The 57,671-nt window shown below is 52.0% G+C and carries 50 protein-coding genes and 1 pseudogene (1 of these 51 running past the window's edge); 33 read left to right on the top strand and 18 right to left on the bottom strand.

All coding sequences use genetic code 11. The features are described from left to right. From ftsI to mutT, 16 genes are all read left to right on the top strand, one after another. A protein-coding gene (ftsI, locus tag FC814_RS03710; RefSeq protein ID WP_000642204.1) for a peptidoglycan glycosyltransferase FtsI crosses the window boundary here: on the top strand, window positions 1-56 show its 3' end. 1,711 nt of this gene lie to the left of the window's left edge; the window shows 56 of its 1,767 coding nt (coding positions 1,712-1,767); its start codon lies off the left edge, out of view; the stop codon is at window positions 54-56. After that, complete coding sequence (gene murE, locus FC814_RS03705; protein ID WP_137325529.1) at window positions 43-1,530, top strand: UDP-N-acetylmuramoyl-L-alanyl-D-glutamate--2,6-diaminopimelate ligase; 1,488 nt, start codon at window positions 43-45, stop codon at window positions 1,528-1,530. The genes ftsI and murE overlap by 14 nt, the downstream gene beginning before the upstream one ends. Then, a complete protein-coding gene (murF, locus tag FC814_RS03700) occupies window positions 1,527-2,885 on the top strand; it encodes a UDP-N-acetylmuramoyl-tripeptide--D-alanyl-D-alanine ligase (RefSeq protein WP_137325528.1) in 1,359 nt (452 codons plus the stop codon). Before murE ends, murF begins: the two co-directional genes overlap by 4 nt. Beyond that, window positions 2,879-3,961 (top strand): phospho-N-acetylmuramoyl-pentapeptide-transferase, encoded by a 1,083-nt coding sequence (gene mraY / locus FC814_RS03695; protein WP_000964122.1) that lies wholly within the window; start codon window positions 2,879-2,881, stop codon window positions 3,959-3,961. The genes murF and mraY overlap by 7 nt, the downstream gene beginning before the upstream one ends. A 2-nt stretch (window positions 3,962-3,963) precedes the next feature. After that, the gene (murD, locus tag FC814_RS03690; RefSeq protein ID WP_000796424.1) at window positions 3,964-5,280 is read left to right on the top strand and encodes a UDP-N-acetylmuramoyl-L-alanine--D-glutamate ligase; all 1,317 of its coding nucleotides are present in this window, start codon (window positions 3,964-3,966) and stop codon (window positions 5,278-5,280) included. Continuing rightward, window positions 5,280-6,524: a cell division protein FtsW gene (gene ftsW / locus FC814_RS03685; protein ID WP_010345404.1), complete on the top strand. Its 1,245-nt coding sequence runs from the start codon at window positions 5,280-5,282 to the stop codon at window positions 6,522-6,524. Before murD ends, ftsW begins: the two co-directional genes overlap by 1 nt. Next, window positions 6,521-7,588 (top strand): undecaprenyldiphospho-muramoylpentapeptide beta-N-acetylglucosaminyltransferase, encoded by a 1,068-nt coding sequence (gene murG, locus FC814_RS03680; RefSeq protein WP_000016572.1) that lies wholly within the window; start codon window positions 6,521-6,523, stop codon window positions 7,586-7,588. Before ftsW ends, murG begins: the two co-directional genes overlap by 4 nt. 53 nt (window positions 7,589-7,641) lie before the next feature. Then, window positions 7,642-9,117: a UDP-N-acetylmuramate--L-alanine ligase gene (murC, locus tag FC814_RS03675; RefSeq protein WP_001096083.1), complete on the top strand. Its 1,476-nt coding sequence runs from the start codon at window positions 7,642-7,644 to the stop codon at window positions 9,115-9,117. Continuing rightward, complete coding sequence (gene ddlB / locus FC814_RS03670; RefSeq protein WP_032224424.1) at window positions 9,110-10,030, top strand: D-alanine--D-alanine ligase; 921 nt, start codon at window positions 9,110-9,112, stop codon at window positions 10,028-10,030. Before murC ends, ddlB begins: the two co-directional genes overlap by 8 nt. Window position 10,031: 1 nt before the next feature. Next, window positions 10,032-10,862: a cell division protein FtsQ gene (ftsQ, locus tag FC814_RS03665; protein WP_000075731.1), complete on the top strand. Its 831-nt coding sequence runs from the start codon at window positions 10,032-10,034 to the stop codon at window positions 10,860-10,862. Beyond that, window positions 10,859-12,121, top strand: coding sequence for a cell division protein FtsA (gene ftsA, locus FC814_RS03660; RefSeq protein WP_000588474.1), 1,263 nt, complete (start codon window positions 10,859-10,861; stop codon window positions 12,119-12,121). The genes ftsQ and ftsA overlap by 4 nt, the downstream gene beginning before the upstream one ends. Before the next feature lie 60 nt (window positions 12,122-12,181). Next, window positions 12,182-13,333, top strand: coding sequence for a cell division protein FtsZ (gene ftsZ, locus FC814_RS03655; protein WP_000462777.1), 1,152 nt, complete (start codon window positions 12,182-12,184; stop codon window positions 13,331-13,333). Window positions 13,334-13,433: 100 nt separating this feature from the next. After that, window positions 13,434-14,351 (top strand): UDP-3-O-acyl-N-acetylglucosamine deacetylase, encoded by a 918-nt coding sequence (lpxC, locus tag FC814_RS03650; protein WP_000595482.1) that lies wholly within the window; start codon window positions 13,434-13,436, stop codon window positions 14,349-14,351. A 230-nt stretch (window positions 14,352-14,581) separates the two neighbouring features. Further along, a complete protein-coding gene (secM, locus tag FC814_RS03645; RefSeq protein WP_000014323.1) occupies window positions 14,582-15,094 on the top strand; it encodes a secA translation cis-regulator SecM in 513 nt (170 codons plus the stop codon). Window positions 15,095-15,155: 61 nt separating this feature from the next. After that, window positions 15,156-17,861 carry a preprotein translocase subunit SecA gene (gene secA, locus FC814_RS03640; protein ID WP_000905801.1) on the top strand — a complete coding sequence of 902 codons (2,706 nt, stop codon included), beginning with the start codon at window positions 15,156-15,158 and terminating at the stop codon, window positions 17,859-17,861. Window positions 17,862-17,920: 59 nt separating this feature from the next. Beyond that, on the top strand, window positions 17,921-18,310 hold the full coding sequence (mutT, locus tag FC814_RS03635; protein WP_137325527.1) for an 8-oxo-dGTP diphosphatase MutT: 390 nt from the start codon (window positions 17,921-17,923) through the stop codon (window positions 18,308-18,310). Between the two features lie 100 nt (window positions 18,311-18,410). Here the strand turns inward: mutT and yacG are convergent, their stop codons facing one another. From yacG to coaE, 3 genes are read right to left on the bottom strand one after another with little or no spacing between them, the layout of a single operon-like run. Continuing rightward, window positions 18,411-18,608, bottom strand: a complete 198-nt coding sequence (gene yacG / locus FC814_RS03630) for a DNA gyrase inhibitor YacG (protein ID WP_000005045.1) — start codon at window positions 18,606-18,608, stop codon at window positions 18,411-18,413. 9 nt (window positions 18,609-18,617) lie between these two features. Then, complete coding sequence (gene zapD, locus FC814_RS03625; protein WP_001194742.1) at window positions 18,618-19,361, bottom strand: cell division protein ZapD; 744 nt, start codon at window positions 19,359-19,361, stop codon at window positions 18,618-18,620. After that, window positions 19,361-19,981, bottom strand: coding sequence for a dephospho-CoA kinase (coaE, locus tag FC814_RS03620; protein WP_137325526.1), 621 nt, complete (start codon window positions 19,979-19,981; stop codon window positions 19,361-19,363). Before coaE ends, zapD begins: the two co-directional genes overlap by 1 nt. A gap of 224 nt (window positions 19,982-20,205) precedes the next feature. On the opposite strand from coaE, the gene guaC reads away from it, so the two are divergent. After that, window positions 20,206-21,249 (top strand): GMP reductase, encoded by a 1,044-nt coding sequence (gene guaC / locus FC814_RS03615; RefSeq protein ID WP_001217338.1) that lies wholly within the window; start codon window positions 20,206-20,208, stop codon window positions 21,247-21,249. A 34-nt stretch (window positions 21,250-21,283) separates the two neighbouring features. Here guaC and hofC read toward each other — a convergent pair whose 3' ends face one another. The 4 genes from hofC to nadC all read right to left on the bottom strand — a co-directional run bounded on the left by hofC (window position 21,284) and on the right by nadC (window position 25,408). Beyond that, on the bottom strand, window positions 21,284-22,486 hold the full coding sequence (hofC, locus tag FC814_RS03610) for a protein transport protein HofC (protein WP_000157283.1): 1,203 nt from the start codon (window positions 22,484-22,486) through the stop codon (window positions 21,284-21,286). Next, window positions 22,476-23,861, bottom strand: a complete 1,386-nt coding sequence (gspE, locus tag FC814_RS03605; protein WP_137325525.1) for a type II secretion system protein GspE — start codon at window positions 23,859-23,861, stop codon at window positions 22,476-22,478. The genes hofC and gspE overlap by 11 nt, the downstream gene beginning before the upstream one ends. Before the next feature lie 9 nt (window positions 23,862-23,870). Then, window positions 23,871-24,311: a prepilin peptidase-dependent pilin gene (ppdD, locus tag FC814_RS03600; RefSeq protein WP_000360904.1), complete on the bottom strand. Its 441-nt coding sequence runs from the start codon at window positions 24,309-24,311 to the stop codon at window positions 23,871-23,873. 203 nt (window positions 24,312-24,514) lie between these two features. Further along, complete coding sequence (nadC, locus tag FC814_RS03595) at window positions 24,515-25,408, bottom strand: carboxylating nicotinate-nucleotide diphosphorylase (RefSeq protein ID WP_001135165.1); 894 nt, start codon at window positions 25,406-25,408, stop codon at window positions 24,515-24,517. Between the two features lie 87 nt (window positions 25,409-25,495). Between nadC and ampD the strand changes: the two genes are divergently transcribed. Both ampD and ampE read left to right on the top strand, forming a co-directional pair. Then, the gene (ampD, locus tag FC814_RS03590; RefSeq protein ID WP_000923724.1) at window positions 25,496-26,047 is read left to right on the top strand and encodes a 1,6-anhydro-N-acetylmuramyl-L-alanine amidase AmpD; all 552 of its coding nucleotides are present in this window, start codon (window positions 25,496-25,498) and stop codon (window positions 26,045-26,047) included. After that, window positions 26,044-26,898: a beta-lactamase regulator AmpE gene (gene ampE, locus FC814_RS03585; protein WP_000171991.1), complete on the top strand. Its 855-nt coding sequence runs from the start codon at window positions 26,044-26,046 to the stop codon at window positions 26,896-26,898. The genes ampD and ampE overlap by 4 nt, the downstream gene beginning before the upstream one ends. Before the next feature lie 43 nt (window positions 26,899-26,941). On the opposite strand, the gene aroP is transcribed toward ampE, so the two are convergent. Beyond that, window positions 26,942-28,315 (bottom strand): aromatic amino acid transporter AroP, encoded by a 1,374-nt coding sequence (gene aroP, locus FC814_RS03580; RefSeq protein ID WP_000969909.1) that lies wholly within the window; start codon window positions 28,313-28,315, stop codon window positions 26,942-26,944. 541 nt (window positions 28,316-28,856) lie between these two features. Here aroP and pdhR point away from each other — a divergent pair. The 4 genes from pdhR to lpdA all read left to right on the top strand — a co-directional run bounded on the left by pdhR (window position 28,857) and on the right by lpdA (window position 36,108). After that, entirely contained in the window at window positions 28,857-29,621 is a 765-nt protein-coding gene (pdhR, locus tag FC814_RS03575; protein ID WP_000331776.1) for a pyruvate dehydrogenase complex transcriptional repressor PdhR, read from the top strand. Window positions 29,622-29,781: 160 nt separating this feature from the next. Continuing rightward, the gene (gene aceE / locus FC814_RS03570) at window positions 29,782-32,445 is read left to right on the top strand and encodes a pyruvate dehydrogenase (acetyl-transferring), homodimeric type (RefSeq protein ID WP_000003834.1); all 2,664 of its coding nucleotides are present in this window, start codon (window positions 29,782-29,784) and stop codon (window positions 32,443-32,445) included. A 14-nt stretch (window positions 32,446-32,459) separates the two neighbouring features. Continuing rightward, a complete protein-coding gene (aceF, locus tag FC814_RS03565) occupies window positions 32,460-34,358 on the top strand; it encodes a pyruvate dehydrogenase complex dihydrolipoyllysine-residue acetyltransferase (protein ID WP_137325524.1) in 1,899 nt (632 codons plus the stop codon). Between the two features lie 325 nt (window positions 34,359-34,683). After that, window positions 34,684-36,108, top strand: coding sequence for a dihydrolipoyl dehydrogenase (gene lpdA / locus FC814_RS03560; protein WP_000102484.1), 1,425 nt, complete (start codon window positions 34,684-34,686; stop codon window positions 36,106-36,108). 242 nt (window positions 36,109-36,350) lie between these two features. Here the strand turns inward: lpdA and FC814_RS03550 are convergent, their stop codons facing one another. Then, on the bottom strand, window positions 36,351-38,093 hold the full coding sequence (locus tag FC814_RS03550) for a DUF3300 domain-containing protein (RefSeq protein ID WP_137325522.1): 1,743 nt from the start codon (window positions 38,091-38,093) through the stop codon (window positions 36,351-36,353). Window positions 38,094-38,447: 354 nt separating this feature from the next. Between FC814_RS03550 and acnB the strand changes: the two genes are divergently transcribed. Both acnB and yacL read left to right on the top strand, forming a co-directional pair. Beyond that, on the top strand, window positions 38,448-41,045 hold the full coding sequence (acnB, locus tag FC814_RS03545; protein WP_010345366.1) for a bifunctional aconitate hydratase 2/2-methylisocitrate dehydratase: 2,598 nt from the start codon (window positions 38,448-38,450) through the stop codon (window positions 41,043-41,045). Window positions 41,046-41,219: 174 nt separating this feature from the next. Next, entirely contained in the window at window positions 41,220-41,582 is a 363-nt protein-coding gene (yacL, locus tag FC814_RS03540) for a protein YacL (protein ID WP_010345363.1), read from the top strand. Window positions 41,583-41,619: 37 nt separating this feature from the next. Here yacL and speD read toward each other — a convergent pair whose 3' ends face one another. The 3 genes from speD to FC814_RS03525 all read right to left on the bottom strand — a co-directional run bounded on the left by speD (window position 41,620) and on the right by FC814_RS03525 (window position 43,749). After that, the gene (speD, locus tag FC814_RS03535) at window positions 41,620-42,414 is read right to left on the bottom strand and encodes an adenosylmethionine decarboxylase (protein WP_000734284.1); all 795 of its coding nucleotides are present in this window, start codon (window positions 42,412-42,414) and stop codon (window positions 41,620-41,622) included. 15 nt (window positions 42,415-42,429) lie between these two features. Continuing rightward, window positions 42,430-43,296, bottom strand: coding sequence for a polyamine aminopropyltransferase (speE, locus tag FC814_RS03530; protein WP_137325521.1), 867 nt, complete (start codon window positions 43,294-43,296; stop codon window positions 42,430-42,432). A 105-nt stretch (window positions 43,297-43,401) separates the two neighbouring features. Then, window positions 43,402-43,749, bottom strand: coding sequence for a YacC family pilotin-like protein (locus FC814_RS03525; protein ID WP_000846617.1), 348 nt, complete (start codon window positions 43,747-43,749; stop codon window positions 43,402-43,404). Window positions 43,750-43,913: 164 nt separating this feature from the next. Here FC814_RS03525 and cueO point away from each other — a divergent pair, with 164 nt between their 5' ends. Next, entirely contained in the window at window positions 43,914-45,395 is a 1,482-nt protein-coding gene (cueO, locus tag FC814_RS03520; RefSeq protein ID WP_137325520.1) for a multicopper oxidase CueO, read from the top strand. A gap of 180 nt (window positions 45,396-45,575) precedes the next feature. Here the strand turns inward: cueO and gcd are convergent, their stop codons facing one another. Then, window positions 45,576-47,966 carry a quinoprotein glucose dehydrogenase gene (gene gcd / locus FC814_RS03515; RefSeq protein WP_137325519.1) on the bottom strand — a complete coding sequence of 797 codons (2,391 nt, stop codon included), beginning with the start codon at window positions 47,964-47,966 and terminating at the stop codon, window positions 45,576-45,578. Between the two features lie 205 nt (window positions 47,967-48,171). Here gcd and hpt point away from each other — a divergent pair, with 205 nt between their 5' ends. Beyond that, the gene (gene hpt, locus FC814_RS03510; protein ID WP_000683335.1) at window positions 48,172-48,708 is read left to right on the top strand and encodes a hypoxanthine phosphoribosyltransferase; all 537 of its coding nucleotides are present in this window, start codon (window positions 48,172-48,174) and stop codon (window positions 48,706-48,708) included. Window positions 48,709-48,748: 40 nt separating this feature from the next. Here the strand turns inward: hpt and can are convergent, their stop codons facing one another. Continuing rightward, a complete protein-coding gene (gene can / locus FC814_RS03505) occupies window positions 48,749-49,411 on the bottom strand; it encodes a carbonate dehydratase (protein WP_000651596.1) in 663 nt (220 codons plus the stop codon). Between the two features lie 108 nt (window positions 49,412-49,519). On the opposite strand from can, the gene FC814_RS03500 reads away from it, so the two are divergent. The 4 genes from FC814_RS03500 (at window position 49,520) to FC814_RS03485 (ending at window position 53,041) form a co-directional block, all read left to right on the top strand. Beyond that, a complete protein-coding gene (locus FC814_RS03500) occupies window positions 49,520-50,446 on the top strand; it encodes an ABC transporter ATP-binding protein (RefSeq protein ID WP_000150637.1) in 927 nt (308 codons plus the stop codon). Next, on the top strand, window positions 50,443-51,213 hold the full coding sequence (locus FC814_RS03495) for an ABC transporter permease (RefSeq protein WP_000972201.1): 771 nt from the start codon (window positions 50,443-50,445) through the stop codon (window positions 51,211-51,213). The genes FC814_RS03500 and FC814_RS03495 overlap by 4 nt, the downstream gene beginning before the upstream one ends. A 104-nt stretch (window positions 51,214-51,317) precedes the next feature. After that, window positions 51,318-51,758 carry a PTS sugar transporter subunit IIA gene (locus tag FC814_RS03490; protein WP_000901973.1) on the top strand — a complete coding sequence of 147 codons (441 nt, stop codon included), beginning with the start codon at window positions 51,318-51,320 and terminating at the stop codon, window positions 51,756-51,758. A 56-nt stretch (window positions 51,759-51,814) separates the two neighbouring features. Then, entirely contained in the window at window positions 51,815-53,041 is a 1,227-nt protein-coding gene (locus tag FC814_RS03485) for a polysaccharide deacetylase family protein (RefSeq protein WP_085460331.1), read from the top strand. Between the two features lie 3 nt (window positions 53,042-53,044). On the opposite strand, the gene panD is transcribed toward FC814_RS03485, so the two are convergent. Continuing rightward, window positions 53,045-53,425 (bottom strand): aspartate 1-decarboxylase, encoded by a 381-nt coding sequence (gene panD / locus FC814_RS03480; protein ID WP_000621508.1) that lies wholly within the window; start codon window positions 53,423-53,425, stop codon window positions 53,045-53,047. 273 nt (window positions 53,426-53,698) lie between these two features. Between panD and FC814_RS03475 the strand changes: the two genes are divergently transcribed. Beyond that, window positions 53,699-54,601, top strand: coding sequence for an Rpn family recombination-promoting nuclease/putative transposase (locus tag FC814_RS03475; RefSeq protein WP_137325518.1), 903 nt, complete (start codon window positions 53,699-53,701; stop codon window positions 54,599-54,601). Between the two features lie 94 nt (window positions 54,602-54,695). On the opposite strand, the gene panC is transcribed toward FC814_RS03475, so the two are convergent. The 3 genes from panC to FC814_RS03460 all read right to left on the bottom strand — a co-directional run bounded on the left by panC (window position 54,696) and on the right by FC814_RS03460 (window position 57,304). Beyond that, the gene (gene panC / locus FC814_RS03470) at window positions 54,696-55,547 is read right to left on the bottom strand and encodes a pantoate--beta-alanine ligase (RefSeq protein WP_032224453.1); all 852 of its coding nucleotides are present in this window, start codon (window positions 55,545-55,547) and stop codon (window positions 54,696-54,698) included. 11 nt (window positions 55,548-55,558) lie between these two features. Further along, window positions 55,559-56,350 carry a 3-methyl-2-oxobutanoate hydroxymethyltransferase gene (panB, locus tag FC814_RS03465; protein ID WP_000805494.1) on the bottom strand — a complete coding sequence of 264 codons (792 nt, stop codon included), beginning with the start codon at window positions 56,348-56,350 and terminating at the stop codon, window positions 55,559-55,561. Between the two features lie 114 nt (window positions 56,351-56,464). Next, window positions 56,465-57,304, bottom strand: a complete 840-nt coding sequence (locus FC814_RS03460; RefSeq protein WP_301546354.1) for a fimbrial protein — start codon at window positions 57,302-57,304, stop codon at window positions 56,465-56,467. A gap of 41 nt (window positions 57,305-57,345) precedes the next feature. On the opposite strand from FC814_RS03460, the pseudogene FC814_RS03455 reads away from it, so the two are divergent. Further along, window positions 57,346-57,671: pseudogene (locus FC814_RS03455) on the top strand (IS1-like element IS1A family transposase); the annotation flags it as partial.

Raw genomic sequence — 57,671 nt, 5'->3', positions numbered from 1 at the left:
GCGATAAAAATGAATTTGTGATTAATCAAGGCGAGGGGACAGGTGGCAGATCGTAATTTGCGCGACCTTCTTGCTCCGTGGGTGCCAGACGCACCTTCGCGAGCACTGCGAGAGATGACACTCGACAGCCGTGTGGCTGCGGCGGGCGATCTCTTTGTAGCTGTAGTAGGTCATCAGGCGGACGGGCGTCGATATATCCCGCAGGCGATAGCGCAAGGTGTGGCTGCCATTATTGCAGAGGCGAAAGATGAGGCGACCGACGGTGAAATCCGTGAAATGCACGGCGTACCGGTCATCTATCTCAGCCAGCTCAATGAGCGTTTATCTGCACTGGCGGGCCGCTTTTACCATGAACCCTCTGACAATTTACGTCTCGTGGGCGTAACGGGCACCAACGGCAAAACCACGACTACCCAGCTTCTGGCGCAGTGGAGCCAACTGCTTGGCGAAACCAGCGCGGTAATGGGCACCGTTGGTAACGGCCTGCTGGGGAAAGTCATCCCGACGGAAAATACAACCGGATCGGCAGTTGACGTTCAGCATGAGCTGGCGGGGCTGGTGGATCAGGGCGCGACTTTTTGCGCGATGGAAGTTTCCTCCCACGGGCTGGTACAGCACCGTGTGGCGGCATTGAAATTTGCGGCGTCGGTCTTTACCAACTTAAGCCGCGATCACCTTGATTATCATGGTGATATGGAAAACTACGAAGCCGCGAAATGGCTGCTTTATTCTGAGCATCATTGCGGTCAGGCGATTATTAACGCCGACGATGAAGTGGGTCGCCGCTGGCTGGCAAAACTACCAGACGCGGTTGCGGTGTCGATGGAAGACAATATCAATCCGAACTGTCACGGTCGTTGGCTGAAAGTGACCGATGTGAACTATCACGACAGCGGTGCGACTATCCGCTTCACCTCAAGCTGGGGCGATGGCGAAATAGAAAGCCGCCTGATGGGCGCTTTTAACGTCAGCAACCTGATGCTGGCGCTGGCGACACTGCTGGCGCTGGGTTATCCGCTGGCCGATCTGCTAAAAACCGGCGCACGTCTGCAACCGGTTTGCGGACGTATGGAAGTGTTCACTGCGCCAGGCAAACCGACGGTGGTGGTGGATTACGCTCACACGCCAGATGCGTTGGAAAAAGCCTTACAGGCGGCGCGTCTGCACTGTGCGGGCAAGCTGTGGTGCGTCTTCGGCTGCGGCGGCGATCGTGATAAAGGCAAGCGTCCACTGATGGGCGCAATTGCCGAAGAGTTTGCTGACGTGGCGGTGGTGACGGACGATAACCCGCGTACCGAAGAACCGCGCGCCATCATCAACGATATTCTGGCGGGAATGTTAGACGCCGGACATGCCAAAGTGATGGAAGGCCGCGCTGAAGCGGTAACGTGCGCCGTTATGCAGGCTAAAGAGAATGATGTGGTGCTGGTCGCGGGCAAAGGCCATGAAGATTATCAGATTGTTGGCAATCAGCGTCTGGACTACTCCGATCGCGTCACGGTGGCGCGTCTGCTGGGGGTGATTGCATGATTAGCGTAACCCTTAGCCAACTTACCGATATTCTCAACGGTGAACTGCAAGGTGCAGATATCACCCTTGATGCTGTAACCACTGACACGCGAAAACTGACGCCGGGCTGCCTGTTTGTTGCCCTGAAAGGCGAACGTTTCGATGCTCATGACTTTGCTGACCAGGCGAAAGCTGGCGGCGCGGGCGCACTACTGGTTAGCCGTCCGCTGGATATCGATCTGCCGCAGTTAATCGTTAAAGATACGCGTCTGGCGTTTGGTGAACTGGCTGCATGGGTTCGCCAGCAAGTTCCGGCGCGCGTGGTTGCTCTGACCGGTTCCTCCGGCAAAACCTCCGTTAAAGAGATGACGGCGGCGATTTTAAGCCAGTGCGGCAACACGCTTTATACGGCAGGCAATCTCAACAACGACATCGGCGTGCCGATGACGCTGTTGCGCTTAACGCCGGAATACGATTACGCAGTTATTGAACTTGGCGCGAACCATCAGGGCGAAATTGCCTGGACTGTGAGTCTGACTCGCCCGGAAGCGGCGCTGGTCAACAACCTGGCGGCGGCGCATCTGGAAGGCTTCGGTTCTTTGGCGGGCGTGGCAAAAGCGAAAGGCGAAATCTTTACCGGCCTGCCGGAAAACGGTATCGCCATTATGAACGCCGACAACAACGACTGGCTGAACTGGCAGAGTGTGATTGGCTCACACAAAGTGTGGCGTTTCTCACCCAATGCCGCCAACAGCGATTTCACCGCCACCAATATCCATGTGACTTCGCACGGTACGGAATTTACCCTGCAAACCCCAACAGGTAGCGTCGATGTTCTGCTGCCGTTGCCGGGGCGTCACAATATTGCGAATGCGCTGGCAGCCGCTGCGCTCTCCATGTCCGTGGGCGCAACGCTTGATGCTATCAAAGCGGGGCTGGCAAATCTGAAAGCTGTTCCAGGCCGTCTGTTCCCCATCCAACTGGCAGAAAACCAGTTGCTGCTCGACGACTCCTACAACGCCAATGTCGGTTCAATGACCGCAGCAGTCCAGGTACTGGCTGAAATGCCGGGCTACCGCGTGCTGGTGGTGGGCGATATGGCGGAACTGGGCGCTGAAAGCGAAGCCTGCCATGTACAGGTGGGCGAAGCGGCAAAAGCTGCTGGTATTGACCGCGTGTTAAGCGTGGGTAAACAAAGCCATGCTATCAGCACCGCCAGCGGTGTTGGCGAACATTTTGCTGATAAATCCGCGTTAATTACGCGTCTTAAGTCACTGATTGCAGAGCAACAGGTGATTACGATTTTAGTTAAGGGTTCACGTAGTGCTGCCATGGAAGAGGTAGTACGCGCTTTACAGGAGAATGGGACATGTTAGTTTGGCTGGCCGAACATTTGGTCAAATATTATTCCGGCTTTAACGTCTTTTCCTATCTGACGTTTCGCGCCATCGTCAGCCTGCTGACCGCGCTGTTCATCTCATTGTGGATGGGGCCGCGCATGATTGCTCATCTGCAAAAACTCTCCTTTGGTCAGGTGGTGCGTAACGATGGCCCGGAATCGCACTTCAGCAAGCGCGGTACGCCGACTATGGGCGGGATTATGATCCTGACGGCGATTGTGATCTCCGTACTGCTGTGGGCTTACCCGTCTAACCCGTATGTCTGGTGCGTACTGGTGGTGCTGGTTGGTTACGGCATCATTGGCTTCGTTGATGACTATCGCAAAGTGGTGCGCAAAGACACCAAAGGGTTGATCGCACGCTGGAAGTATTTCTGGATGTCGGTCATTGCGCTGGGTGTTGCTTTCGCTTTGTACCTTGCCGGGAAAGACACGCCAGCAACGCAATTGGTTGTACCGTTCTTTAAGGATGTGATGCCGCAGTTAGGTTTGTTCTACATCCTGCTGGCCTACTTCGTTATTGTCGGCACCGGTAACGCAGTAAACCTGACCGATGGTCTTGATGGCCTGGCGATTATGCCGACCGTATTTGTCGCTGGTGGTTTTGCGCTGGTGGCGTGGGCGACCGGAAACATGAACTTTGCCAGCTATTTACACATACCGTATCTGCGACATGCAGGGGAACTGGTCATTGTCTGTACCGCGATAGTCGGAGCAGGGCTGGGCTTCCTGTGGTTTAACACCTATCCGGCACAGGTATTTATGGGTGATGTAGGTTCGCTGGCGTTAGGCGGCGCGTTGGGCATTATCGCTGTACTGCTGCGTCAGGAATTCCTGCTGGTGATTATGGGCGGCGTGTTTGTCGTCGAAACCCTGTCGGTTATTTTGCAAGTCGGCTCCTTTAAACTGCGCGGGCAACGTATTTTCCGCATGGCGCCGATTCATCACCACTATGAACTGAAAGGCTGGCCGGAACCGCGCGTCATTGTGCGTTTCTGGATTATTTCGCTGATGCTGGTCCTGATTGGTCTGGCAACGCTGAAGGTACGTTAATCATGGCTGATTACCTGGGTAAAAATGTCGTCATTATCGGCCTGGGCCTCACCGGGCTTTCTTGCGTGGACTTTTTCCTCGCTCGTGGCGTGACGCCGCGCGTTATGGATACGCGTATGACACCGCCTGGCCTGGATAAATTACCCGAAGCGGTGGAGCGCCATACTGGCGGTCTCAATGATGAATGGCTGATGGCGGCAGATCTGATTGTCGCCAGCCCCGGCATTGCGCTGGCGCATCCGTCCCTAAGCGCCGCTGCCGATGCCGGAATTGAAATTGTTGGCGATATCGAGCTGTTCTGCCGCGAAGCACAAGCGCCGATTGTGGCGATCACCGGTTCTAACGGCAAAAGCACTGTCACTACCTTAGTGGGCGAAATGGCGAAAGCAGCAGGTGTTAACGTTGGCGTGGGTGGCAACATTGGCCTGCCAGCCTTGATGCTGCTGGATGCTGAGTGCGAACTGTACGTGCTGGAACTGTCAAGCTTCCAGCTGGAAACGACTTCCAGCTTACAGGCGGTGGCGGCGACCATTCTGAACGTGACTGAAGATCATATGGATCGCTATCCATTTGGTTTACAGCAGTATCGTGCGGCAAAACTGCGTATTTACGAAAACGCAAAAGTTTGCGTGGTTAATGCCGATGATGCCTTAACGATGCCGATTCGCGGTGCAGATGAACGTTGTGTCAGCTTCGGCGTCAATATGGGTGACTATCACCTGAACCATCAGCAGGGTGAAACCTGGCTGCGGGTGAAAGGCGAGAAAGTGTTGAACGTGAAAGAGATGAAACTTTCCGGGCAGCATAACTACACCAATGCGCTGGCAGCACTGGCGCTGGCAGATGCCGCAGGGTTACCGCGTGCCAGCAGCCTGAAAGCATTAACCACCTTTACCGGTCTGCCGCATCGCTTTGAAGTGGTACTGGAGCATAACGGTGTGCGCTGGATTAACGATTCGAAAGCGACCAACGTCGGTAGTACCGAAGCGGCGCTGAATGGCCTGCACGTAGACGGCACGCTGCATTTGTTGCTGGGCGGCGATGGTAAATCGGCAGACTTCAGCCCACTGGCGCGCTATCTGAATGGCGATAACGTGCGTCTGTATTGTTTCGGTCGTGATGGCGCACAGTTGGCGGCGCTACGCCCGGAAGTGGCAGAACAAACCGAAACGATGGAACAGGCGATGCGCTTGCTGGCTCCGCGTGTTCAGCCGGGCGATATGGTTCTGCTCTCCCCGGCATGTGCCAGCCTTGATCAGTTCAAGAACTTTGAACAACGAGGCAATGAGTTTGCTCGTCTGGCGAAGGAGTTAGGTTGATGCGTTTATCTCTCCCTCGCCTGAAAATGCCGCGCCTGCCGGGATTCAGTATCCTGGTCTGGATCTCCACGGCGCTAAAGGGCTGGGTGATGGGCTCGCGGGAAAAAGATACCGACAGCCTGATCATGTACGATCGCACCTTGCTGTGGCTGACCTTCGGCCTCGCGGCGATTGGCTTTATCATGGTGACCTCGGCGTCAATGCCCATAGGGCAACGCTTAACCAACGATCCGTTCTTCTTCGCGAAGCGTGATGGCGTCTATCTGATCCTGGCGTTCATTCTGGCGATCATTACGCTGCGTCTGCCGATGGAGTTTTGGCAACGCTACAGTGCCACGATGCTGCTCGGATCAATCATCCTGTTGATGATCGTGCTAGTGGTGGGTAGCTCGGTTAAAGGGGCATCGCGTTGGATCGATCTTGGCTTGTTGCGTATCCAGCCAGCCGAACTGACCAAGCTGTCGCTGTTTTGCTATATCGCCAACTATCTGGTGCGCAAAGGCGACGAAGTGCGTAATAACCTGCGTGGCTTCCTGAAACCGATGGGCGTGATTCTGGTGCTGGCGGTGTTGCTGCTGGCGCAGCCAGACCTCGGTACGGTGGTGGTGCTGTTTGTGACCACGCTGGCAATGCTATTCCTGGCGGGGGCGAAATTGTGGCAGTTCATTGCCATTATCGGTATGGGGATTTCAGCGGTTGTGTTGCTGATCCTCGCTGAACCGTACCGTATCCGCCGTGTTACCGCATTCTGGAACCCGTGGGAAGATCCCTTCGGCAGCGGCTATCAGTTAACGCAATCGCTGATGGCGTTTGGTCGCGGCGAACTGTGGGGGCAAGGTTTAGGTAACTCGGTACAAAAACTGGAGTATCTGCCGGAAGCGCACACTGACTTTATTTTCGCCATTATCGGCGAAGAACTGGGGTATATCGGTGTGGTGCTGGCGCTTTTAATGGTATTCTTCGTCGCTTTTCGCGCGATGTCGATTGGTCGTAAAGCGTTAGAAATTGACCATCGTTTTTCCGGTTTTCTCGCTTGTTCAATTGGCATCTGGTTTAGTTTCCAGGCACTGGTTAACGTAGGCGCGGCGGCAGGGATGTTACCGACTAAAGGTTTGACATTGCCGCTAATCAGTTACGGTGGTTCGAGCTTACTGATTATGTCAACAGCCATCATGATGCTGTTGCGTATTGATTATGAAACGCGTCTGGAGAAAGCGCAGGCGTTTGTACGAGGTTCACGATGAGTGGTCAAGGGAAGCGATTAATGGTGATGGCTGGCGGCACTGGCGGACATGTGTTCCCGGGGCTTGCGGTTGCGCATCATTTAATGGCCCAGGGGTGGCAAGTTCGCTGGCTGGGTACTGCCGATCGTATGGAAGCGGACTTAGTACCGAAGCACGGTATCGAGATCGACTTTATTCGTATCTCTGGTCTACGTGGTAAGGGTATTAAAGCGTTACTCGCAGCTCCGTTGCGTATCTTTAACGCCTGGCGTCAGGCGCGGGCGATTATGAAAGCGTATAAACCTGACGTGGTACTCGGTATGGGCGGCTACGTTTCAGGCCCAGGAGGTCTGGCAGCGTGGTCGTTAGGCATTCCTGTTGTACTTCATGAACAAAACGGTATTGCGGGCTTAACCAATAAATGGCTGGCGAAGATTGCGACCAAAGTGATGCAGGCGTTTCCAGGCGCTTTCCCTAATGCGGAAGTGGTGGGTAATCCTGTTCGTACCGATGTGCTGGCGCTGCCGTTGCCGCAGCAACGTTTGGCTGGACGTGAAGGTCCGGTTCGTGTGTTGGTAGTGGGTGGTTCTCAGGGCGCACGCATTCTTAACCAGACAATGCCGCTGGTTGCAGCAAAGCTGGGCGATTCAGTCACTATCTGGCATCAGAGCGGCAAAGGTTCGCAACAATCCGTTGAACAAGCGTATGCCGAAGCAGGGCAACCGCAGCATAAAGTGACGGAATTTATTGATGATATGGCGGCGGCGTATGCGTGGGCGGATGTTGTCGTTTGCCGCTCTGGTGCGTTGACGGTGAGTGAAATCGCTGCGGCGGGGTTACCAGCATTGTTTGTGCCGTTTCAGCATAAAGACCGCCAGCAATACTGGAATGCACTGCCGCTGGAAAAAGCGGGCGCAGCCAAAATTATCGAGCAACCACAGCTTACTGTGGATGCTGTCGCCAACACCCTGGCCGGGTGGTCGCGAGAAACCTTATTAACCATGGCAGAACGCGCCCGTGCTGCATCCATCCCGGATGCCACCGAGCGAGTGGCAAATGAAGTGAGCCGGGCTGCCCGGGCGTAATTGTGGCGATGCCTTTTGCATCGCATGAATTTGAGAAGTTAATGGCGTAAAGAATGAATACACAACAATTGGCAAAACTGCGTTACATCGTGCCCGAAATGCGTCGCGTTCGGCACATTCACTTTGTCGGCATCGGTGGTGCCGGTATGGGCGGTATTGCCGAAGTTCTGGCCAATGAAGGGTATCAGATCAGTGGTTCAGATTTAGCGCCAAATCCGGTCACGCAGCAGTTAATGAATCTGGGGGCGACGATTTACTTCAACCATCGCCCGGAAAACGTGCGCGACGCCAGCGTGGTCGTTGTTTCCAGTGCAATTTCTGCTGACAACCCTGAGATTGTTGCCGCCCATGAAGCGCGTATTCCGGTGATCCGTCGCGCGGAAATGCTGGCTGAGTTAATGCGTTTTCGTCATGGCATCGCCATTGCCGGAACGCACGGCAAAACGACAACCACCGCGATGGTTTCCAGCATCTATGCGGAAGCGGGTCTCGATCCAACTTTCGTTAACGGTGGGCTGGTAAAAGCGGCTGGCGTTCATGCACGTTTGGGGCATGGCCGCTACCTGATTGCCGAAGCGGATGAGAGCGATGCATCGTTCCTGCATCTGCAACCCATGGTGGCGATTGTCACCAATATCGAAGCCGACCATATGGATACCTACCAGGGCGACTTTGAGAATTTAAAACAGACCTTTATTAATTTTCTGCACAACCTGCCGTTTTATGGGCGTGCGGTAATGTGTGTTGACGATCCGGTGATCCGCGAATTGTTACCGCGCGTGGGGCGTCAGACCACAACTTACGGCTTCAGCGAAGATGCCGACGTGCGTGTAGAAGATTATCAGCAGATTGGTCCGCAGGGACACTTTACGCTGCTACGCCAGGACAAAGAGCCAATGCGCGTAACCCTGAATGCGCCTGGTCGTCATAATGCGCTGAACGCGGCGGCTGCGGTTGCGGTTGCTACGGAAGAGGGGATTGACGACGACGCTATTCTGCGTGCGCTGGAGAGCTTCCAGGGAACCGGTCGTCGCTTCGATTTCCTCGGTGAATTCCCGCTGGAGCCGGTCAACGGTAAAAGTGGTACAGCAATGCTGGTCGATGACTACGGTCACCACCCGACCGAAGTGGACGCCACCATTAAGGCGGCGCGTGCAGGCTGGCCGGATAAAAACCTGGTAATGCTGTTTCAGCCGCACCGTTTTACCCGTACGCGCGATCTGTATGATGATTTCGCCAATGTGCTGACGCAGGTTGATACCCTGTTGATGCTGGAAGTGTATCCGGCTGGCGAAGCGCCAATTCCGGGAGCGGACAGCCGTTCGCTGTGTCGCACGATTCGTGGACGTGGGAAAATTGACCCCATTCTGGTGCCGGACCCGGCGCAGGTAGCCGAGATGCTAGCACCGGTATTAACCGGTAACGACCTGATTCTCGTTCAGGGGGCTGGTAATATCGGAAAAATTGCCCGTTCTTTAGCTGAAATCAAACTGAAGCCGCAAACTCCGGAGGAAGAACAACATGACTGATAAAATCGCGGTTCTGTTGGGCGGAACTTCCGCAGAACGGGAAGTTTCTTTGAACTCTGGTGCCGCAGTGTTAGCCGGGCTGCGCGAAGGCGGCGTCGACGCGCATCCTGTCGACCCGAAAGAAGTTGACGTGACGCAACTGAAATCGATGGGATTTCAGAAAGTATTTATCGCTCTGCACGGGCGCGGCGGTGAAGACGGCACATTGCAGGGGATGCTTGAGCTGATGGGACTGCCTTATACCGGCAGCGGAGTGATGGCATCTGCGCTTTCAATGGATAAACTACGCAGCAAACTGCTGTGGCAAGGTGCTGGTTTACCCGTAGCGCCGTGGGTAGCGTTAACCCGCGCAGAGTTTGAAAAAGGCATTAGCGATAAGCAGTTAGCCGAAATTTCTGCTCTGGGTTTACCATTAATCGTTAAGCCGAGCCGCGAAGGTTCCAGCGTGGGAATGTCAAAAGTAGTAGCAGAAAATGCTCTACAAGATGCATTAAGATTGGCATTTCAGCACGATGAAGAAGTATTGATTGAAAAATGGCTAAGTGGGCCGGAGTTCACTGTTGCGATACTCGGTGAAGAAATTTTACCGTCAATACGTATTCAACCCGCCGGAACCTTCTATGATTATGAGGCGAAGTATCTCTCTGATGAGACACAGTATTTCTGCCCCGCAGGTTTAGACGCGGCACAAGAGGCCAATTTGCAGGCATTAGTGCTGAAAGCATGGACGACGTTAGGTTGCAAAGGATGGGGGCGTATTGATGTCATGCTGGACAGCGATGGACAGTTTTATCTGCTGGAAGCCAATACCTCTCCGGGTATGACCAGCCACAGTCTGGTGCCGATGGCGGCACGTCAGGCAGGCTTAAGCTTCTCGCAGTTGGTAGTACGAATTCTGGAACTGGCGGACTAATATGTCGCAGGCTGCTCTGAACACGCGAAACAGTGAAGAAGAAATTTCTTCTCACCGCAATAATGGAACGCGTCTGGCGGGGATACTTTTCCTGCTGACGGTTTTAACGACTGTGTTGGTGAGCGGCTGGGTCGTGTTGGGCTGGATGGAAGATGCGCAACGCCTGCCGCTCTCAAAGCTGGTGTTGACCGGTGAACGCCATTACACGCGTAATGACGATATCCGGCAGTCGATCCTGGCATTGGGTGAGCCGGGTACTTTTATGACTCAGGATGTCAACATCATCCAGACGCAAATTGAACAACGCCTGCCGTGGATTAAGCAGGTGAGCGTCAGAAAGCAGTGGCCTGATGAATTGAAGATTCATCTGGTTGAATATGTGCCGATTGCGCGGTGGAATGATCAACATATGGTAGACGCCGAAGGAAACACCTTCAGCGTGCCGCCAGATCGCACTAGCAAGCAGGTGCTCCCGATGTTGTATGGCCCGGAAGGCAGCGCCAATGAAGTGTTGCAGGGTTATCGCGAAATGGGGCAAATGCTGGCAAAGGACAGATTTACTCTGAAGGAAGCGGCAATGACCGCGCGGCGTTCCTGGCAGTTGACGCTGAATAACGATATTAAGCTCAACCTTGGCCGGGGCGATACGATGAAACGTTTGGCTCGCTTTGTAGAACTTTATCCGGTTTTACAGCAGCAGGCGCAAACCGATGGCAAACGGATTAGCTACGTTGATTTGCGTTATGACTCTGGAGCGGCAGTAGGCTGGGCGCCCTTGCCGCCGGAGGAATCTACTCAGCAACAAAATCAGGCACAGGCAGAACAACAATGATCAAGGCGACGGACAGAAAACTGGTAGTAGGACTGGAGATCGGCACCGCGAAGGTTGCCGCTTTAGTAGGGGAAGTTCTGCCCGACGGTATGGTCAATATCATTGGTGTGGGCAGCTGCCCGTCACGTGGTATGGATAAAGGCGGGGTTAACGACCTCGAATCTGTGGTCAAATGCGTACAACGCGCCATTGACCAGGCAGAATTGATGGCAGATTGCCAGATCTCTTCGGTATATCTGGCGCTTTCTGGTAAGCACATCAGCTGCCAGAATGAAATTGGTATGGTGCCCATTTCTGAAGAAGAAGTGACGCAAGAAGATGTGGAAAACGTCGTCCATACCGCGAAATCGGTGCGTGTGCGCGATGAACATCGTGTGCTGCATGTGATCCCGCAAGAGTATGCCATTGACTATCAGGAAGGGATCAAAAATCCGGTAGGACTTTCGGGCGTGCGAATGCAGGCGAAAGTGCACCTGATCACATGTCACAACGATATGGCGAAAAACATTGTCAAAGCGGTTGAACGTTGTGGGCTGAAAGTTGACCAACTGATATTTGCCGGACTGGCATCAAGTTATTCGGTATTGACGGAAGACGAACGTGAACTGGGAGTCTGCGTCGTCGATATCGGTGGTGGTACAATGGATATCGCCGTTTATACCGGTGGGGCATTGCGCCACACCAAGGTAATTCCTTATGCTGGCAATGTGGTGACCAGCGACATTGCCTATGCCTTTGGCACGCCGCCAAGCGACGCCGAAGCGATTAAAGTTCGCCATGGCTGCGCGTTGGGTTCCATCGTCGGTAAAGATGAGAGCGTGGAAGTGCCGAGCGTAGGTGGGCGACCACCGCGTAGTCTGCAACGTCAGACGCTGGCGGAGGTGATTGAGCCACGGTATACCGAGTTGCTCAACCTGGTCAACGAAGAGATATTGCAGCTGCAGGAAAAGCTTCGCCAACAAGGCGTGAAACATCACCTGGCGGCGGGCATTGTATTAACCGGTGGCGCGGCGCAGATCGAAGGACTTGCCGCCTGCGCTCAGCGCGTGTTTCATACGCAGGTGCGTATTGGCGCGCCGCTGAATATCACCGGTTTAACTGATTATGCTCAGGAGCCGTATTACTCGACGGCTGTGGGATTGCTTCACTACGGGAAAGAGTCACATCTTAACGGTGAAGCGGAAGTAGAAAAACGTGTTACAGCATCAGTTGGCTCGTGGATCAAGCGACTCAATAGTTGGCTGCGAAAAGAGTTTTAATTTTTATGAGGTCGACGGTGATTACGGCCTCAGGCGACAGGCACATATCGGAGAGAAACTATGTTTGAACCAATGGAACTTACCAACGACGCGGTGATTAAAGTCATCGGCGTCGGCGGCGGCGGCGGTAATGCTGTTGAGCACATGGTGCGTGAGCGCATTGAAGGTGTTGAATTTTTCGCGGTAAATACCGATGCACAGGCGCTGCGTAAAACGGCGGTTGGGCAGACGATTCAGATCGGTAGTGGTATCACCAAAGGACTGGGCGCTGGCGCTAATCCAGAAGTTGGCCGTAATGCGGCTGATGAGGATCGCGATGCACTACGTGCGGCGCTGGAAGGTGCAGACATGGTATTTATTGCAGCAGGTATGGGTGGTGGTACTGGTACAGGTGCTGCGCCGGTCGTTGCTGAAGTGGCAAAAGATTTGGGTATCCTGACCGTTGCTGTCGTGACTAAGCCTTTCAACTTTGAAGGCAAGAAGCGTATGGCCTTCGCGGAGCAGGGGATCACTGAATTGTCCAAGCATGTGGACTCATTGATCACCATCCCGAACGACAAACTGCTGAAAGTGCTGGGGCGCGGTATCTCCCTGCTTGATGCGTTTGGCGCCGCGAACGATGTGCTGAAAGGCGCAGTTCAGGGTATCGCCGAACTGATTACTCGTCCGGGTCTGATGAACGTGGACTTTGCAGACGTACGTACCGTGATGTCTGAAATGGGCTACGCAATGATGGGTTCTGGCGTGGCGAGCGGTGAAGATCGTGCGGAAGAAGCGGCTGAAATGGCTATCTCTTCTCCATTGCTGGAAGACATCGACCTGTCTGGTGCGCGCGGCGTGCTGGTTAACATCACGGCGGGCTTCGACTTGCGTCTGGATGAGTTCGAAACCGTAGGTAACACCATCCGTGCATTTGCTTCGGATAACGCGACTGTGGTTATCGGTACTTCTCTTGACCCGGATATGAACGACGAACTGCGTGTAACCGTGGTTGCAACAGGTATCGGCATGGACAAACGTCCTGAAATCACTCTGGTGACCAATAAACAAGTTCAGCAGCCGGTGATGGATCGTTACCAGCAGCACGGTATGGCACCGCTGACGCAAGAGCAGAAACCGGTAGCTAAAGTGGTGAACGACAATACGCCGCAAACTGCGAAAGAGCCGGATTATCTGGATATCCCTGCTTTCCTGCGTAAGCAAGCTGACTAAGATTAAGCTGGAATTTGGGTTACCAGGCTCTTTGTGCTAAACTGGCCTGCCGAATGTATAGTACACTTCGGTTGGATAGGTAATTTGGCGAGATAATACGATGATCAAACAAAGGACACTTAAACGTATCGTTCAGGCGACGGGTGTCGGTTTACATACCGGCAAGAAAGTCACTCTGACGTTACGCCCTGCGCCGGCCAACACCGGGGTCATCTATCGTCGCACCGACTTGAATCCACCGGTAGATTTTCCGGCCGATGCCAAATCTGTGCGTGATACCATGCTCTGTACGTGTCTGGTCAACGAGCATGATGTACGGATTTCAACCGTTGAGCACCTGAATGCTGCGCTCGCGGGCTTAGGCATCGATAACATTGTTATCGAAGTTAACGCACCGGAAATCCCGATCATGGACGGTAGTGCCGCTCCGTTTGTTTACCTGCTGCTTGATGCGGGTATCGACGAGCTGAACTGCGCCAAGAAATTTGTTCGCATCAAAGAGACTGTTCGTGTCGAAGATGGCGATAAGTGGGCTGAATTTAAGCCATACAATGGTTTTTCGCTGGATTTCACCATCGATTTCAACCATCCGGCTATCGATTCCAGCAATCAACGTTATGCGATGAACTTCTCTGCTGATGCGTTTATGCGCCAGATCAGCCGTGCGCGTACGTTCGGTTTCATGCGTGATATCGAATACCTGCAGTCTCGTGGTTTGTGCCTGGGCGGCAGTTTCGATTGTGCCATCGTTGTTGACGATTATCGCGTACTGAACGAAGACGGTCTGCGTTTTGAAGACGAATTTGTTCGTCACAAAATGCTCGATGCGATCGGTGACTTGTTCATGTGTGGTCACAACATTATTGGTGCATTCACCGCTTATAAATCCGGTCATGCACTGAATAATAAATTGTTGCAGGCTGTCCTGGCAAAACAGGAAGCCTGGGAATATGTGACCTTCCAGGACGACGCAGAACTGCCGTTGGCCTTCAAAGCGCCTTCAGCCGTACTGGCATAACGACATTTATACTGTCGTATAAAATTCGACTGGCAAATCTGGCACTCTCTCCGGCCAGGTGAACCAGTCGTTTTTTTTGAGCTTTTATCAGAGCCGTAAGAAACGGTGCGAACGCTGTTTTCTTAAGCACTTTTACGTACAACTTATCTTCATTCCTGCTGTGGACTTCAGGCTTTAATGATAAGATTTGTGCGCTAAAAACGTTTGAATACGATCGGGATGGCAATAACGTGAGTGGAATACTGACGCGCTGGCGACAGTTTGGTAAACGCTACTTCTGGCCGCATCTCTTGTTAGGGATGGTCGCGGCGAGTTTAGGTCTGCCTGCGCTCAGCAACGCCGCCGAACCAAATGCGCCCGCAAAAGCGACAACCCGCAACCACGAGCCTTCCGCCAAAGTTAACTTTGGTCAGTTGGCCTTGCTGGAAGCGAACACGCGCCGCCCGAACTCAAACTATTCTGTTGATTACTGGCATCAGCACGCAATTCGCACGGTAATCCGTCATCTTTCCTTCGCAATGGCACCGCAAACGCTGCCCGTTGCCGAAGAATCTTTGCCTCTTCAGGCGCAACATCTTGCTTTACTGGATACGCTCAGCGCGCTGCTGACCCAGGAAGGCACGCCGTCTGAAAATGATTATCGCATTGATTATGCGCATTTTACCCCACAAGCAACATTCAGCACGCCCGTCTGGATAAGCCTGGCGCAAGGCATCCGTGCTGGCCCTCAACGCCTCAGCTAACAACAATAAACCTTTATTTCATTTTATTAACTCCGCAACGCGGGGCGTTTGAGATTTTATTATGCTAATCAAATTATTAACTAAAGTTTTCGGTAGTCGTAACGATCGTACCCTGCGCCGGATGCGCAAAGTGGTGAACATCATCAATGCCATGGAACCGGAGATGGAAAAACTCTCCGACGAAGAACTGAAAGGGAAAACCGCAGAGTTCCGCGCGCGCCTGGAAAAAGGCGAAGTGCTGGAAAATCTGATCCCGGAAGCCTTCGCCGTCGTGCGTGAAGCAAGTAAGCGCGTCTTTGGTATGCGTCACTTCGATGTACAGTTGCTCGGCGGTATGGTTCTTAATGAACGTTGCATCGCGGAAATGCGTACTGGTGAAGGTAAAACTCTGACCGCAACGCTGCCTGCTTACTTGAACGCATTAACCGGTAAAGGTGTGCACGTTGTTACCGTCAACGACTACCTGGCGCAACGTGACGCCGAAAACAACCGTCCGCTGTTTGAATTTCTCGGCCTGACCGTCGGCGTCAACCTGCCGGGAATGCCTGCGCCGGCAAAGCGTGAGGCTTACGCGGCTGACATCACTTACGGTACGAACAATGAATACGGCTTTGACTACCTGCGCGACAACATGGCGTTCAGCCCTGAAGAACGTGTACAGCGTAAACTGCACTATGCGCTGGTGGACGAAGTGGACTCCATCCTGATCGATGAAGCGCGTACACCGCTAATTATTTCCGGCCCGGCTGAAGACAGCTCGGAAATGTATAAGCGAGTGAACAAAATTATTCCGCACCTGATCCGTCAGGAAAAAGAAGACTCCGAAACCTTCCAGGGCGAAGGCCACTTCTCTGTTGATGAAAAATCTCGCCAGGTGAACCTGACCGAACGTGGTCTGGTGCTGATTGAAGAACTGCTGGTGAAAGAAGGCATCATGGATGAAGGGGAGTCGCTGTACTCTCCGGCCAACATCATGCTGATGCATCACGTAACGGCGGCGCTGCGCGCTCATGCGCTGTTTACTCGCGACGTCGATTACATCGTTAAAGATGGCGAAGTTATCATCGTTGACGAACACACCGGTCGTACCATGCAGGGGCGTCGCTGGTCCGATGGTCTGCACCAGGCTGTTGAAGCTAAAGAAGGTGTGCAGATCCAGAACGAAAACCAGACGCTGGCTTCTATCACCTTCCAGAACTACTTCCGTCTGTATGAAAAACTGGCGGGGATGACCGGTACTGCTGATACCGAAGCATTCGAATTCAGCTCAATTTACAAGCTGGATACCGTAGTCGTTCCGACCAACCGTCCGATGATTCGTAAAGATTTGCCAGACCTGGTCTACATGACCGAAGCAGAAAAAATTCAGGCGATCATTGAAGATATCAAAGAACGTACTGCGAAAGGTCAGCCGGTGCTGGTGGGTACTATCTCCATCGAAAAATCGGAGCTGGTGTCAAATGAGCTGACCAAAGCCGGTATCAAACACAACGTCCTCAACGCCAAATTCCACGCCAACGAAGCGGCGATTGTTGCTCAGGCAGGTTATCCGGCAGCGGTGACCATCGCGACCAACATGGCGGGTCGTGGTACTGACATTGTGCTTGGTGGTAGCTGGCAGGCAGAAGTTGCCGCGCTGGAAAATCCGACCGCAGAGCAAATTGAAAAAATTAAAGCCGACTGGCAGGTACGTCACGATGCGGTACTGGCAGCAGGTGGCCTGCATATCATCGGCACCGAACGTCACGAATCTCGTCGTATCGATAATCAGTTGCGCGGTCGTTCTGGTCGTCAGGGGGATGCTGGTTCTTCCCGTTTCTACCTGTCGATGGAAGATGCGCTGATGCGTATTTTTGCTTCCGACCGAGTATCCGGCATGATGCGTAAACTGGGTATGAAACCAGGCGAAGCCATTGAGCACCCGTGGGTGACCAAAGCGATTGCCAACGCCCAGCGTAAAGTTGAAAGCCGTAACTTCGATATTCGTAAGCAACTGCTGGAATATGATGACGTGGCTAACGACCAGCGTCGCGCCATTTACTCCCAGCGTAACGAACTGCTGGATGTTAGCGATGTGAGCGAAACCATCAACAGCATTCGTGAAGATGTGTTCAAAGCGACCATCGATGCCTACATTCCGCCACAGTCACTGGAAGAAATGTGGGATATTCCGGGTCTGCAGGAACGTCTGAAAAACGATTTCGACCTCGATTTGCCGATTGCCGAGTGGCTGGACAAAGAGCCTGAACTGCATGAAGAGACGCTGCGTGAGCGTATTCTGGCGCAGTCCATCGAAGTGTATCAGCGTAAAGAAGAAGTGGTTGGTGCTGAGATGATGCGTCACTTCGAGAAAGGCGTCATGCTGCAAACGCTTGACTCCCTGTGGAAAGAGCACCTGGCAGCGATGGACTATCTGCGTCAGGGTATCCACCTGCGTGGCTATGCACAGAAAGATCCGAAGCAGGAATACAAACGTGAATCGTTCTCCATGTTTGCAGCGATGCTGGAGTCGTTGAAATATGAAGTTATCAGCACGCTGAGCAAAGTCCAGGTACGTATGCCTGAAGAGGTTGAGGAGCTGGAACAACAGCGTCGTATGGAAGCCGAGCGTTTAGCGCAAATGCAGCAGCTTAGCCATCAGGATGACGACTCTGCAGCCGCAGCGGCACTGGCGGCGCAAACCGGTGAGCGCAAAGTAGGACGTAACGATCCTTGCCCGTGCGGTTCTGGTAAAAAATACAAGCAGTGCCATGGTCGCCTGCAATAAAAGCTAACTGTTGAAATAAAAGGCGCAGGATTCTGCGCCTTTTTTATAGGTTTAAGACAATGAAAAAACTGCAAATTGCGGTGGGTATTATTCGCAACGAGAACAATGAAATTTTTATTACTCGTCGTGCCGCAGATGCGCACATGGCGAATAAACTGGAGTTTCCAGGCGGTAAAATTGAAATGGGCGAAACACCGGAACGAGCGGTGGTGCGTGAACTTCAGGAAGAAGTCGGGATTACCCCCCAACATTTTTATCTATTTGAAAAGCTGGAATATGAATTCCCGGACAGGCATATAACACTGTGGTTCTGGCTGGTCGAAAGCTGGGAAGGGGAGCCGTGGGGTAAAGAAGGGCAACCCGCTAAGTGGATGTCGCTGGTCGGTCTGAATGCCGATGATTTTCCGCCAGCCAATGAACCGGTAATTGCGAAGCTTAAACGTCTGTAGGTCGGATAAGGCGTTCACGCCGCATCCGACATTTGCGCAAGATGCCTGATGCGACGCTGACCGCGTCTAATCAGGCCTACGTGCGGCATCAGACAAAATGTCACTGCTTTGGCTCTTCGCTCCAGTCATCACTCTCAGAAAGATCACCGCTGCTGGGGATTCGTTTTTCTTCAGCAGCCCATTCTCCGAGGTCGATCAGTTGACAACGTTTGCAACAAAATGGCCGAAACGGGCTGACTTCACCCCAAACCACCGTTTTCCCGCAGGTAGGGCAATTCACCGTAATAGTTTCTGACATTTTTACTCCTTAGCAACAGGCCAGTTCGAAATCCAGACGTTCCGGTACTTGTCCATTTTCACTGTCCAGCGGCATAAAACGAATCGCAAAACGGCTTTTATGACCGGAAATTTGCGGATAAAGCTGTGAATCGAGCGCCAGATTCAGGCGCAGCAAATCGGCATCGTCACCATTATCCTGATAAAAACCATTCAGGCTGGTTTGTTTGCGGAAGGGGGCAGACTGGCGAATTAAATCAAGCACCATGGTAAGTGCCTGGGTGAGCGGGTTCAGGCTGGCAATCCAGGTTTCTACCTGGCTGTCGCGTTGTGACTGGGGTAAATGCAGCCAGATATGCAAAGTGGGCAAATCAAAGCTACAACAGCCGCCAGGGATGCTCAGACGCTGACGCACTAAGGCAATCAGCCTGTCTTCACGTAGAAATTGCCCGATACGCGGCGCGGAAATCAACACGCTACCCGCTGTTTTTAACTGCTGAATTAATGCTTCAATACGGCTCTGATCAACGCCTGGCACGCCAATCCAGGTCTGGAGTTTACGTTGCTGGCGGTCAAGCTCTTTCAACAGCTCAGTGCGCACTTCTCCGCGCTCGAAAACATCCAGCAATTCGCTGACATTACGGAAGAAATGCAGGGCGCCAGCGTAGTCAACGATGGGTAAATTTACGGTGAGTTGTTGAATTAAAAACTCAATGCGCAGCCATGTACGCATTTTTTCATTTAGTGGATGTTCAAAAAGGACCTGGGTCTGCATTACGGTTTTTCCTGTGAGACAAACTGCGACGCAAGCTGCAAATAGTGTGCGTGCAGGCGGGCAACATCCGATGCAATAGCATCCGGTGCGCCGTTATTATCAATGACGTCATCTGCCACGGCAAGACGGGCTTCGCGCGTTGCCTGGGCAGCAAGAATTTGTTCGACATGCCCGCGAGTAACATCATCGCGCTGCATGGTGCGCTTAAGTTGCGTTTCTGGGCTGACATCCACCACCAGCACACGATTCGCTTTTTTATACAGTGAGTTTTCTACCAGCAATGGCACAACCCACAGTATATAGGGAGAAGTTGCCTGCTGGATCTGACGTTGCGTCTCCTGCTGAATCAGCGGATGCAGCAGGGCGTTAAGCCAGTTTTTCTCTACCGGGTTAGCGAAGATCCGCTCGCGCAAGACCCTGCGCTGCAATGACCCATCAGCAGCAATCATGTCAGCGCCAAAGTGTTCAGCAATGGCACGTAGCGCAGGTGCACCTGGTTCAACCACCTGACGCGCAATAATATCGGCATCAATGACGTTAATTCCGAGGTCTGCAAACGCATTTGCAACGGTACTCTTGCCACTGCCAATGCCTCCCGTTAAGGCAACTATATACCTCATAATTTATATTCCCGGGAATTCATCATGATTATCAAAATGTTAAAAATGAGCGTACAAAAGCGAAATTGATGGAACATTCGCTCATTATTTACCAGGTAAATTTATGGGATTGTAGCGTAAAAAAAGACAATTTCGCAGTCTTGCGCCACATCGATTAGTGCGTATGATAGCGTCACTGGAGTTGCGCTCTTATCCTTATAGCCATTAACCCCAGGAATCCGCACATGCGTATTGAAGAAGATCTGAAGTTAGGTTTTAAAGACGTCCTCATCCGTCCTAAACGTTCTACTCTTAAAAGTCGTTCCGATGTTGAACTGGAACGTCAATTCACCTTCAAACATTCAGGTCAGAGCTGGTCCGGCGTGCCGATTATCGCCGCGAATATGGACACCGTAGGCACTTTTTCCATGGCCTCTGCGCTGGCTTCTTTTGATATTCTGACTGCTGTGCATAAACACTATTCTGTCGAAGAGTGGCAAGCGTTTATCAACAATTCTTCCGCTGATGTGCTGAAACATGTGATGGTTTCTACCGGCACGTCTGATGCGGATTTCGAAAAAACCAAACAAATTCTCGACCTGAACCCGGCATTAAACTTCGTTTGTATTGATGTGGCGAATGGTTATTCCGAACACTTCGTGCAGTTCGTTGCGAAAGCGCGTGAAGCGTGGCCGACCAAAACCATTTGTGCTGGCAACGTAGTGACTGGTGAAATGTGTGAGGAGCTTATCCTCTCCGGTGCTGATATCGTTAAAGTTGGTATTGGCCCAGGTTCTGTCTGTACAACTCGCGTCAAAACAGGCGTCGGTTATCCGCAACTTTCTGCGGTAATCGAATGTGCCGATGCCGCGCACGGTCTGGGCGGGATGATCGTCAGCGATGGTGGCTGCACCACACCGGGCGATGTCGCGAAAGCCTTTGGCGGCGGTGCTGATTTCGTGATGCTCGGTGGTATGCTGGCAGGCCACGAAGAGAGCGGTGGTCGCATTGTTGAAGAGAACGGCGAGAAATTTATGCTGTTCTACGGCATGAGCTCCGAGTCTGCGATGAAACGCCACGTTGGCGGCGTTGCGGAATATCGCGCTGCAGAAGGTAAAACCGTTAAGCTGCCGCTGCGTGGTCCGGTTGAAAATACCGCACGTGATATTTTAGGCGGTCTGCGTTCAGCTTGTACATACGTTGGGGCTTCACGCCTGAAAGAGCTGACCAAGCGCACCACGTTTATCCGTGTGCAGGAACAAGAAAACCGCATCTTCAATAACCTGTAATCTCCCAATGCTGGCGTGGATCACCACGCCAGCGTTATCCCATCCCACTCATCGCATCGCCTAAATGGAAAATTGGCAGATACATTGCCACCACCAGCGTACCGATAATTCCTCCTGTAATAACCAGCAACGCCGGTTCCAGTAAGGCTGCAAGATTATCTGCCAGCGCCAGCGTGTTATCCCGATGATGGTGAGCGAGGTTATCTAACATGAGATCCAGCGAGCCGGATGCCTCTCCTGTTCTCACTAATTGCAAACAGAGTGGGCTAAACTCACCGGCATTTTTTAGCGCCAGCCAGATAGGCTGACCGTTACTGATATCGTGCTGGATTTGTGTCAGAAGTTGCGCCCAGTACGGACAGCGCATTGTTTCTCTGACGCTCTCAATCCCTTGTAAAAAAGTAATCCCTGCACTTTGTGTCAGCGCCAGAATCGTAAAAATCTGCGTGAGTTTTTGTCCCCGCATCAGGGAACCCATAATTGGGATGCGTAACAGCAATTTCTGTCGCACGATAAGCCAGGTCGGGCGGCGTATCAGCAACTTATTAGCTATTGCCAGCAGAAAGCCGAACAACACCAGCAGCCAGCCCCATTCACCACTAAAATCTGCCAGCGTCATGATCCCCTGCGTTAGCGCCGGTAACGGGGTGTTAAAGGTCCTATAGATAGCGGCAAACTCCGGCAGAACAAAATGCAGCATTGCCACAACCACCATGATTGCCATCGCTAAGATGATGATGGGATAACGCAATGCTGATTTCACTTTGTCGGCCAGCTGACGCTGGGCTTTTTGCTGACGAGCCAGTTCAAAACAGCATTCATCCAGCTTACCGGTCAGTTCACCCGTGCGGATCATCGCCTGGTAGAGTGGTGGAAATACCTCTGACCAGGGTAATAAAGCATTGGAAAAGGTAACGCCCTGCTCGAGATCGTGCGCCAGTGATTGCAGCAACACTTGCCATTGCTTACTGGGATGCTGTTCCGCCAACAGTGCCAGCCCTTCAGAAAGCGTCAACCCGGCTTTGAGTAGCGTCGCCAGTTGATGAATGACTTCCGCGCTTTTATCTCCTCGCCACTGCGCAGAATTGATGGCGATTCGCTTCAGGCTTAGTGGAGTAACCATCTGTTGCTGTAGTGCCATAAGCAGCAAAGCACGGCTCTCTGCCCATAGCATCCCATCTTGCGTATTGCCGTCGCCGGTTATGCCATGCCAGCGCCAGAGTTGCTTACTCGCCATGCGGCATCCCCAATACGCGGATTAACTCTTCAAAGGTGGTTAAGCCTTGCTCCACGGCCAGGCAGCCGTTTTCAAAAAGCGTGCGCATTCCCGCCTGTCGGGCGTGCGTTTCCAGCGATTCAACGTCGGTATTAGCGGCAATAAGCTGACGTATAATCGGTGTTATGGGCAAAACTTCAAACAAGGCCGTGCGACCATAAAAACCGAGGTAGCAATGTTCACAACCGGGTGCTTGCCAGCGGGGCAGCGGCGATAGCCATACATTGTCGGGAATATGGATAGGCTCCCCTTGCTGCCGGCGACAATGTGGGCAAAGTTTGCGTACCAGACGCTGGGCTATTACCAGCGTGAGCGCCGACGAGAGCATCCAGCGGGCGACCCCCATTTGCTGTAAACGCACCAGCGTTTCGCAGGTGGAATTAGTGTGTAGCGTAGACAATACCAGATGACCCGTTTGCGCGGCTTTAATGGCGATTTCTGCCGTTTCGCCATCGCGGATCTCTCCGATCATGATGACGTCAGGATCCTGGCGCAATAACGCACGCAAAACGCCCTGAAAGGTGAGCCCGGCACGCGGATGTATTTGCGTCTGGTTTAGCCCGGCGATGGGGATCTCAACCGGATCTTCGACGCTACAAATATTAATGTCAGCGGTATTCAGCGTTTGCAGGGCGCTATAAAGCGTGACGGTTTTTCCGCTTCCGGTTGGCCCAGTTACCAGTACCAGTCCTTGTGGTTGCTGTAGGGCATGAGCAAAGTCCGCCAGTTGTAATGGCTGCATTCCCAGCGTGTTGACATCCAGCGCCTGGTTTACCTGCTGTAACAACCTTAATACCACCTTTTCACCGCCCCGACATGGCAAGGTCGCAATGCGAAATGAGACGGCGTTCCCTGCCAGTTCGACAGTGAATTGCCCGTCCTGCGGCAGGCGATGTTCCGCAATATCCAGGCTTCCCAGCACTTTTAATCTGGCGGTTAATGCGACTCCGGCATCCGGTGAAACATCCGGTAAAGGATGCAGTACACCGTCGATACGCAGGCGGATACGGTATCCATTGTCTGCTGGTTCGATATGAATATCAGACGCGCGTTGTTCCAGCGCAGATTGTAACGTTTGGGTCAGCAACTCTGCTCTGGGCTGATGCTTCTCCTGAACGGCTAAGGGCAACGTTTGTTGTACGCGACTGGCGTGACCTTCCATCTGCTGGCGCGTCCAGCAGATGATCTCAATACGTTTGGTGGTAGCGAAATGCAATGCGTCCAGTAGCTCATGCGAAGGTGCATCGACCACCACCACATGAACCACCTCTTCGCTGGCATCCAGCAAGACTCCCTGATAACGCAGACACAGGGCGGTGAGCTGTGAAATATTCATGGCCGCTCCTTAGTTAGCGTCATCAAAGCGGAAGACATCTTCGCAGGCTTGCTGCAACGCGCTGTCACTTTGAATATTGCAGTTGCGCGTCCAGCCGGTGACGCCGTTTGCGTTATCCCAACCCGGCGTCATGACGACGCTTAGCCCATTGAGGCTCTCCTGCCCGGTCAGCGACACCACGCCCTTTGCCACACTCATGGCTGAAACATAGCGAGTGGTGGTGGGCGAGGGGATGCCATTGCTACCGCCGTCACAGGTATCTAATCCACCATGTTCCAGCGCGCACAACTCTACGGCAGTACGGTAAGGCACAAAGGTTTGTAGCATGTCGGTGAGTGCGGCTTTGCGCAGGTAGTTCTGATAAGCGGGAATGCCGATGGCGCTTAAAATGGCAATGATGCCAATAACCACCATCAGTTCGATAAGTGTAAAACCGCGTTGCTTGTCCATCTGTTTTGCTCCTTGATTTCGTTGGCGCTACTTTGGCAAACGCCATCGGCACAGGCGAGGGGCAAAAAACAAAACGGGAAAGCAGCTTCCGGGGTTTTTTATTACGTTGCAGTGAAAGACAAGAAATTTGCGAGGCGTTACGAAGAAAGATGGGGGAAGGGAAGATTATCCGCCCGCTACGGAGCGGATAAATCTGTCAGCAATTAGCGAAAACGCATTGAAAGGTCGAGTGCCTGTACGTGTTTAGTTAGCGCACCGACGGAGATAAAGTCCACGCCCGTTTCGGCAAATTCGCGCAGAGTTTTGTCGGTGACGTTGCCAGACACTTCCAGTAGCGCCTTGCCGTTGGTGCGTTTGACGGCTTCGCGCATCTGGTCTGTTTCGAAGTTATCCAGCATGATGATATCGGCACCTGCTTTCAGGGCTTCATCAAGTTCTTCCAGATTTTCTACTTCGACTTCTACTGGCGCATCCGGGTGCAACCAGGACGCTTTTTCGACCGCCTGACGCACTGAGCCGGAGGCAATAATATGGTTTTCTTTGATAAGGAAGGCATCAGAAAGCCCCAGACGGTGATTCGCTCCGCCGCCGCAAAGTACCGCGTATTTCAGAGCTGAACGCAGGCCGGGTAAGGTTTTGCGCGTATCCAACAACTGCGTGTTGGTGCCTTCCAGTAATTCGACATAGTGGCGTACCTTACTGGCAACCCCTGAAAGGGTTTGCACAAAATTGAGCGCAGTGCGTTCGCCCGTTAACAGCACGCGGGATGGGCCTTCAAGTTCGAACAAGGGTTGATTGGCGTTGATGACATCGCCGTCATCGACATGCCAGATGATGGTGACATCGTCGCCTGCCAGCTGAATAAACACCTCTTCAACCCAGCGTTTGCCGCAAAATACGCCATTCTCGCGGGTGATCACCGTGGCATGAGAGCGAGAATTTTCCGGTAAAAGTTTTGCCGTAATGTCATTGTTGGCATCGACTGTTCCGCCTAAATCTTCCCGCAGCGCCTGAGCCACCGCGCCGGGGATATCGAGATTAATGCGTTCCAGCAGCTCGTCACGTCGGGTGTCAGGGTTATAGCGGCGAGGCGGCATGTTAAAACTCCAGATAGCTAACGAATCATAAGGTAGAAACATGCTACTCTGAACCGGGTATTAGCACCACATATAAGGAGATCCTGCATGTTGTTAGAACAGGGGTGGCTGGTCGGCGCGCGCCGCGTTCCCTCACCACATTACGATTGTCGCCCGGATGACGAAACACCCACCCTGCTGGTGGTGCACAATATTAGCCTGCCGCCAGGCGAGTTTGGCGGTCCGTGGATCGACGCATTATTCACCGGAACTATTGATCCGCAGGCACATCCTTTCTTTGCTGAGATCGCCCATTTGCGCGTTTCCGCTCATTGTTTGATTCGCCGTGATGGTGAAATTGTCCAGTATGTTCCTTTCGATAAACGCGCCTGGCACGCGGGAGTCTCTCAGTATCAAGGTCGCGAACGCTGTAATGATTTTTCTATTGGGATTGAGCTGGAAGGTACTGACACGCTGGCGTACACCGATGCGCAGTATCAACAGCTTGCGGCGGTTACGCGGGCGCTGATTGATCGCTATCCAGATATCGCTAAAAACATGACGGGGCATTGCGATATTGCGCCGGAGCGGAAAACCGATCCCGGTCCTGCATTTGATTGGGCACGGTTTCGTGCGCTGGTTAGCAAGGAGACAACATGACGCTATTTACAACCTTACTGGTGCTAATTTTTGAGCGCCTGTTTAAGTTGGGCGAGCACTGGCAGCTTGATCACCGTCTTGAAGCGTTCTTTCGGCGGGTGAAACATTTTTCGCTGGGGCGCACGTTAGGTATGACCATTATTGCGATGGGGGTGACTTTTTTGCTGTTGCGCGCGTTGCATGGGTTATTGTTCAACGTCCCTACGCTGCTGGTATGGCTGTTGCTTGGTTTACTGTGTATTGGCGCGGGTAAAGTGCGTCTCCATTATCATGCATATCTGACAGCCGCTTCACGTAACGATAACCATGCCCGTTCCACGATGGCTGGCGAATTAACCATGATTCACGGTGTTCCTGCAGGTTGTGATGAACGTGAGTTCTTGCGTGAGCTGCAAAATGCATTGCTGTGGATCAATTTCCGTTTTTACCTGGCGCCGCTGTTCTGGTTGATTGTAGGGGGAACCTGGGGGCCAGTTACGCTGATGGGGTATGCGTTTTTGCGTGCATGGCAATACTGGCTGGCGCGTTACCAGACGCCGCATCATCGTTTACAGTCCGGCATTGATGCCGTGCTTCATGTGCTGGATTGGGTGCCGGTTCGTCTTGCGGGTGTGGTATATGCCTTGATCGGTCACGGTGAGAAAGCATTACCTGCCTGGTTCGCTTCGCTGGGTGATTTCCATACTTCGCAATATCAGGTGTTAACGCGTCTGGCGCAGTTCTCTCTGGCGCGTGAACCGCATGTTGATAAGGTGGAGACGCCGAAAGCAGCGGTTTCAATGGCGAAGAAAACTTCGTTCGTGGTTGTGGTGGTGATTGCGCTACTGACGATTTACGGAGCGTTGGTGTAAAAGATTGTAGCCCTCACCCTGCGCGGGTGAGGGCGTAGAGAAATTAATGCGCTTTTACGGCTTTTGCGGTTTTCTCTTTAAACAGATAGCCGATGCCTAACACGAGCAGCCATACCGGGATCAGGTAAACCGAAATCGCCATTCCCGGCGTCATCAGCATAATCACCAGTACCGCCGCCATAAATAGCAGGCAGATCCAGTTACCCAGTGGATAGAGCAGGGCAGGGAAACGAGTTATCACACCTTGTTCTTGCTTAGCGCGGCGGAACTTCATATGTGCCAGGCTAATCATCGCCCAGTTGATCACCAGAGCGGAAACCACCAGCGCCATTAACAGTCCGAATGCGGACTCTGGGGCAAGGTAGTTAATCAGTACGCACAATGCCGTAACCAACGCAGAGACCAGAATGGTGTTTACCGGTACGCCGCGTTTATCGACGGAAGCGAGCATTTTCGGTGCGTTTCCTTGTTGTGCCAGACCGAAAAGCATACGGCTGTTGCAGTAGACGCAACTGTTGTAAACCGAAAGCGCCGCCGTCAACACCACGATATTCAGGGCGTTAGCTACAAAAGTATCGCCCAACTCGTGGAAGATCAGCACAAACGGACTGGTATCGGCGGTAACGCGTGTCCACGGCATCAGGGAGAGCAGAACGGCTAACGAACCAATATAGAAAATCAGGATGCGGTAGATAACCTGGTTAGTCGCTTTGGGAATACTTTGCTCCGGGTTATCTGCTTCTGCTGCGGTGATGCCCACCAGTTCCAGACCGCCGAACGAGAACATGATAATCGCCATCATCATCACCAGCCCGGTGAAGCCGTGCGGCAGGAAGCCACCTTGATCCCACAGGTTGCTAACGCTCGCCTGCGGGCCGCCGTTGCCGCTAAACAGCAGCCAGCCACCGAAGATGATCATCGCCACCACCGCGATAACTTTGATAATGGCAAACCAGAACTCCATCTCGCCAAACACTTTAACGTTGGTCAGATTGATGGCGTTGATCACCACAAAGAATACGGCGGCCGAAGCCCAGGTGGGGATTTCCGGATACCAGAACTGAATGTATTTGCCGACGGCAGTAAGCTCTGCCATGGCAACTAAAACGTACAGTACCCAGTAGTTCCAGCCAGAGGCGAAACCAGCAAAGCTGCCCCAGTATTTATAAGCAAAGTGGCTGAAGGAGCCTGCTACCGGTTCTTCGACCACCATTTCACCTAACTGACGCATGATCAGAAAGGCGATAAAACCGGCAATAGCGTAACCCAGGATAATCCCTGGCCCTGCGGACTGTATTACGGAGGCGCTTCCCAGGAATAGCCCGGTTCCTATCGCGCCACCCAGCGCGATAAGCTGGATATGGCGGTTTTTAAGGCCGCGCTTTAGCTGCTCGCCGTGCTGTTGACCTTCCATCATGAAACCTCGTGCGGTGATTGTTTTTTTGATCTACGCAGTAATGCGTGTGTAAGTTTGCAATTCCGTTTGTTGTATTAATTTGTTTACATCAAAGGCGTTTGAATTGTTACAAAGGGACTTCCGTCAGATCAAGAATAATGGTATGTGGCAGCGAATGCACTCGCTTTATGCCAGGTTGAAGATGAGTTGCCTAAAAAGAAATCGTTTGTAAAGGGAAGCCCCGAAACACCCCCACCGCAATAAATGAATATAAATTCATTTTAATGGCATTAAAAATCGAAAAATTGGTAAGTGAATCGGTTCAATTCGGATTTTTATAGTTTAATAAACGTTAAAAAAACCATTGCTCACGTAAAGTCTACATTTGTGCATAGTTACAACTTTGAAACGTCATATGTGTCAAGTTGTTAAAATGTGCACAGTTTCATGATTTCAATCAAAACCTGTATGGACATGAGGTGAATACTTTGTTACTTTAGCGTCACAGACATGAAATTGGTAAGACCAATTGACTTCGGCAAGTGGCTTAAGACAGGAACTCATGGCCTACAGCAAAATCCGCCAACCAAAACTCTCCGATGTGATTGAGCAGCAACTGGAGTTTTTGATCCTCGAAGGCACACTTCGTCCGGGCGAAAAACTCCCACCGGAACGCGAACTGGCGAAACAGTTCGACGTCTCCCGTCCCTCCTTGCGTGAGGCGATTCAACGTCTCGAAGCGAAGGGCTTGTTGCTTCGTCGCCAGGGTGGCGGCACTTTTGTCCAGAGCAGCCTCTGGCAAAGTTTCAGCGATCCGCTGGTGGAGCTGCTCTCCGACCATCCTGAATCACAGTATGACTTGCTCGAAACACGACACGCCCTGGAAGGTATCGCCGCTTATTACGCCGCGCTGCGTAGTACCGATGAAGACAAGGAACGCATCCGTGAACTCCATCACGCCATAGAGCTGGCGCAGCAGTCTGGCGATCTGGACGCGGAATCAAACGCCGTACTCCAGTATCAGATTGCCGTCACCGAAGCGGCCCACAATGTGGTTTTGCTTCATCTGCTAAGGTGTATGGAGCCGATGTTGGCTCAGAATGTCCGTCAGAACTTCGAATTGCTCTATTCGCGTCGCGAGATGCTGCCGCTGGTGAGTAGTCACCGCACCCGCATATTCGAAGCGATTATGGCCGGTAAGCCGGAAGAAGCGCGCGAAGCATCACATCGCCATCTGGCCTTTATCGAAGAAATTTTGCTCGACAGAAGCCGTGAAGAGAGTCGCCGTGAGCGTTCTCTGCGCCGTCTGGAGCAACGAAAGAATTAGTGATTTTTCTGGTGAAAATTAGCCAGAAGATGTTGTAAATCAAGCGCATATAAAAGCGCGGCAACTAAACGTAGAACCTGTCTTATTGAGCTTTCCGGCGAGAGTTCAATGGGACAGGTTCCAGAAAACTCAACGTTATTAGATAGATAAGGAATAACCCATGTCAGAACGTTTCCCAAATGACGTGGATCCGATCGAAACTCGCGACTGGCTCCAGGCGATCGAATCGGTCATCCGTGAAGAAGGTGTTGAGCGTGCTCAGTATCTGATCGACCAACTGCTTGCTGAAGCCCGCAAAGGCGGAGTCAACGTAGCCGCAGGCACCGGCGTCAGCAACTACATCAACACCATCCCCGTTGAAGAACAACCGGAGTATCCGGGTAATCTGGAACTGGAACGCCGTATTCGTTCAGCTATCCGCTGGAACGCCATCATGACGGTTCTGCGTGCATCCAAAAAAGATCTGGAACTGGGCGGCCACATGGCATCCTTCCAGTCTTCCGCAACCATTTATGATGTGTGCTTTAACCACTTCTTCCGTGCACGCAACGAGCAGGATGGCGGCGACCTGGTTTACTTCCAGGGTCACATCTCCCCGGGCGTTTACGCTCGTGCTTTCCTGGAAGGTCGTCTGACTCAGGAGCAGCTCGATAACTTCCGTCAGGAAGTTCACGGCAATGGCCTATCTTCCTATCCGCACCCGAAATTGATGCCGGAATTCTGGCAGTTCCCGACCGTATCTATGGGTCTGGGTCCGATTGGTGCTATTTACCAGGCTAAATTCCTGAAATATCTGGAACACCGTGGCCTGAAAGATACCTCTAAACAGACCGTTTACGCGTTCCTCGGCGACGGTGAAATGGACGAACCGGAATCCAAAGGTGCGATTACCATCGCTACCCGTGAAAAACTGGATAACCTGGTCTTCGTTATCAACTGTAACCTGCAGCGTCTTGACGGCCCGGTAACTGGTAACGGCAAGATCATCAACGAACTGGAAGGCATCTTCGAAGGTGCTGGCTGGAACGTGATCAAAGTGATGTGGGGTAGCCGTTGGGATGAACTGCTGCGTAAAGATACCAGCGGTAAACTGATCCAGCTGATGAACGAAACCGTTGACGGCGACTACCAGACCTTCAAATCGAAAGATGGTGCGTATGTTCGTGAACACTTCTTCGGTAAATATCCGGAAACTGCAGCACTGGTTGCAGACTGGACTGACGAGCAGATCTGGGCTCTGAACCGTGGCGGTCACGATCCGAAGAAAATCTACGCCGCATTCAAGAAAGCGCAGGAAACCAAAGGCAAAGCGACTGTAATCCTTGCTCATACCATTAAAGGTTACGGCATGGGCGACGCGGCTGAAGGCAAAAACATCGCGCACCAGGTTAAGAAAATGAACATGGACGGCGTGCGGCACATCCGCGACCGTTTCAATGTGCCGGTGTCTGATGCAGATATCGAAAAACTGCCGTACATCACCTTCCCGGAAGGTTCTGAAGAGCATACCTATCTGCACGCTCAGCGTCAGAAGCTGCACGGTTATCTGCCAAGCCGCCAGCCGAACTTCACCGAGAAGCTGGAGCTGCCGAGCCTGCAAGACTTCGGCGCGCTGCTGGAAGAGCAGAGCAAAGAGATTTCTACCACTATCGCTTTCGTTCGTGCCCTGAACGTGATGCTGAAGAACAAGTCGATCAAAGATCGTCTGGTGCCGATCATCGCCGACGAAGCGCGTACTTTCGGTATGGAAGGTCTGTTCCGTCAGATTGGTATTTACAGCCCGAACGGTCAGCAGTACACCCCGCAGGACCGCGAGCAGGTTGCTTACTATAAAGAAGACGAGAAAGGCCAGATTCTGCAGGAAGGGATCAACGAGCTGGGCGCAGGTTGTTCCTGGCTGGCAGCGGCGACCTCTTACAGCACCAACAATCTGCCGATGATTCCGTTCTACATCTATTACTCGATGTTTGGCTTCCAGCGTATCGGCGATCTGTGCTGGGCGGCTGGCGACCAGCAAGCGCGTGGCTTCCTGATCGGCGGTACTTCCGGTCGTACCACCCTGAACGGTGAAGGTCTGCAGCACGAAGATGGTCACAGCCATATTCAGTCGCTGACTATCCCGAACTGTATCTCTTACGACCCGGCTTACGCTTACGAAGTTGCTGTCATCATGCATGACGGTCTGGAGCGTATGTACGGTGAAAAACAAGAGAACGTTTACTACTACATCACTACGCTGAACGAAAACTACCACATGCCGGCAATGCCGGAAGGTGCTGAGGAAGGTATCCGTAAAGGTATCTACAAACTCGAAACCATTGAAGGTAGCAAAGGTAAAGTTCAGCTGCTGGGCTCCGGTTCTATCCTGCGTCACGTCCGTGAAGCGGCAGAGATCCTGGCGAAAGATTACGGCGTAGGTTCTGACGTTTATAGCGTGACCTCCTTCACCGAACTGGCGCGTGATGGTCAGGATTGTGAACGCTGGAACATGCTGCACCCGCTGGAAACTCCGCGCGTTCCGTACATTGCTCAGGTGATGAATGACGCTCCGGCAGTGGCATCTACCGACTATATGAAACTGTTCGCTGAGCAGGTCCGTACTTACGTACCGGCTGACGACTACCGCGTCCTGGGTACTGATGGCTTCGGTCGTTCCGACAGCCGTGAGAACCTGCGTCACCACTTCGAAGTTGATGCTTCCTACGTAGTGGTTGCGGCGCTGGGCGAACTGGCTAAACGTGGCGAAATCGATAAGAAAGTGGTTGCTGACGCAATCGCCAAATTCAACATCGATGCAGAAAAAGTTAACCCGCGTCTGGCGTAAGAGGTAAAAGAATAATGGCTATCGAAATCAAAGTACCGGACATCGGGGCTGATGAAGTTGAAATCACCGAGATCCTGGTCAAAGTGGGCGACAAAGTTGAAGCCGAACAGTCGCTGATCACCGTAGAAGGCGACAAAGCCTCTATGGAAGTACCGTCTCCGCAGGCGGGTATCGTTAAAGAGATCAAAGTCTCTGTTGGCGACAAAACCCAGACCGGCGCACTGATTATGATTTTCGATTCCGCCGACGGTGCAGCTGACGCTGCACCTGCTCAGGCAGAAGAGAAGAAAGAAGCCGCTCCGGCAGCAGCACCAGCGGCAGCGGCGGCAAAAGATGTTAACGTTCAGGATATCGGCAGCGACGAAGTCGAAGTGACCGAAATCCTGGTGAAAGTGGGCGATAAAGTTGAAGCTGAACAGTCGCTGATCACCGTTGAAGGCGACAAGGCTTCTATGGAAGTTCCGGCGCCGTTTGCAGGCACCGTGAAAGAGATCAAAGTGAACGTTGGCGACAAAGTGTCTACCGGCTCGCTGATTATGATCTTCGAAGTTGCGGGTGAAGCAGGTGCGGCAGCTCCGGCTCCGGCGGCTAAACAGGAAGTAGCTCCGGCAGCAGCACCTGCGCCAGCGGCTGGCGTGAAAGAAGTTAACGTTCCGGATATCGGCGGTGACGAAGTTGAAGTGACCGAAGTGATGGTGAAAGTGGGCGACAAAGTTGCCGCTGAACAGTCACTGATCACCGTAGAAGGCGACAAAGCCTCTATGGAAGTTCCGGCTCCGTTCGCGGGCGTCGTGAAGGAACTGAAAGTCAACGTTGGCGATAAAGTGAAAACTGGCTCGCTGATTATGATCTTCGAAGTTGAAGGCGCAGCGCCTGCGGCGGCTCCGGCGAAACAGGAAGCGGCAGCGCCGGCTCCGGCAGCAAAAGCTGAAGCACCGGCAGCAGCACCGGCTGCGAAAGCGGAAGGTAAATCTGAATTTGCTGAAAACGACGCTTACGTTCACGCGACTCCGCTGATCCGCCGTCTGGCACGCGAGTTTGGCGTTAACCTGGCGAAAGTGAAGGGCACTGGCCGTAAAGGTCGTATCCTGCGCGAAGACGTTCAGGCTTACGTGAAAGAAGCTATCAAACGTGCAGAAGCAGCTCCGGCGGCGATTGGCGGCGGTATCCCTGGCATGTTGCCGTGGCCGAAGGTGGACTTCAGCAAGTTTGGTGAAATCGAAGAAGTGGAACTGGGCCGCATTCAGAAAATCTCTGGTGCTAACCTGAGCCGTAACTGGGTGATGATCCCGCATGTTACTCACTTCGACAAAACCGATATCACCGAGCTGGAAGCGTTCCGTAAACAGCAGAACGAAGAAGCAGCGAAACGTAAGCTGGATGTGAAGATAACCCCAGTTGTCTTCATCATGAAAGCCGTTGCTGCAGCTCTTGAGCAGATGCCTCGCTTCAACAGTTCGCTGTCGGAAGACGGTCAGCGTCTGACCCTGAAGAAATACATCAACATCGGTGTGGCGGTGGATACCCCGAACGGTCTGGTTGTTCCGGTATTCAAAGACGTCAACAAGAAAGGCATCATCGAGCTGTCTCGCGAGCTGATGACTATTTCTAAGAAAGCGCGTGACGGTAAGCTGACTGCGGGCGAAATGCAGGGCGGTTGCTTTACCATCTCCAGCATCGGCGGCTTGGGTACTACCCACTTCGCGCCGATTGTGAACGCGCCGGAAGTGGCTATCCTCGGCGTTTCTAAGTCCGCGATGGAACCTGTGTGGAATGGTAAAGAGTTCGTGCCGCGTCTGATGCTGCCGATCTCTCTCTCCTTCGACCACCGCGTGATCGACGGTGCTGATGGTGCCCGTTTCATTACCATCATTAACAACACGCTGTCTGACATTCGCCGTCTGGTGATGTAAATAAAAGAGCCGGCCCATCGGTCGGCTTTTTTTCTGGTAATCTCATGAATGTATTGAGATTATTAGCGAATAGACAAATCGGTTGCCGTTTGTTGTTTAAAAATTGTTAACAATTTTGTAAAATACCGACGGATAGAACGACCCGGTGGTGGTTAGGGTATTACTTCACATACCCTATGGATTTCTGGGTGCAGCAAGGTAGCAAGCGCCAGAATCCCCTGGAGCTTACATAAGTAAGTGACTGGGGTGAGGGCGTGAAGCTAACGCCGCTGCGGCCTGAAAGACGACGGGTATGACCGCCGGAGATAAATAAATAGAGGTCATGATGAGTACTGAAATCAAAACTCAGGTCGTGGTACTTGGGGCAGGCCCCGCAGGTTATTCTGCTGCCTTCCGTTGCGCTGATTTAGGTCTGGAAACCGTAATCGTAGAACGCTACAACACCCTCGGCGGTGTTTGCCTGAACGTCGGCTGTATCCCTTCTAAAGCACTGCTGCACGTAGCGAAAGTTATCGAAGAAGCCAAAGCTCTGGCTGAACACGGTATCGTCTTCGGTGAACCGAAAACCGATATCGACAAGATTCGTACCTGGAAAGAGAAAGTGATCAATCAGCTGACCGGTGGTCTGGCTGGTATGGCGAAAGGCCGCAAAGTCAAAGTGGTCAACGGTCTGGGTAAATTCACCGGGGCGAACACCCTGGAAGTTGAAGGTGAGAACGGTAAAACCGTGATCAACTTCGATAACGCGATCATCGCAGCGGGTTCTCGCCCGATCCAACTGCCGTTTATTCCGCATGAAGATCCGCGTATCTGGGACTCCACTGACGCGCTGGAACTGAAAGAAGTACCAGAACGCCTGCTGGTTATGGGTGGTGGTATCATCGGTCTGGAAATGGGAACCGTATACCACGCGCTGGGTTCACAGATTGACGTGGTTGAAATGTTCGACCAGGTTATCCCTGCGGCTGACAAAGACATCGTTAAAGTCTTCACCAAGCGTATCAGCAAGAAATTCAACCTGATGCTGGAAACCAAAGTTACTGCCGTTGAAGCGAAAGAAGACGGTATTTATGTGACGATGGAAGGCAAAAAAGCACCGGCTGAACCGCAGCGTTACGATGCCGTGCTGGTAGCGATTGGTCGTGTGCCGAACGGTAAAAACCTCGACGCAGGTAAAGCAGGCGTGGAAGTGGACGACCGTGGCTTCATCCGCGTTGATAAACAACTGCGTACCAACGTACCGCACATCTTTGCTATCGGCGATATCGTCGGTCAGCCGATGCTGGCACACAAAGGTGTTCACGAAGGTCACGTTGCTGCTGAAGTTATCGCAGGTAAGAAACACTACTTCGATCCGAAAGTTATCCCGTCTATCGCTTATACCGAACCAGAAGTTGCATGGGTAGGTCTGACTGAGAAAGAAGCGAAAGAGAAAGGCATCAGCTACGAAACCGCCACTTTCCCGTGGGCTGCTTCTGGTCGTGCTATCGCTTCCGACTGCGCAGACGGTATGACCAAACTGATTTTCGACAAAGAATCTCACCGTGTGATCGGTGGTGCAATTGTCGGTACTAACGGCGGTGAGCTGTTGGGTGAAATCGGTCTGGCAATCGAAATGGGTTGTGACGCGGAAGACATCGCGCTGACCATCCACGCGCACCCGACTCTGCATGAGTCTGTGGGTCTGGCGGCAGAAATATTCGAAGGTAGCATCACTGACCTGCCGAACCCGAAAGCGAAGAAGAAGTAATTCTTCGTGTGCCGGAACATCCGGCAAATTAAGAAGCGGCTATTCTGGCCGCTTCAGATTGTTGACAAAGTGCTCGTTGTTGATGCCGGATGCGGCGTAAACGCCTTATCCGGCCTACAAAATCATGCAAATTCAATATATTGCAGGTGCCGTGTAGGCCCGATAAACTTGCGCATCGGGCGATTCGCTGTTTGTCATCAGTCTTAAGCGGCTAACAACGCCGCTTTTTTTACGCCTGCAATTTATCTTTCCAGTCTTCTTGCTCCACGCTCAGACAACCGTTCACGTACCGCAGACCGTTGCTCGTTATTCAGCCTGGCAGTACGGTTACTGTCGTTTAGACGTTGCGGGCGGTTCTCCTGAACTTTCTCCCGAAAAACCTGACGTTGTTCAGGTGAGGCAGACTGGATACGCTCACGCGCTGCATCTCTTCGCTGCTGGTTCTGCGGGTTAGTCTGCATTTTCTCGCGGACTGCCTGGCGCTGCTCAGGTGAAGCGGACTGAATACGCTGACGCACTGCCTCTCTTCGCTGCTGATTCTGCGGGTTAGTCTGCATTTTCTCGCGGACCGCCTGGCGCTGCTCAGGAGAGGCCGACTGATAACGCTGACGAGCGGCGTCCTTTTGTTGCTGGGTCAGTGGTTGGCGACGGCTGAAGTCGCGGAAGTTGTCATAGCTCCCATAGTGTTCAGCTTCATTAAACTGCTGTGCCGCTGCCTGACGTTGGGTATCTCGTGTAATGACTGGTGCGGCGTGTGTTCGTTGCTGAAACTGACTTGCTGCCGCCTGGCGCTGCCTGTCGCGCGTTGGGGCAGGTAACTGCGTGGCGCTCATTCCGCCGTTGACATCGGTTTGATGAAACCGCTTTGCCATATCCTGATCATGATAAGGCACACCATTACGGTAGTTTGGATTGTGCCGCCATGCCATATTCTTATCAGTAAGATGCTCACCGGTGATACGGTTGAAATTGTTGACGTCAATATTGATGTTGTCACCGTTGTGTTGCCAGCCGTTGCCGTCACGATGACCGCCATCGTGGTGATGATAATCATCATCGTCATGATGATGGTCATGATCGTCGTCATCCCAGTCGATGCTGCTGAAAAGTGCGTACGTAGTAGCAACGCCCATGCTGTAGCCGAAACCGCGCACAAAGCTGTCAACAAACGGTTCTCCGGCTGGCGGCGGCAGGTAAACCGGCGGATACGCGGAATTGGCCCAGTTCCCGTAAACCACGGTCGGGTTATAGTTGGGAATATAAACCACATCCGGATTGGTTGGTTCGATGGTTATTACGGTCGGTGCAGGTTCTGTAATGACGGGGCTGGCTGTTGAAACGGTATTGGATTGTATGGCGGAAGGCGCGACAGCCGGTTTTACCGGTACAGCTTTCTTCGTTGTCGTAATGACTTTCTGTTCGGTTGATGACTTCAGCGACCCGGTTTGTTGCGCCAGTTGACGCAAACGCTGTACCGAGTCCATCACGTCCTGCGGCTGTGCCAGAAACGCATCGCCCAGGTTTTGCACCCACTGCGGGTTTTCGCCCATCAATGCCATCAACTGTGGAAACGCCACCAGTGATTTGACGCTGGCATCCCACGGCTGGTCAGCTACTGCCTGAATAGCAGCGTCACCTTGTTTAAGTGGATTATCGTGCGACCATTGCACTGCTTGCGCAACGTTTGCCGGATAGGTTGATGCCATTAACACTTGTGAAAGCAGAGAATCGGGGTACAGTGCGACAGGCGCGACCCATTGATCAATTTGCGCAGTACTGAAGGTAGATTTGACGACGGCAGGTACTACTGGCGGCGCGGAAACCGTTGCTGGAAGCGTAGCTGTAGTGACAACAGGCACAGTTTGCGCTTCTACAGGCGTTTCCACAGTGCGGCTTTTTACATACAAAGCACCGGAAGCGGCACAAAGCCCGGCACTGCAAATTAGCGCCAGCACATGGGGTTTAAAAGGCAAAGTCATTTTCATAATTCGGATCTCAAGGAAATCGCAATGGTCGGCGAACTGCCACCCGCAGGTGCTGTGAATCCGAGTATAAAGAGGCGGTAGTTTAAATTTTGACTAATCTTGGGATTCGTTGATAAAGGTGATTATCACTCTGCGAATTAACGAAGTTTTTACGAAGGGAAACAATCTCTAGACCATCCTTAACGATTCAGCCACTTTTTTATGTTGCTTTTTTGTAAACGGATTAACACATCGTCAAAATCCTGCTATTCTGCCCGTTGCGGTACTGGGCATTTACCCTACAAACTGCTGTCTCACAGGAGCGTGAAGAGAATCGCCTGCCGCACTATGACAATGAGAGCGAGGAGAACCGTCGTGCTAGAAGAATACCGTAAGCACGTAGCTGAGCGTGCCGCTGAGGGGATTGCGCCCAAGCCCCTGGATGCAAACCAAATGGCCGCGCTTGTAGAGCTGCTGAAAAACCCGCCTGCGGGCGAAGAAGAATTCCTGTTAGATCTGTTAACCAACCGTGTTCCCCCTGGCGTCGATGAAGCCGCCTATGTAAAAGCTGGTTTCCTTGCTGCTGTCGCGAAAGGCGAAGCCAAATCCCCACTGTTGACTCCAGAAAAAGCCATTGAACTGCTGGGCACCATGCAGGGTGGTTACAACATTCATCCGCTGATCGATGCGCTGGATGATGCCAAACTGGCGCCAATTGCCGCCAAAGCACTGTCTCATACGCTGCTGATGTTCGATAACTTCTATGACGTAGAAGAGAAAGCCAAAGCCGGCAACAAATATGCGAAGCAGGTTATGCAGTCCTGGGCAGATGCCGAATGGTTCCTGAATCGCCCGGCGCTGGCTGAAAAACTGACCGTTACCGTCTTCAAAGTGACCGGTGAAACCAACACCGATGACCTCTCTCCGGCACCGGATGCATGGTCGCGTCCGGATATCCCACTGCACGCCCTGGCGATGTTGAAAAACGCCCGTGAAGGCATCGAGCCAGACCAGCCAGGCGTTGTTGGACCGATCAAACAGATCGAAGCTCTGCAACAAAAAGGTTTCCCGCTGGCCTACGTGGGTGACGTTGTGGGGACTGGTTCTTCGCGTAAATCCGCCACTAACTCCGTACTGTGGTTTATGGGCGATGATATTCCACATGTGCCGAACAAACGCGGCGGTGGTTTGTGCCTCGGCGGTAAAATTGCACCAATCTTCTTTAACACGATGGAAGATGCCGGTGCGTTGCCAATTGAAGTGGACGTTTCCAGCCTGAACATGGGCGACGTGATTGACGTTTATCCGTACAAAGGTGAAGTGCGTAACCACGAAACCAACGAACTGCTGGCGACCTTCGAACTGAAAACCGACGTGCTGATTGATGAAGTGCGTGCTGGCGGCCGTATTCCGCTGATAATCGGTCGTGGCCTGACCACCAAAGCGCGTGAAGCACTTGGCCTGCCGCAGAGCGATGTTTTCCGTCAGGCGAAAGATGTCGCTGAGAGCGATCGCGGCTTCTCGCTGGCGCAGAAAATGGTGGGTCGTGCCTGTGGCGTTAAAGGCATTCGTCCGGGCGCTTACTGTGAGCCGAAAATGACTTCGGTCGGTTCTCAGGACACCACCGGTCCAATGACCCGTGATGAACTGAAAGACCTGGCATGCCTGGGCTTCTCGGCTGATCTGGTGATGCAGTCTTTCTGTCACACTGCGGCTTATCCGAAGCCGGTTGACGTTAACACTCACCACACGCTGCCGGACTTCATTATGAACCGTGGCGGTGTGTCTTTGCGTCCGGGTGATGGCGTAATCCACTCCTGGCTGAACCGTATGCTGCTGCCGGATACCGTCGGTACTGGCGGTGACTCCCATACTCGTTTCCCGATTGGTATCTCCTTCCCGGCGGGTTCTGGTCTGGTGGCATTTGCTGCCGCGACTGGCGTTATGCCGCTGGATATGCCGGAATCCGTTCTGGTGCGCTTCAAAGGCAAAATGCAGCCGGGCATCACCCTGCGCGATCTGGTACACGCCATTCCGCTGTATGCGATCAAACAAGGTCTGCTGACCGTTGAGAAGAAAGGCAAGAAAAACATCTTCTCTGGTCGCATCCTGGAAATTGAAGGTCTGCCGGATCTGAAAGTTGAGCAGGCATTTGAACTGACCGATGCGTCTGCCGAGCGTTCTGCTGCCGGTTGTACCATCAAGCTGAACAAAGAACCGATCATCGAATACCTGAACTCCAACATCGTCCTGCTGAAGTGGATGATCGCGGAAGGTTACGGCGATCGTCGTACCCTGGAACGTCGTATTCAGGGCATGGAAAAATGGCTGGCGAATCCTGAGCTGCTGGAAGCCGATGCGGATGCGGAATATGCAGCGGTGATTGACATCGATCTGGCTGATATCAAAGAACCTATCCTCTGTGCACCGAACGACCCGGATGACGCACGTCCGCTGTCTGCGGTACAGGGCGAGAAGATCGACGAAGTGTTTATCGGTTCTTGCATGACTAACATCGGTCACTTCCGTGCCGCTGGTAAACTGCTGGATGCGCATAAAGGCCAGCTGCCGACCCGCCTGTGGGTGGCACCGCCAACCCGTATGGACGCCGCGCAGTTGACCGAAGAAGGCTACTACAGCGTCTTCGGTAAGAGCGGTGCGCGTATCGAGATACCTGGCTGTTCCCTGTGTATGGGTAACCAGGCGCGTGTGGCAGACGGTGCGACGGTGGTTTCCACCTCTACCCGTAACTTCCCGAACCGTCTGGGTACTGGCGCGAACGTCTTCCTGGCTTCTGCGGAACTGGCGGCTGTCGCGGCACTTCTTGGCAAACTGCCAACGCCGGAAGAGTACCAGACCTATGTTGCGCAGGTAGATAAAACAGCCGTTGATACTTACCGTTATCTGAACTTCAACCAGCTTTCTCAGTACACCGAAAAAGCGGACGGGGTGATTTTCCAGACTGCGGTTTAATAAGTAAGCGCACGCGCTGCGCATAAACAACACAATGCCCGGTGAATGAGATTCCCGGGCATTTTTTATTTCTAAACCATCGCCGTTCCGCTGTTTTTCTCCGGTAAGGCTGCGATAATTACATCAATGGCGCAATGCGATTTCGGCGCATTGCCGGGAGCAGAGGAACACACTATGGATTACGAATTTCTGCGCGATATTACTGGAGTGGTAAAGGTGCGTATGTCCATGGGGCATGAAGTGGTCGGGCACTGGTTTAATGAAGAGGTGAAAGAAAACCTGGCCTTGCTTGATGAAGTGGAAGACGCCGCGCGCACGCTCAAAGGTAGCGAACGTTCCTGGCAGCGGGCAGGGCATGAGTACACGCTATGGATGGACGGCGAAGAGGTGATGATTCGCGCCAACCAACTGGAATTTGCTGGCGATGAAATGGAAGAGGGGATGAACTACTACGACGAAGAAAGCCTGTCGCTGTGCGGCGTTGAGGATTTTCTTCAGGTGGTGGCGGCGTACCGTAAATTCGTACAGCAGAAGTAAATAAAGCAGGCGGAGCCTCTGTGCTCCGCCTGAGCCGTTAAACAGCTGGCATATTGCGCCCGTAATAAATCTCGCGCATCTCTTTCCACAGCGCAGCGGTAATTTCTTTGCGCTCGCTGTCGGTTAAATCTTCCGGTTTGGTGTGGAACATGTAGTGCTTAAGGTCGAACTCTTTAAGCAACATCTTGGTATGGAAGATATTTTCCTGATAGACGTTTACATCCACCATGTCATACAGCGCCTTCATATCCTCGGACATAAAGTTCTGAATCGAATTAATCTCATGGTCGATAAAGTGCTTCATACCGTTGATGTCACGCGTAAAGCCACGCACGCGATAATCAATGGTTACGATATCGGACTCAAGCTGGTGGATCAGGTAATTCAGCGCCTTCAGCGGGGAAATCACGCCGCAGGTGGAGACTTCTATGTCGGCGCGGAAGGTACATAAACCGCCTTCAGGATGGCTTTCCGGGTAGGTATGTACGCAAATATGACTTTTATCGAGATGGGCAACCACGGCTTCTGGCAGCGGGCCGGGGTGTTCTGTTTTGTCGATAAGTTTCGGATCAACCGGCTCTTCGCTCACCAGAATAGTGACGCTGGCACCCTGTGGTTCGTAATCCTGGCGGGCGATGTTAAGAATATTGGCTCCGATAATGGAACAGGTTTCTGACAGGATTTCGGTCAGACGATTGGCATTATAGAGTTCATCGATATAAGCAATATAACCGTCGCGCTCTTCGGCAGTTTTGGCGTAGCAGATATCGTAAATACAAAAACTCAGACTTTTGGTCAGATTATTAAAGCCATGTAGTTTCAGTTTTTTCAATTTCTTATCTTCTCCTTAGGACGGCTGTGAAGCCAGTGCGTCTTGCAGATACTGAGGTAAGGCAAAAGCTGCCGTATGGATTGCCGGATTGTAATAACGGCATTTCAGGCCAGAAGCGAGAAAACGCGCCTGAATAATTTCGGTTGAGAGATGGCGTAAGGCGTCGTTATCTGTTGCCCATGCAAAGGTCATGATGCCGCCGTAATAGGTCGGGATCGCCGCCTGATAAAAGCCAACGTCGCTGAAGTAATGGCTGAGTTTGCGATGGCTGTCGATGGCCTCTTCCTGCTGTAAAAAGCAGACACCGTTCTGCGCGACGAAAATACCGCCAGGATTCAGGCAACGTTTGCAACCTTCATAAAATGCTGAGGTAAACAGGCTTTCGCCGGGACCGATAGGATCGGTGCAGTCGGAGATAATTACGTCGAAGGTCTGGCTGGTTTGATTAACGAAATTGACACCATCATCGATCACCAGTTTAAAGCGTGGATCGTCGTAGCTACCGGCATTATGGTTGGGCAGATACTGACGGCAGAACGACACGACACCCGCATCGATTTCCACCATCGTGATTGACTCAACGTTTTTATGTCGGGTCACTTCACGCAGCATGGCACCGTCGCCGCCGCCGATGATCAGCACATGTTTCGCGTGACCGTGAGCCAGTAGAGGAACGTGGGTCATCATCTCATGATAGATAAACTCGTCGCGCTCGGTGGTTTGTACTACACCATCCAGCGCCATCACGCGACCAAATGCGGCGTTCTCAAAAATGATCAGATCCTGGTGATCGGTCTTTTCATGATACAGAACATTATCTACAGCAAAGTACTGCCCAAACTGGTCGTGTAGCGTTTCATGCCACCGTTTTTTTTCGGCCATGGGTTGATACCTCCTTTGTTAACACCCGTAAAAAAAGGGCGCAACATAATAGCTAACATTGACCGCAGATGCACGGTCAATATTTCTACAAAAAGGTATCAGGGATTATTTGACGTAGGCAAGCAGGCTTAAGGAATCGCGGGCCAGGGCTTTGCACTTTTTAGCGACAGGAATGCCAATACCGCTGAGATCGCGATAGCTATCTTCACCGAGAGATTTCATATCGAAGGTGTCGTAATTGCTGAGATCCCACTGGTTTTGCTGGGCGAAAAAGACCAGTGCGCGACGAATTTGCCCGTTAGGTAAGTTCTGGTAACCGCAATCGTTCTTCAGAAAAACAAACACTGCCGTTAAATCGGCCATATCTTCGGCTTCAGACTCGCTGAGCGCGTAACTGTTTGCGCATACAGCCATTAGGCTGCCGAATAATACTGTTCTGAAAAACGTCTTCATTGCTTCTACCAGGACTTAAAGATGATAAACGTTAGCACACTGCGAGCGAGGCGACGACCATTATTGTGGATTAAATTGTGTCTGTGGCTTGACCTTCCTGTAAGGGGAAGGACTATGCTCAACGTTTGATTTTGTTTCGCCTGCTTAAGAATAAGGAAATAACTATGCAACGTCGTGATTTCTTAAAATATTCCGTCGCGCTGGGCGTGGCTTCGGCTTTGCCACTGTGGAGCCGCGCAGTATTTGCGGCGGATCGTCCAACGTTACCGATCCCTGATTTGCTCACGACCGATGCCCGTAATCGTATTCAGTTAACTATTGGTGAAGGCCAGTCCAGCTTTGCCGGGAAAACGGCGACCACCTGGGGTTACAACGGCAATCTGCTGGGGCCGGCGGTGAAATTACAGCGCGGCAAAGCGGTAACGGTTGATATCTATAACCAACTGGCGGAAGAGACGACGTTGCACTGGCACGGGCTGGAAGTGCCGGGTGAAGTGGACGGCGGCCCGCAGGGGATTATTCCGCCTGGCGGTAAACGCACGGTGACGCTGAACGTTGATCAACCTGCCGCCACTTGCTGGTTCCATCCGCATCAACATGGCAAAACCGGGCGTCAGGTGGCGATGGGGCTGGCAGGACTGGTAGTGATTGAAGATGACGAGATCCTGAAATTAATGCTGCCGAAACAGTGGGGTATCGATGATGTCCCGGTGATCGTTCAGGATAAAAAATTTAACGCCGACGGGCAGATTGATTATCAACTGGATGTGATGACTGCCGCCGTGGGCTGGTTTGGCGATACGCTGCTGACCAACGGCGCTATTTACCCGCAACACGCTGCACCGCGTGGCTGGCTGCGCCTGCGTTTGCTTAATGGCTGTAATGCCCGCTCGCTCAATTTCGCCACCAGCGACAATCGCCCGCTGTATGTGATTGCCAGCGATGGTGGTCTGCTGCCTGAACCGGTGAAGGTGAGCGAACTGCCGGTGCTGATGGGCGAGCGTTTTGAAGTGCTGGTGGAGGTTAACGACAACAAACCGTTTGATCTGGTGACGCTACCGGTCAGCCAGATGGGAATGGCGATTGCGCCGTTTGATAAGCCGCATCCGGTAATGCGTATTCAGCCGATTGCCATTAGTGCTTCAGGTGCCTTACCTGACACATTAAGTAGCCTGCCTGCTTTACCTTCGCTGGACGGATTAACGGTACGCAATCTGCAACTCTCTATGGATCCGATGCTCGATATGATGGGGCATATGGGGCACGGTAATATGAATCATATGAGCCACGGCGGGAAGTTCGATTTCCACCATGCCAATAAAATCAACGGTCAGGCGTTTGATATGAACAAGCCGATGTTTGCGGCGGCGAAAGGACAGTACGAACGTTGGGTTATTTCTGGCGTGGGTGACATGATGCTGCATCCGTTCCATATCCACGGTACGCAGTTCCGTATCTTGTCAGAAAATGGCAAACCGCCAGCGACGCATCGCGCAGGCTGGAAAGATACCGTTAAAGTAGAAGGCAATGTCAGTGAAGTGCTGGTGAAGTTTAATCACGACGCACCGAAAGAACATGCTTATATGGCGCACTGCCATCTGCTGGAGCATGAAGATACGGGGATGATGTTAGGGTTTACGGTGTAAAAATACGTATTCGGAAATATGCCCGGATCTCTCCGGGCTTTAAACTGATGACAAACGCAAAATTGCCTGATGCGCTACACTTATCAGGCCTACGCACCATACGATTTTGTAGGCCGAATAAGGCGTTTACGCCGCATCCGGCATGAACAAAGCGCACTTTGTCAGTAATCTGAGCGAATCTTACTTCACATCATCTGGTAGCGCATAAGCCACAATATAGTCGCCCATCTTCGTACCAAATGAGCCGTGACCGCCTGCGGAGATCACCACATACTGCTTACCATTCACTTCATAGGTCATCGGTGTTGCCTGACCGCCCGCTGGTAGACGACCCTGCCACAGTTTTTCACCGTTGCTCATGTTGTAAGCGCGCAGGTAGTTATCTGCCGTAGCGGCAATAAACAGCACGTTACCCGCCGTGGAGATTGGTCCGCCGAGCATCGGCATACCCATATTAAACGGCACCGGAACGGGCATCGGGAACGGCATACTGTCCTGCGGTGTACCAATACGTTTCTTCCACACCACTTCATTGGTTTTCAGATCCAGTGCCGAGATGTAACCCCATGCTGGTTGTTTACACGGCAGACCAAACGGTGAAAGGAACGGGTTAAGCGTGACGCCATACGGCACGCCGTACTGCGGCTGAATACCGGATTCCGTACCCGTGCCTTTGGCATCTTTCGGCTGTTCCATCGGGTTGCCAGGACCGCGTGGGATCAGTTTCGAAACAAACGGCAGCGCCATTGGGTTGGCAATTGCCACTTCACGATTCGGATCAACGGAAATCCCGCCCCATTCGAACATCCCCAGGTTACCCGGGAAGACCAGCGTACCCTGTTCAGATGGTGGGGTGAAAATGCCTTCATAGCGCATCTGGTGGAACATCACGCGGCACACCAGTTGGTCAAACATGGTGGCACCCCACATATCCGCACCGCTTAGATCTTTTGTCGGACGGAAGCTCAGCTCAGAGAACGGTTGAGTAGGGGTAACGTAATCGCCTTTCGCTGCGCCTTGTGGAACGGGCTTTTCCGGGGCTGGAACTACCAGTTCGCCATTACGACGATCGAGCACAAAAATGTTGCCGGTTTTCGCCGGAGCGTAAATGACCGGAACCTTTTGACCGTTAACGGTGATATCCGCCAGCGTCGGTTGTGCCGGAAGATCCATATCCCACAGGTCATGGTGAACGGTCTGGTAACTCCACGCCAGTTTCCCGGTAGTGGCATTCAGCGCCAGAATCGAGCTGGCATAACGTTCCTGTTCCGGTGTGCGGTTACCGCCCCAGATATCCGGCGTGGTCACGCCCATCGGCAGATACACCAGATCCAGCTTCGCGTCATAGGCCGCAGGTGCCCACGAGTTTGGCGAGTTAAAGGTAAAGGTGTGTTCGTCAGACGGGATCGCGTTCGGATCTTTCGCGCCCGGATCAAAGGCCCACAGCAGCTTCCCGGTGTTGACATCAAAACCACGGATCACGCCAGACGTTTCGCGGGTTGAGAAGTTATCGGTGACTGAACCAGCCATCACGATGGTTTTATCGGTGATAATCGGCGGCGAAGTCGGCTCATACAGACCCGGTTTGGTATCCGGCATATTGCTTTGCAGATTGAGCACGCCTTTATCGGCGAAGGTTTCGCACAGCTTGCCGTTTTCAGCGTTAATCGCAATCAGGCGGCCATCATTCACCGGAAGAATGATACGACGCGGGCAATCCGCCATCACTTCCGGCGAAGCAGTTTCTGCTTTGGCTTCATGATAAGAGACGCCACGACAAGTTACGTGCTGGAAAGACTCGTTGGTTTTCAGCTCAGGATCGTAATGCCATTTCTCTTTGCCGCTGGCGGCATCGAGTGCAAACAGGCGCTGGTGAGCAGTACACAGGTAAAGCGTATCGCCCACTTTAATTGGCGTCACTTCATTGGTGATTTCGCCCGGATCGTTCGGCTGTTTCACATCACCCGTGCGAAATACCCAGGCTTCTTTCAGGTTGTGGACGTTATCGGCGTTAATTTGCTTCAGAGGCGAAAAGCGTTGGCCTTCCTGATTGCGGCCATAGGCAGGCCAGTCCTGATCGGCAACGGGGGAGATAGCTTCTGCTGGCGTGGCATCGGCGCTTAAGGTGCCGTTGATTTCCTGCGGATCGTTAAATCCCGCCCAGGTGAGGATTCCGCCACTAATCAGCAACGCCACTACCAGCGCGGCAACTGCGCCACTGGAAGGAATGATCAGTCGATGCCAGACAAACGGCAGGATCAGCCAGATGCCGAAGAAGACCAGAATATCGCTGCGCGGAGTCAGTGCCCAGAAATCGAAACCGACTTCCCAGACGCCCCAAATCATAGTGCCGAGCAGCAGAGCCGCGTACAGCCAAAGCGCGGCGCGTTTACTGCGCCATAGCATCCAGGCGACGCCGAGCATCACAAGACCTGCAATAGGGTAGTACCAGGAGCCGCCAATCGCGACCAGCCAGCCTCCGCCAATGAGAAGATACAGCCCGCAAAGAGCTGCAAAAAGGGCTGTTAGCGTGACGAGTAATCGTCGCGAGCCGGTATTGTTAATTGCCATAAAGAGACACCATTTCAATTCATTAATATTTTAGTAGCAATTAATTATAGGTTTTAACATGTGTGATCGTCATCACAATTTGAGCTTTATTAACAGATTCCGCCAATGAATAGTTTTACTGGTATACTGCGTGTCTTGCGCTTTGCTGCGGTGCCGAAGCTAGCCCGTGCGAAGTGATTTGTTTTTAAATCATATGGTTAGAGATATGAAACATACTGTAGAAGTAATGATCCCCGAAGCGGAGATTAAAGCGCGTATCGCCGAACTGGGTCGTCAGATTACTGAGCGTTACAAAGACAGCGGCAGCGATATGGTGCTGGTAGGCCTGCTGCGTGGCTCATTTATGTTTATGGCGGACCTGTGCCGTGAAGTTCAGGTATCTCATGAAGTCGACTTTATGACCGCCTCCAGCTACGGTAGCGGCATGTCCACCACCCGTGATGTGAAAATCCTCAAAGATCTGGATGAAGATATCCGTGGCAAGGACGTGCTGATTGTTGAAGATATCATCGACTCGGGTAATACACTGTCGAAAGTGCGTGAAATCTTAAGCCTGCGCGAACCGAAGTCGCTGGCGATTTGTACGCTGCTGGATAAACCGTCCCGTCGTGAAGTGAACGTGCCGGTAGAATTTATCGGTTTCTCGATCCCGGATGAGTTTGTGGTGGGTTACGGTATTGATTACGCACAGCGTTACCGCCATCTGCCGTATATCGGCAAAGTGATTCTGCTGGACGAGTAAGTGCGGATTTGCCGGATGTGTTGCATCCGGCATGGCGAATTTATTTGTGATTGATGTGCTTCAGCTTGAGGTTGGAAATCCCGTGACGGTAACGTTGCTCCAGGGTTTCGCGGTTAGTGGCTGTGACATCCAGGTCACGCAGTAAGCCGTCGTGAATGCCGTAAGCCCAGCCGTGAATGGTGACTTTCTGCCCGCGTTTCCACGCTGATTGCATAATGGTGGAGTGACCCAGGTTATATACCTGTTCCATTACGTTCAGTTCGCACAGGGTATCCAGACGACGCTCTGGCGGCATTTCGCCGAGCAATGAGCTATGTTTGAACCAGATATCGCGGATGTGCAGCAGCCAGTTGTTGATAAGCCCCAGTTCCGGGTTTTCAACAGCAGCTTGCACGCCGCCGCAACCATAGTGGCCACAGATAATAATATGTTCAACTTCGAGAACATCCACTGCATACTGAACCACGGAGAGGCAGTTTAGATCGGTGTGAATGACCAGGTTAGCAACATTACGGTGAACAAAGAGTTCGCCCGGCTCAAGACCGGTTAAACGTTCTGCAGGAACGCGACTGTCGGAACATCCAATCCATAGAAAGCGCGGTTTTTGCGCTTGTGCCAGTTTCTCAAAAAACCCGGGATCCTCTTCCACCAGCATTTTTGACCATAGTGCATTATTGCTGATGAGTGTATCTATGTCTTTCATGGAGGTTAACGACCTGTAACCAAATAATTACGTTTGGCTAATATAGGGCAACTCCGGGACGATTTAAACCACAGATAAAGTGTAAGAACGTAAGGTAAGTAAAAATTTATGACCATTGCACTGGAACTTCAACAGCTTAAAAAAACCTATCCAGGCGGCGTTCAGGCGCTTCGTGGAATAGATTTGCAGGTCGAGGCGGGTGATTTTTATGCGCTTCTGGGGCCGAATGGGGCCGGGAAATCGACCACTATCGGTATTATCAGCTCGCTGGTAAATAAGACCTCCGGGCGCGTCAGCGTATTTGGTTACGATCTTGAAAAAGATGTCGTTAATGCCAAACGCCAGTTGGGGCTGGTGCCGCAGGAATTTAACTTCAACCCGTTTGAAACCGTGCAGCAAATTGTGGTGAATCAGGCAGGGTACTACGGCGTGGAGCGCAAAGAAGCGTACATCCGCAGCGAAAAATATCTTAAACAACTCGATCTATGGGGAAAACGCAACGAACGTGCGCGTATGTTATCTGGCGGGATGAAGCGCCGTTTAATGATTGCCCGTGCGTTAATGCATGAACCTAAACTACTGATTCTCGACGAACCGACCGCAGGCGTGGATATTGAACTTCGCCGCTCAATGTGGGGCTTTTTGAAGGATTTAAACGACAAAGGCACCACCATCATTCTCACCACGCACTACCTGGAAGAAGCAGAAATGCTGTGCCGCAATATCGGCATTATTCAGCACGGTGAGCTGGTGGAAAATACCTCGATGAAGGCGCTGCTGGCGAAGCTGAAATCGGAAACCTTTATTCTCGATCTCGCACCGAAAAGCCCGTTACCGAAGCTCGATGGCTATCAGTATCGACTGGTAGATACCGCCACGCTTGAAGTTGAAGTGCTGCGCGAGCAGGGGATCAACAGTGTGTTTACGCAGTTAAGCGAGCAGGGCATTCAGGTATTAAGTATGCGTAACAAAGCCAACCGTCTGGAAGAGCTGTTTGTTTCACTGGTTAATGAAAAACAAGGAGATCGCGCATGATGCATCTTTACTGGGTGGCGTTAAAAAGCATCTGGGCGAAAGAAATTCATCGCTTTATGCGTATCTGGGTGCAGACGCTGGTGCCGCCGGTCATCACCATGACCCTTTACTTTATTATCTTCGGCAACCTGATTGGTTCGCGCATTGGTGATATGCATGGCTTCAGCTATATGCAGTTCATCGTGCCGGGGCTGATCATGATGTCGGTGATCACCAATGCCTACGCCAACGTTGCATCATCATTTTTTGGTGCCAAGTTCCAGCGTAATATTGAAGAGTTGCTGGTCGCTCCGGTTCCAACGCACGTGATTATCGCCGGATATGTCGGCGGCGGCGTGGCGCGTGGGCTGTTTGTTGGCATTCTGGTGACGGCGATTTCGCTGTTCTTTGTGCCGTTTCAGGTGCATTCGTGGGTATTCGTTGCCTTAACACTGGTGCTCACGGCGGTGTTGTTCTCCCTTGCGGGTTTGCTGAACGGTGTGTTTGCCAAAACGTTCGATGACATCAGTCTGGTGCCAACCTTTGTATTAACGCCACTCACGTATTTGGGCGGGGTCTTTTACTCCCTGACTTTGCTGCCGCCGTTCTGGCAGGGACTGTCGCACCTGAACCCAATCGTTTATATGATCAGTGGATTCCGCTACGGCTTCCTCGGCATTAATGATGTGCCGCTGGTCACGACTTTTGGCGTGCTGGTTGTTTTTATTATTGCGTTTTATCTGATCTGCTGGTCGCTGATCCAGCGTGGGCGCGGCTTGCGTAGCTAAGTCGCTCTCCTCTCCTCCGGATACGGGGGAGGGGAGTTTTGACGGCTATCACCCTTTATCAATACTGGTCAGGGTAGACTGATTTTCGGCTAAGGAGGAAAGCGATGTTAGGTTGGGTTATTACCTGTCACGACGATAGGGCGCAAGAGATACTGGATGCGCTGGAAAAAAAACATGGTGCACTTATCCAGTGCCGGGCAGTGAATTTCTGGCGCGGGTTAAGTTCAAATATGCTTAGCCGCATGATGTGCGATGCTCTGCATGAAACTGATTCTGGCGATGGGGTGATTTTTTTAACCGATATAGCAGGCGCTGCACCTTATCGTGTTGCGTCGTTATTAAGCCACAAGCATTCTCGTTGTGAAGTCATTTCTGGGGTGACGTTACCGTTAATTGAGCAGATGCTCCCCTGTCGGGAGACAATGTCCAGTGCGGCATTTCGAGAGCATATCGTGGCATCAGGAGCACCTGAAGTCAGTAGCCTCTGGCATCAGCAACAAAAGAATCCCCCTTTTGTCCTCAAGCACAATTGGTTCGAGTATTAAATCGCATTCTGATTTTGCTACACTAACTGCGTTGTTTCTCGCCTGGTAGTTTCTTCATGATTAAAAAGATAATTTTCCTGGTGCTGCTGGTTTCATCTGCTGTCAGCGCAGCACTTCCAACGCGTTATATGCAAACCACTCAGGATGCGACTATCTGGGGAAAAATTGGCGACAACACGGTAACCGTCGGTAACATTCGTGCCGGGCAGATTATTTCGGTCATCCCAACCACAGCCGATTATTATGAATTCAATTTTGGTTTTGCTACGGGGTATATTGATAAAGGTCATCTTGAACCTGTACAAGGGCGGCAAAAAGTTGAAGATGGTCTGGGTGATCTGAATAAACCACTGAGCAACCAAAATCTTATTACCTGGAAAGATACGCCGGTATATAACGCGCCCGATGCAGGCAGTGCGCCATTTGGCGTGCTGGCCGATAACTTGCGTTATCCCATTATCAGTAAATTGAAAGATCGCCTGAATCAAACCTGGTATCAAATTCGTATTGGCGAACGACTGGCCTATATCAGCGCGCTGGATGCGCAGCAGGATAACGGTATTCCTGTATTGACCTACCATCATATTTTACGCGATGAAGAGAATACTCGTTTTCGCCATACGTCGACCACAACGTCGGTACGTGCATTCAATAACCAGATGACCTGGTTGCGCGACAGGGGATATACCACGTTGACCTTGTATCAACTGGAAGGATATCTGCGTAATTCGATGAATCTCCCCGCTCGCGCGGTTGTGTTGACATTTGATGATGGTTTGAAGTCGGTGAGTCGTTATGCATACCCCATTCTGAAACAATACGGTATGAAGGCGACGGCATTTATTATTACCTCGCGTATTAAACGCCATCCACAAAAATGGAATCCACAGTCGTTACAGTTTATGAGTATTTCTGAACTGCATGATGTCAGCGATGTTTTTGATTTCCAGTCACATACCCATTTTTTACATCGGGTTGATGGTTATCGCCGACCCATATTACTTAGCCGCAGTGAGCATAATATTTTATTTGATTTTGAACGTTCACGTCGGGCGCTGACGCAATTTAATCCGCATGTATTGTATCTTTCTTATCCGTTTGGCGGATTTAATGACAAAGCGGTTAAAGCGGCAAATGATGCCGGATTTCATCTGGCGGTGACGACCATGAAAGGTAAAGTAAAACTGGGGGATAATCCCTTGTTGCTAAAACGGCTTTATATCTTAAGAACAGATTCGCTGGAGACGATGTCGCGGCTGGTGAGTAACCAGCCGCAGGGGTGATTATCAGGCAACCTGAACCGGGATCGCTTTCGCGGTACGTTTCATTTCGTTGTCGCCTTCAAAGTAGGCAACGTTGGGGCGCCAGGTGCGGGCTTCGGCATCTGGCATAGTGACGAAGCTGGCGATGATGACAATATCGCCGACGCTGGCGCAGTGAGCCGCCGCGCCGTTGACAGAAATAATTCTCGAACCGCGCTCTGCCGCGATGGCGTAGGTGGAGAAACGCTTGCCGTTGGTGACATTCCAGATATCAATGGCTTCGTTTTCGAGAATACCGGCTGCGTCAAGAAAATCCTGGTCAATGGCGCAAGAACCTTCATAGTGCAGGTCCGCATGAGTCACTTTCACGCGGTGGAGTTTGCCCTGCAGCATCGTGCGAATCATAACTTCTACCTTTCTACCCTGTCGTTAACGAAGCAGGCGGAGCCTGCTTTGAGAAAATTCTCACGCAGTATTGCCCGATTTTTGTTTAGTGTCTACTCATCTGACGGCATTTGCATCAGCAGTTTGCGTACCGCGCCGAAGCCCGCCATGCAACGCCTGTAACCGATTGAAATTTCTCTGAACGCAGCTCGGTAAACAATAAAGAGGCGGCTGACGACTGCGCGCCTTGACTGGATACTGCCTTCACGCAAGACAACACGGAAGGCAGGTAAGATGGACGCACCAAGTACCACGCCGCATGACGCGGTGTTTAAACAATTTTTAATGCATGCGGATACCGCTCGCGACTTCCTCGACATACACCTGCCTGAGGAATTGCGTGAGATCTGCGATCTCAACACGCTGCATCTGGAGTCGGGGAGTTTCATCGAAGAAAGCCTGAAAGGGCACAGCACCGACGTGCTCTATTCCGTGCAAATGCTGGGTAATCCCGGCTATCTGTATGTCGTGATTGAACATCAAAGCAAGCCGGACAAAAAAATGGCCTTTCGCATGATGCGCTACTCTATTGCCGCCATGCACCGACATCTGGAGGCTGACCACGATAAGCTGCCGCTGGTGGTGCCGATTCTGTTTTATCAGAGCGAGGCCACGCCTTACCCGCTCTCAATGTGCTGGTTTGATATGTTTTACTCACCGGAACTGGCGCGACGTGTCTATAACAACCCTTTCCCGCTGGTGGATATCACTATCACGCCGGATGACGAGATCATGCAGCATCGGCGGATTGCGATTCTCGAACTGCTGCAAAAACATATTCGCCAGCGCGACTTAATGTTATTGCTGGAGCAACTGGTCACGCTGATTGACGAAGGGTACACTAGCGGAAGTCAGTTAGTTGCCATGCAAAACTATATGCTGCAACGCGGTCATACTGAACAAGCGGATTTGTTTTACGGTGTGGTGAGAGACAGGGAATCGGGAGGGGAGTCTATGATGACGTTGGCGCAGTGGTTTGAAGAGAAGGGGATTGAGAAGGGAATTGAGAAGGGGATACAGCAGGGAATTGAGAAGATGGCCCATCGTCTTCTGAGTAAAGGAATGTCTCGGGAAGACGTTGCAGAGATGGCAAATTTACCTCTTGCCGAGATTGATAAGCTAATTAACTCTAACTAAATTGCCTGCGATATGAATAATCGCTTACAGACGTCATCGCCATGACGTGGGCAAATGAATAACTGGCGCCATCAGCCGTAGCGCCAGTTAAGTATTACGCCAGTTCGACTATTTTATTGTCGATCAGGCGAGCATCGCCAAGCCAGGCTGCTACCAGAATCACGGCGCGTTTACTGTTTTCAGTGACTTCCAGCAACGTGTCAGCATCACGAATCTGAATATCATCGGCGCGGAAGCCTTTTTCATTCAGTTCTTGCCCTGCAATGGCAATAATCTCATCGAGATCCCGCTCTCCAGCCTGCAATTTGTCGGCAATCGAACTTAAAACCTTGTACAGGCCTGGCGCAATTTTGCGTTGTTCTGCCGTCAGATAACCATTACGGGAACTGAGCGCCAGACCGTCTTTCGCGCGCATAATCGGCACACCGACAATCTCAATATCAAAGCCCATATCGGCAACCATTTTGCGGATCAGCGCCAGTTGCTGAAAATCTTTTTCACCGAAGCAGGCGATGTCCGGCTGGACAAGGTTGAACAGTTTGCTGACGATGGTCGAAACGCCACGGAAATGCCCTGGGCGGCTGGCACCTTCCAGCATGGTGGAAAGACCGGGAACATCAACATAGGTGTGGGTTTCTGTACCGTTCGGGTAGATCTCTTTTACTGATGGAGCGAAAACCAGATCCACTTTACGTTTGTTTAGCTTCTCGCAGTCTTCCTGCAAGGTGCGTGGATAGCGAGCCAGATCTTCCGGGCGATCGAACTGCATCGGGTTAACGAAAATACTGACGACGACCACATCGGCGCGGGCTTTCGCTTCATCGACCAGCTTCATATGACCATCGTGCAGGTTACCCATGGTAGGCACCAGCGCCACACGCTTGCCTTCCATACGCAGGCGGCGGATTTGCTGACGCAGCAGCGGCAGAGTTTCGATAATTAACACAACGTGACTCCTTAATGGAAACTGTGTTCTTCGCCCGGATAAGCGCCGGACTCCACTTCAGCCATATACTGCCGTACAGCAGCGCGGATGTCGCCCGCTTCGGCAAGGAAATTTTTGGCGAATTTAGGTATGTGACCACCGGTTATGCCGAATGCGTCGTGCATCACGAGGATTTGTCCGTCGGTTACATTCCCCGCGCCAATACCGATAACCGGAATCGCCAGCGCCTCGGTAATACGTTTTGCCAGCTCAACCGGTACGCATTCCAGCACCAGCAACTGTGCCCCAGCGGCTTCTAAGGCTAAGGCGTCATTAAGTAAACGGTCGCCTGCATCGCCACGCCCTTGCACTTTATAACCACCGAAAATATTCACTGACTGTGGCGTTAAGCCCAAATGCCCACAAACAGGAACTGCGCGTTCGGTCAGCATTTGAACTGTTTCTACCAGCCAGGCACCGCCTTCGATTTTGACCATATTCGCACCCGCGCGCATGACAGTTGCGGCGTTTTCAAATGCTTGTTCAGGAGTGGCATAAGCCATAAATGGCAGGTCAGCCAGCAGCAGACAGTTTGGCGCACCGCGACGAACGGCGGCAGTGTGGTAGGCGATATCTTCCACAGTGACAGGGAGGGTGGAGTCATGACCCTGAACCGTCATTCCAAGGGAATCCCCCACCAGCATGACGTTAATTCCTTCGTCGGCAAACAATTTTGCAAAGCTATAATCGTAAGCAGTGATGGTGGCGAAGCGTTTTTTTTCCTGTTTACATTTTTGCAGCAGGGAAATGGTAGTCGGTTTCATAACGTGTCCTGATGGCTAATGTCAGATCTGTTGGCATTCTATCAGGCGGAGAAGGGGGGGCAATCGTTTTAGTGGGGCACATCGTCAGTTGCCTGACGATGTGCCTTATGTGAATCAAGGGTAGGTAATCTGGAATCTGCCGGTGGCTTCGAAATCGCCTGCTTTTATCGTACTATTCCCGTCTTGCTTCAATGTCGCCTGAAATTCAAGGGGCTGTGTTGTGCCTTGACCTTTTCCGGGGTAAATCCCCCCTGATGAATCAATCTCGCTTTCATACGCTTTATAAACAGACGTTCCTACATTAGGCTCAAGAACCATTTTTCCATTAACACTGTTTTTTAAGCCTTCAATAAGTACGCCGACGCCCTCTGCTGCACCGTTACCTTGCAGAGTATTGGCGAGTAACTTTTTATTCTGTTGCCCTATTTTTGCAGAGGTCATTTTGGTTTCAATATTTTGTACTCGAATACAGTTTTGCAATGTTATCTGAAAAGGCACAGGCGTTGTGCCATTTTTAATCTGACTGATTTCGTAGGTCCCCAATGCGACAGTTGAGTTCTGGACGGTATCTCCTGTTACAACTGAAGAAAAACATGTAGGAAGCGATAGTTTTACATTACTTAAATTAAAGTTGATATAGATAGGTCCGCTGTATCCCTGGATCGCTGAGCCGGCGTCTTCGGCTTTAAAACGATAAATATAATCACTTGTGCTCAGTAATGTGATATTTTGGGTTGCTGTAGGCGCAAACGTGGCATCTGTATAAAATTCAACGGTAAAAGTCTGAAATATTCCTCCTAATCCCCAAAATTGTGGATAGTTATTATCCATGTCTTTACATCTTCTTTCCATATCGGCGTCATGGAATACAAAGTGAAATTTTTGCGCTTCTGTATCCCCGATATATATTTCAGAAACATCTGCTCTTGTATTATAAGCTGGTGATGCTGCCAACTTACTGATTTAGTGTATGATGGTGTTTTTGAGGTGCTCCAGTGGCTTCTGTTTCTATCAGCTGTCCCTCCTGTTCAGCTACTGACGGGGTGGTGCGTAACGGCAAAAGCACCGCCGGACATCAGCGCTATCTCTGCTCTCACTGCCGTAAAACATGGCAACTGCAGTTCACTTACACCGCTTCTCAACCCGGTACGCACCAGAAAATCATTGATATGGCCATGAATGGCGTTGGATGCCGGGCAACTGCCCGCATTATGGGCGTTGGCCTCAACACGATTTTACGTCACTTAAAAAACTCAGGCCGCAGTCGGTAACCTCGCGCATACAGCCGGGCAGTGACGTCATCGTCTGCGCGGAAATGGAC

Origin of the sequence: Escherichia sp. MR, assembly GCF_005280595.1 — a bacterium.
In the GTDB taxonomy this organism is placed as follows: domain Bacteria; phylum Pseudomonadota; class Gammaproteobacteria; order Enterobacterales; family Enterobacteriaceae; genus Escherichia; species Escherichia ruysiae.
The sequence above is the reverse complement of the archived record's forward strand: the minus strand, read 5'-3'. Positions and strand labels throughout refer to the sequence as shown.

Excerpts from the sequence above, each read along its gene's own strand:
- FC814_RS03485 (WP_085460331.1), top strand. The coding sequence starts at position 51,815 with ATGATTAAAAAGATAATTTTCCTGGTGCTGCTGGTTTCATCTGCTGTC.
- yacL (WP_010345363.1), top strand. The coding sequence starts at position 41,220 with ATGGATTACGAATTTCTGCGCGATATTACTGGAGTGGTAAAGGTGCGT.
- FC814_RS03550 (WP_137325522.1), bottom strand. The coding sequence starts at position 38,093 with ATGAAAATGACTTTGCCTTTTAAACCCCATGTGCTGGCGCTAATTTGC.
- FC814_RS03475 (WP_137325518.1), top strand. The coding sequence starts at position 53,699 with ATGGACGCACCAAGTACCACGCCGCATGACGCGGTGTTTAAACAATTT.
- secA (WP_000905801.1), top strand. The coding sequence starts at position 15,156 with ATGCTAATCAAATTATTAACTAAAGTTTTCGGTAGTCGTAACGATCGT.
- mraY (WP_000964122.1), top strand. The coding sequence starts at position 2,879 with ATGTTAGTTTGGCTGGCCGAACATTTGGTCAAATATTATTCCGGCTTT.
- pdhR (WP_000331776.1), top strand. The coding sequence starts at position 28,857 with ATGGCCTACAGCAAAATCCGCCAACCAAAACTCTCCGATGTGATTGAG.
- guaC (WP_001217338.1), top strand. The coding sequence starts at position 20,206 with ATGCGTATTGAAGAAGATCTGAAGTTAGGTTTTAAAGACGTCCTCATC.
- FC814_RS03525 (WP_000846617.1), bottom strand. The coding sequence starts at position 43,749 with ATGAAGACGTTTTTCAGAACAGTATTATTCGGCAGCCTAATGGCTGTA.
- zapD (WP_001194742.1), bottom strand. The coding sequence starts at position 19,361 with ATGCAGACCCAGGTCCTTTTTGAACATCCACTAAATGAAAAAATGCGT.
- can (WP_000651596.1), bottom strand. The coding sequence starts at position 49,411 with ATGAAAGACATAGATACACTCATCAGCAATAATGCACTATGGTCAAAA.
- gspE (WP_137325525.1), bottom strand. The coding sequence starts at position 23,861 with ATGAATATTTCACAGCTCACCGCCCTGTGTCTGCGTTATCAGGGAGTC.
- FC814_RS03495 (WP_000972201.1), top strand. The coding sequence starts at position 50,443 with ATGATGCATCTTTACTGGGTGGCGTTAAAAAGCATCTGGGCGAAAGAA.
- murD (WP_000796424.1), top strand. The coding sequence starts at position 3,964 with ATGGCTGATTACCTGGGTAAAAATGTCGTCATTATCGGCCTGGGCCTC.
- yacG (WP_000005045.1), bottom strand. The coding sequence starts at position 18,608 with ATGTCAGAAACTATTACGGTGAATTGCCCTACCTGCGGGAAAACGGTG.
- hpt (WP_000683335.1), top strand. The coding sequence starts at position 48,172 with ATGAAACATACTGTAGAAGTAATGATCCCCGAAGCGGAGATTAAAGCG.
- FC814_RS03490 (WP_000901973.1), top strand. The coding sequence starts at position 51,318 with ATGTTAGGTTGGGTTATTACCTGTCACGACGATAGGGCGCAAGAGATA.
- ampE (WP_000171991.1), top strand. The coding sequence starts at position 26,044 with ATGACGCTATTTACAACCTTACTGGTGCTAATTTTTGAGCGCCTGTTT.
- hofC (WP_000157283.1), bottom strand. The coding sequence starts at position 22,486 with ATGGCGAGTAAGCAACTCTGGCGCTGGCATGGCATAACCGGCGACGGC.
- panB (WP_000805494.1), bottom strand. The coding sequence starts at position 56,350 with ATGAAACCGACTACCATTTCCCTGCTGCAAAAATGTAAACAGGAAAAA.
- FC814_RS03500 (WP_000150637.1), top strand. The coding sequence starts at position 49,520 with ATGACCATTGCACTGGAACTTCAACAGCTTAAAAAAACCTATCCAGGC.
- cueO (WP_137325520.1), top strand. The coding sequence starts at position 43,914 with ATGCAACGTCGTGATTTCTTAAAATATTCCGTCGCGCTGGGCGTGGCT.
- ampD (WP_000923724.1), top strand. The coding sequence starts at position 25,496 with ATGTTGTTAGAACAGGGGTGGCTGGTCGGCGCGCGCCGCGTTCCCTCA.
- gcd (WP_137325519.1), bottom strand. The coding sequence starts at position 47,966 with ATGGCAATTAACAATACCGGCTCGCGACGATTACTCGTCACGCTAACA.
- nadC (WP_001135165.1), bottom strand. The coding sequence starts at position 25,408 with ATGCCGCCTCGCCGCTATAACCCTGACACCCGACGTGACGAGCTGCTG.
- ftsW (WP_010345404.1), top strand. The coding sequence starts at position 5,280 with ATGCGTTTATCTCTCCCTCGCCTGAAAATGCCGCGCCTGCCGGGATTC.
- panD (WP_000621508.1), bottom strand. The coding sequence starts at position 53,425 with ATGATTCGCACGATGCTGCAGGGCAAACTCCACCGCGTGAAAGTGACT.
- aceF (WP_137325524.1), top strand. The coding sequence starts at position 32,460 with ATGGCTATCGAAATCAAAGTACCGGACATCGGGGCTGATGAAGTTGAA.
- ppdD (WP_000360904.1), bottom strand. The coding sequence starts at position 24,311 with ATGGACAAGCAACGCGGTTTTACACTTATCGAACTGATGGTGGTTATT.
- coaE (WP_137325526.1), bottom strand. The coding sequence starts at position 19,981 with ATGAGGTATATAGTTGCCTTAACGGGAGGCATTGGCAGTGGCAAGAGT.
- speE (WP_137325521.1), bottom strand. The coding sequence starts at position 43,296 with ATGGCCGAAAAAAAACGGTGGCATGAAACGCTACACGACCAGTTTGGG.
- ftsA (WP_000588474.1), top strand. The coding sequence starts at position 10,859 with ATGATCAAGGCGACGGACAGAAAACTGGTAGTAGGACTGGAGATCGGC.
- aroP (WP_000969909.1), bottom strand. The coding sequence starts at position 28,315 with ATGATGGAAGGTCAACAGCACGGCGAGCAGCTAAAGCGCGGCCTTAAA.
- ddlB (WP_032224424.1), top strand. The coding sequence starts at position 9,110 with ATGACTGATAAAATCGCGGTTCTGTTGGGCGGAACTTCCGCAGAACGG.
- lpdA (WP_000102484.1), top strand. The coding sequence starts at position 34,684 with ATGAGTACTGAAATCAAAACTCAGGTCGTGGTACTTGGGGCAGGCCCC.
- ftsZ (WP_000462777.1), top strand. The coding sequence starts at position 12,182 with ATGTTTGAACCAATGGAACTTACCAACGACGCGGTGATTAAAGTCATC.
- mutT (WP_137325527.1), top strand. The coding sequence starts at position 17,921 with ATGAAAAAACTGCAAATTGCGGTGGGTATTATTCGCAACGAGAACAAT.
- murC (WP_001096083.1), top strand. The coding sequence starts at position 7,642 with ATGAATACACAACAATTGGCAAAACTGCGTTACATCGTGCCCGAAATG.
- murF (WP_137325528.1), top strand. The coding sequence starts at position 1,527 with ATGATTAGCGTAACCCTTAGCCAACTTACCGATATTCTCAACGGTGAA.
- murG (WP_000016572.1), top strand. The coding sequence starts at position 6,521 with ATGAGTGGTCAAGGGAAGCGATTAATGGTGATGGCTGGCGGCACTGGC.
- ftsQ (WP_000075731.1), top strand. The coding sequence starts at position 10,032 with ATGTCGCAGGCTGCTCTGAACACGCGAAACAGTGAAGAAGAAATTTCT.
- aceE (WP_000003834.1), top strand. The coding sequence starts at position 29,782 with ATGTCAGAACGTTTCCCAAATGACGTGGATCCGATCGAAACTCGCGAC.
- lpxC (WP_000595482.1), top strand. The coding sequence starts at position 13,434 with ATGATCAAACAAAGGACACTTAAACGTATCGTTCAGGCGACGGGTGTC.